This is a genomic window from Atlanticothrix silvestris CENA357 (genome assembly GCF_016056295.1).
GTDB classification, from domain to species: domain Bacteria; phylum Cyanobacteriota; class Cyanobacteriia; order Cyanobacteriales; family Nostocaceae; genus Atlanticothrix; species Atlanticothrix silvestris.
In genome coordinates, this window is record NZ_JAECZB010000024.1 from 57,672 (window position 1) to 110,274 (window position 52,603).

Annotated in this window: 43 protein-coding genes (1 of these 43 running past the window's edge); 29 read left to right on the forward strand and 14 right to left on the reverse strand. The window is 41.1% G+C overall.

Annotated elements, in window-relative coordinates:
* Positions 1 to 198, forward strand: partial view of an acyl-CoA thioesterase gene (locus I8751_RS12035; protein WP_214439394.1) — the end only. The gene continues 294 nt to the left of window position 1, outside the view; 198 of the gene's 492 nt are visible here — the last part of the coding sequence; the start codon falls outside the window, past its left edge; its stop codon occupies positions 196 to 198.
* Between the two features lie 157 nt (positions 199 to 355).
* Here I8751_RS12035 and I8751_RS12040 read toward each other — a convergent pair whose 3' ends face one another.
* Both I8751_RS12040 and dxr read right to left on the reverse strand, forming a co-directional pair.
* On the reverse strand, positions 356 to 553 hold the full coding sequence (locus tag I8751_RS12040; RefSeq protein WP_214439395.1) for a hypothetical protein: 198 nt from the start codon (positions 551 to 553) through the stop codon (positions 356 to 358).
* A 362-nt stretch (positions 554 to 915) separates the two neighbouring features.
* Positions 916 to 2,112 (reverse strand): 1-deoxy-D-xylulose-5-phosphate reductoisomerase, encoded by a 1,197-nt coding sequence (dxr, locus tag I8751_RS12045; protein ID WP_214439396.1) that lies wholly within the window; start codon positions 2,110 to 2,112, stop codon positions 916 to 918.
* Between the two features lie 199 nt (positions 2,113 to 2,311).
* Between dxr and I8751_RS12050 the strand changes: the two genes are divergently transcribed.
* From I8751_RS12050 to I8751_RS12065, 4 genes are all read left to right on the forward strand, one after another.
* Entirely contained in the window at positions 2,312 to 3,586 is a 1,275-nt protein-coding gene (locus I8751_RS12050; RefSeq protein WP_214439397.1) for a mannosyltransferase family protein, read from the forward strand.
* Between the two features lie 252 nt (positions 3,587 to 3,838).
* Positions 3,839 to 5,203 (forward strand): DUF2079 domain-containing protein, encoded by a 1,365-nt coding sequence (locus I8751_RS12055; RefSeq protein ID WP_214439430.1) that lies wholly within the window; start codon positions 3,839 to 3,841, stop codon positions 5,201 to 5,203.
* A 66-nt stretch (positions 5,204 to 5,269) separates the two neighbouring features.
* Positions 5,270 to 6,736, forward strand: coding sequence for an ArnT family glycosyltransferase (locus tag I8751_RS12060; protein WP_214439398.1), 1,467 nt, complete (start codon positions 5,270 to 5,272; stop codon positions 6,734 to 6,736).
* Positions 6,737 to 6,763: 27 nt separating this feature from the next.
* Positions 6,764 to 8,023: a mannosyltransferase family protein gene (locus I8751_RS12065; RefSeq protein WP_225894107.1), complete on the forward strand. Its 1,260-nt coding sequence runs from the start codon at positions 6,764 to 6,766 to the stop codon at positions 8,021 to 8,023.
* Between the two features lie 32 nt (positions 8,024 to 8,055).
* On the opposite strand, the gene I8751_RS12070 is transcribed toward I8751_RS12065, so the two are convergent.
* Complete coding sequence (locus I8751_RS12070; protein WP_214439399.1) at positions 8,056 to 9,606, reverse strand: ArnT family glycosyltransferase; 1,551 nt, start codon at positions 9,604 to 9,606, stop codon at positions 8,056 to 8,058.
* A gap of 20 nt (positions 9,607 to 9,626) precedes the next feature.
* On the opposite strand from I8751_RS12070, the gene I8751_RS12075 reads away from it, so the two are divergent.
* The 4 genes from I8751_RS12075 to I8751_RS12090 all read left to right on the forward strand — a co-directional run bounded on the left by I8751_RS12075 (position 9,627) and on the right by I8751_RS12090 (position 13,696).
* Positions 9,627 to 10,589 carry a glycosyltransferase family 2 protein gene (locus I8751_RS12075; protein ID WP_214439400.1) on the forward strand — a complete coding sequence of 321 codons (963 nt, stop codon included), beginning with the start codon at positions 9,627 to 9,629 and terminating at the stop codon, positions 10,587 to 10,589.
* Positions 10,590 to 10,663: 74 nt separating this feature from the next.
* Positions 10,664 to 11,032, forward strand: coding sequence for an EamA family transporter (locus I8751_RS12080; RefSeq protein ID WP_214439401.1), 369 nt, complete (start codon positions 10,664 to 10,666; stop codon positions 11,030 to 11,032).
* A gap of 746 nt (positions 11,033 to 11,778) precedes the next feature.
* A complete protein-coding gene (locus tag I8751_RS12085; RefSeq protein ID WP_214439402.1) occupies positions 11,779 to 12,687 on the forward strand; it encodes a polysaccharide deacetylase family protein in 909 nt (302 codons plus the stop codon).
* Positions 12,688 to 12,823: 136 nt separating this feature from the next.
* Positions 12,824 to 13,696 (forward strand): nucleotidyltransferase domain-containing protein, encoded by an 873-nt coding sequence (locus I8751_RS12090; protein WP_214439403.1) that lies wholly within the window; start codon positions 12,824 to 12,826, stop codon positions 13,694 to 13,696.
* Between the two features lie 254 nt (positions 13,697 to 13,950).
* Here I8751_RS12090 and gltB read toward each other — a convergent pair whose 3' ends face one another.
* Positions 13,951 to 18,609 (reverse strand): glutamate synthase large subunit, encoded by a 4,659-nt coding sequence (gltB, locus tag I8751_RS12095; RefSeq protein ID WP_214439404.1) that lies wholly within the window; start codon positions 18,607 to 18,609, stop codon positions 13,951 to 13,953.
* A gap of 777 nt (positions 18,610 to 19,386) precedes the next feature.
* Between gltB and I8751_RS12100 the strand changes: the two genes are divergently transcribed.
* The 9 genes from I8751_RS12100 to I8751_RS12140 all read left to right on the forward strand — a co-directional run bounded on the left by I8751_RS12100 (position 19,387) and on the right by I8751_RS12140 (position 28,957).
* Positions 19,387 to 21,435, forward strand: a complete 2,049-nt coding sequence (locus I8751_RS12100) for a phosphodiester glycosidase family protein (protein WP_214439405.1) — start codon at positions 19,387 to 19,389, stop codon at positions 21,433 to 21,435.
* Between the two features lie 281 nt (positions 21,436 to 21,716).
* Entirely contained in the window at positions 21,717 to 22,136 is a 420-nt protein-coding gene (locus I8751_RS12105) for a cupin domain-containing protein (protein ID WP_214439432.1), read from the forward strand.
* A 371-nt stretch (positions 22,137 to 22,507) separates the two neighbouring features.
* A complete protein-coding gene (locus I8751_RS12110; protein ID WP_214439406.1) occupies positions 22,508 to 22,861 on the forward strand; it encodes a HesB/IscA family protein in 354 nt (117 codons plus the stop codon).
* Between the two features lie 95 nt (positions 22,862 to 22,956).
* Positions 22,957 to 23,340, forward strand: coding sequence for a 30S ribosomal protein S12 (rpsL, locus tag I8751_RS12115; RefSeq protein WP_086687982.1), 384 nt, complete (start codon positions 22,957 to 22,959; stop codon positions 23,338 to 23,340).
* Positions 23,341 to 23,671: 331 nt separating this feature from the next.
* The gene (rpsG, locus tag I8751_RS12120) at positions 23,672 to 24,142 is read left to right on the forward strand and encodes a 30S ribosomal protein S7 (protein ID WP_214439407.1); all 471 of its coding nucleotides are present in this window, start codon (positions 23,672 to 23,674) and stop codon (positions 24,140 to 24,142) included.
* 140 nt (positions 24,143 to 24,282) lie between these two features.
* Entirely contained in the window at positions 24,283 to 26,361 is a 2,079-nt protein-coding gene (gene fusA / locus I8751_RS12125; protein WP_214439408.1) for an elongation factor G, read from the forward strand.
* A 22-nt stretch (positions 26,362 to 26,383) separates the two neighbouring features.
* Entirely contained in the window at positions 26,384 to 27,613 is a 1,230-nt protein-coding gene (gene tuf / locus I8751_RS12130; RefSeq protein ID WP_214439409.1) for an elongation factor Tu, read from the forward strand.
* 174 nt (positions 27,614 to 27,787) lie between these two features.
* The gene (rpsJ, locus tag I8751_RS12135) at positions 27,788 to 28,105 is read left to right on the forward strand and encodes a 30S ribosomal protein S10 (RefSeq protein ID WP_010998474.1); all 318 of its coding nucleotides are present in this window, start codon (positions 27,788 to 27,790) and stop codon (positions 28,103 to 28,105) included.
* Between the two features lie 201 nt (positions 28,106 to 28,306).
* Positions 28,307 to 28,957, forward strand: a complete 651-nt coding sequence (locus I8751_RS12140) for an LON peptidase substrate-binding domain-containing protein (protein WP_214439410.1) — start codon at positions 28,307 to 28,309, stop codon at positions 28,955 to 28,957.
* Between the two features lie 45 nt (positions 28,958 to 29,002).
* Here the strand turns inward: I8751_RS12140 and pheA are convergent, their stop codons facing one another.
* Positions 29,003 to 29,875 carry a prephenate dehydratase gene (pheA, locus tag I8751_RS12145; RefSeq protein WP_214439411.1) on the reverse strand — a complete coding sequence of 291 codons (873 nt, stop codon included), beginning with the start codon at positions 29,873 to 29,875 and terminating at the stop codon, positions 29,003 to 29,005.
* Between the two features lie 78 nt (positions 29,876 to 29,953).
* Entirely contained in the window at positions 29,954 to 31,672 is a 1,719-nt protein-coding gene (locus tag I8751_RS12150; protein ID WP_214439412.1) for a glycosyltransferase family 39 protein, read from the reverse strand.
* Positions 31,673 to 31,986: 314 nt separating this feature from the next.
* Here I8751_RS12150 and I8751_RS12155 point away from each other — a divergent pair, with 314 nt between their 5' ends.
* The gene (locus I8751_RS12155; protein ID WP_214439413.1) at positions 31,987 to 32,574 is read left to right on the forward strand and encodes a DUF1997 domain-containing protein; all 588 of its coding nucleotides are present in this window, start codon (positions 31,987 to 31,989) and stop codon (positions 32,572 to 32,574) included.
* A 77-nt stretch (positions 32,575 to 32,651) separates the two neighbouring features.
* Here the strand turns inward: I8751_RS12155 and I8751_RS12160 are convergent, their stop codons facing one another.
* From I8751_RS12160 to I8751_RS12175, 4 genes are all read right to left on the reverse strand, one after another.
* Positions 32,652 to 33,320, reverse strand: a complete 669-nt coding sequence (locus tag I8751_RS12160; RefSeq protein ID WP_214439414.1) for a ribonuclease HII — start codon at positions 33,318 to 33,320, stop codon at positions 32,652 to 32,654.
* A gap of 8 nt (positions 33,321 to 33,328) precedes the next feature.
* Complete coding sequence (locus I8751_RS12165; RefSeq protein WP_214439415.1) at positions 33,329 to 35,437, reverse strand: Rne/Rng family ribonuclease; 2,109 nt, start codon at positions 35,435 to 35,437, stop codon at positions 33,329 to 33,331.
* A 557-nt stretch (positions 35,438 to 35,994) separates the two neighbouring features.
* Positions 35,995 to 38,613 (reverse strand): TIGR03960 family B12-binding radical SAM protein, encoded by a 2,619-nt coding sequence (locus I8751_RS12170; protein WP_214439416.1) that lies wholly within the window; start codon positions 38,611 to 38,613, stop codon positions 35,995 to 35,997.
* A gap of 165 nt (positions 38,614 to 38,778) precedes the next feature.
* Positions 38,779 to 39,099, reverse strand: a complete 321-nt coding sequence (locus I8751_RS12175; protein WP_214439417.1) for an STAS domain-containing protein — start codon at positions 39,097 to 39,099, stop codon at positions 38,779 to 38,781.
* 471 nt (positions 39,100 to 39,570) lie between these two features.
* Between I8751_RS12175 and I8751_RS12180 the strand changes: the two genes are divergently transcribed.
* Positions 39,571 to 39,771 (forward strand): hypothetical protein, encoded by a 201-nt coding sequence (locus I8751_RS12180; protein ID WP_214439418.1) that lies wholly within the window; start codon positions 39,571 to 39,573, stop codon positions 39,769 to 39,771.
* Positions 39,772 to 40,092: 321 nt separating this feature from the next.
* Here the strand turns inward: I8751_RS12180 and I8751_RS12185 are convergent, their stop codons facing one another.
* A complete protein-coding gene (locus I8751_RS12185; RefSeq protein WP_214439419.1) occupies positions 40,093 to 40,443 on the reverse strand; it encodes a hypothetical protein in 351 nt (116 codons plus the stop codon).
* Between the two features lie 248 nt (positions 40,444 to 40,691).
* Here I8751_RS12185 and clpS point away from each other — a divergent pair, with 248 nt between their 5' ends.
* The 3 genes from clpS (at position 40,692) to I8751_RS12200 (ending at position 42,512) form a co-directional block, all read left to right on the forward strand.
* Entirely contained in the window at positions 40,692 to 40,973 is a 282-nt protein-coding gene (gene clpS, locus I8751_RS12190; protein WP_015129168.1) for an ATP-dependent Clp protease adapter ClpS, read from the forward strand.
* A gap of 167 nt (positions 40,974 to 41,140) precedes the next feature.
* The gene (locus tag I8751_RS12195; protein WP_214439420.1) at positions 41,141 to 41,971 is read left to right on the forward strand and encodes a CPBP family intramembrane glutamic endopeptidase; all 831 of its coding nucleotides are present in this window, start codon (positions 41,141 to 41,143) and stop codon (positions 41,969 to 41,971) included.
* 88 nt (positions 41,972 to 42,059) lie between these two features.
* Entirely contained in the window at positions 42,060 to 42,512 is a 453-nt protein-coding gene (locus I8751_RS12200) for an SRPBCC family protein (RefSeq protein WP_214439421.1), read from the forward strand.
* 60 nt (positions 42,513 to 42,572) lie between these two features.
* On the opposite strand, the gene I8751_RS12205 is transcribed toward I8751_RS12200, so the two are convergent.
* A complete protein-coding gene (locus I8751_RS12205) occupies positions 42,573 to 43,400 on the reverse strand; it encodes a SirB1 family protein (protein ID WP_214439422.1) in 828 nt (275 codons plus the stop codon).
* Positions 43,401 to 44,096: 696 nt separating this feature from the next.
* Between I8751_RS12205 and I8751_RS12210 the strand changes: the two genes are divergently transcribed.
* From I8751_RS12210 to I8751_RS12225, 4 genes are all read left to right on the forward strand, one after another.
* On the forward strand, positions 44,097 to 44,759 hold the full coding sequence (locus I8751_RS12210; protein ID WP_214439423.1) for a PEP-CTERM sorting domain-containing protein: 663 nt from the start codon (positions 44,097 to 44,099) through the stop codon (positions 44,757 to 44,759).
* Positions 44,760 to 45,051: 292 nt separating this feature from the next.
* A complete protein-coding gene (gene atpD, locus I8751_RS12215; protein ID WP_214439424.1) occupies positions 45,052 to 46,500 on the forward strand; it encodes a F0F1 ATP synthase subunit beta in 1,449 nt (482 codons plus the stop codon).
* Positions 46,501 to 46,622: 122 nt separating this feature from the next.
* Positions 46,623 to 47,036 carry an ATP synthase F1 subunit epsilon gene (gene atpC / locus I8751_RS12220; RefSeq protein ID WP_214439425.1) on the forward strand — a complete coding sequence of 138 codons (414 nt, stop codon included), beginning with the start codon at positions 46,623 to 46,625 and terminating at the stop codon, positions 47,034 to 47,036.
* 143 nt (positions 47,037 to 47,179) lie between these two features.
* Positions 47,180 to 49,291, forward strand: coding sequence for a flotillin family protein (locus I8751_RS12225; RefSeq protein ID WP_214439426.1), 2,112 nt, complete (start codon positions 47,180 to 47,182; stop codon positions 49,289 to 49,291).
* 126 nt (positions 49,292 to 49,417) lie between these two features.
* Here the strand turns inward: I8751_RS12225 and I8751_RS12230 are convergent, their stop codons facing one another.
* On the reverse strand, positions 49,418 to 49,711 hold the full coding sequence (locus tag I8751_RS12230) for a type II toxin-antitoxin system ParD family antitoxin (RefSeq protein WP_225894109.1): 294 nt from the start codon (positions 49,709 to 49,711) through the stop codon (positions 49,418 to 49,420).
* Between the two features lie 85 nt (positions 49,712 to 49,796).
* Between I8751_RS12230 and I8751_RS12235 the strand changes: the two genes are divergently transcribed.
* The gene (locus I8751_RS12235) at positions 49,797 to 51,698 is read left to right on the forward strand and encodes a serine/threonine-protein kinase (RefSeq protein ID WP_214439427.1); all 1,902 of its coding nucleotides are present in this window, start codon (positions 49,797 to 49,799) and stop codon (positions 51,696 to 51,698) included.
* Positions 51,699 to 51,708: 10 nt separating this feature from the next.
* Here the strand turns inward: I8751_RS12235 and I8751_RS12240 are convergent, their stop codons facing one another.
* A complete protein-coding gene (locus I8751_RS12240) occupies positions 51,709 to 52,008 on the reverse strand; it encodes a 30S ribosomal protein PSRP-3 (protein ID WP_069071048.1) in 300 nt (99 codons plus the stop codon).
* Between the two features lie 161 nt (positions 52,009 to 52,169).
* Here I8751_RS12240 and I8751_RS12245 point away from each other — a divergent pair, with 161 nt between their 5' ends.
* A complete protein-coding gene (locus tag I8751_RS12245; RefSeq protein WP_214439428.1) occupies positions 52,170 to 52,535 on the forward strand; it encodes a four helix bundle protein in 366 nt (121 codons plus the stop codon).
* Positions 52,536 to 52,603: the final 68 nt, after the last annotated feature.

The window sequence follows — 52,603 nt, forward strand, 5'->3', positions numbered from 1 at the left end:
AAAACCCGCATGACTGAGGTTACAGGTGTGCGTATTAACTGGGATTATGCGATCGTCTCAACCGATGGACAGCAATTATATGTTACTGCCAAGGTGGCATTAGTAGCATTAGATCGCGAAAGAGGCAAAATTATGCGTCAGCTACCTCCCAGTGTCAAAGATGCACTAGCGAAGATTTCTTCATTACACAATAATTGATTAAAGAAGCTTCAGATTTAAGTTTTTTGCTCTGCGTCTCTGTGTTTAAAGAAATACTTTTTAAACGCAGAGGCAAAGCAGCGCAGTCTTCTCCCAAATTGATAAATAAATTTTCTGTAGAGACGGCGATTTATCGCGTCTCACCAACTAATCCTTTTTACTTAACGCTGCGTATCTGCGACAAGGTTTGAGCAAACTGCATTATTTGATGCCAAATGTCATGCGGTGTAATACCAAAACCAATATTTAATAAAATTAAAATTGCGGCAATAGTTAGTGCATTGCTGACAGTTGTTTTTAGCAACTTCCACAGCACTACAAATATGATCCAAGCAATAATCAGGGTAGGAATCATAAATACCAATTCTTAAAGAATTGCCCTTATGTAAAAAGGTTTTTATTCAAAAAGGTAAATTTTTACGCATGTAACAATTACTGCTATGAAAGTAGTTTGACCCTAGTTATAATAGATACAATACTTTAAGGATTTAGTAGATTTTCTTAGTAATTGCTGCACATTCATAATACCATAAGTTGACACAAAAAATTGTCAATTATCAAACTTTTTTGGATAAGTTACTCAAAATATTTCTTTTTTTTGGAACAGGAGTAGTGAGGGTGGTGTACTCAGAGAATATTTGTAAAGTCTTAGCCCAAAACTTTTAAAGTTTCTCTTTGCTCACCATCCTCAACAGTATTTTTCTGCTAATGAAATTCTTAGCGCACAGAAATTATTGGCGAGTGATCTGCTAACTTGTTAGTTGCAGTTAAAACTTCTTGTCTAGCCCATTTATCTGCTGCCAAAATGTCATCTAAAGTGGGATTTGCACAATTATTATTTTGATGGCGATCGCACACCCATTCGATACATCGGGGAATATCTAAAAATTGAATTTTCTCTTCTAAAAATAAAGCTACAGCTTGTTCATTAGCGGCGTTTAACACAGCTGGCATCGAACCGCCAGCCTTACCCACGGCGTAAGCTAATTGCATACAAGGATACTTCTGGTGATCTGGTTCACGGAAGGTTAAATTACCTGCTTTTACTAAATCCAATCGTTCCCAGTCGGTGTAAATGCGCTCAGGCCAAGATAAGGCATAAAGCAAGGGTAAACGCATATCAGGCCAACCAAGTTGGGCTAAAACTGAAGTATCTTGTAACTCAATCAGAGAGTGAATAATGCTTTGGGGATGAATGACAATTTCGATATCGTCGTAATCCAACCCAAAGAGAAAGTGAGCTTCAATCACTTCTAGCCCTTTATTCATCAAAGTGGCAGAGTCTACGGTGATTTTACGCCCCATCGACCAATTAGGATGCTTGAGGGCATCGGCAACTGTCACTTGTGCTAACTTTTCTACATCCCAATCGCGGAAAGCCCCACCAGAGGCAGTGAGCAAAATCCGCCGTAAGCCACCTGGAGGCACACCTTGGAGGCACTGAAATATTGCCGAATGTTCGGAATCTGCTGGTAAAAGTTTTACCCCGTGTTTCTCTACTAGAGGTAGAACTACAGGGCCGCCAGCAATGAGAGTTTCTTTGTTTGCAAGAGCAATATCTTTACCAGCTTCAATAGCGGCGATGGTTGGGAGTAACCCAGCACAACCAACTATACCTGTGACAACCGTTTCGGCATCGCCATAACGAGCGACTTCAACAACTCCAGCATCACCTGCTAGTAAAATCGGTTGGGGATCAAGATCTTTAATGGCTGCTTGGAGTGCTGGCAATTTTTCTTCCGAGCAAATCGCTGCTATACTCGGTCGAAATTGTCGAATTTGAGCAGCCAACATTTCCACATTATTTCCAGCTGCCAATCCCACAATCCGAAATTGATCTGGGTACTGAGTCACAATATCTAAAGTCTGAGTACCGATTGAGCCAGTGGAACCAACAAGAGTAATCGCTTTCACAATTGCTTAAGGATTTACAGACAACTCCCACTATAAATTGCTGGGACTCCTTCGGGATCAAAAATTTAGTTAAGTGATCAAGTAAACATAAAAACTCTATCCACAAGGGGATAAAGTTTTGTCAGTGGTCAGTGGTCAGTAGCTAAAAACAACTGACAACTGACCCGCATAACATCAATCTTTTTAAACATCAAAGCTTATGGTTCAAGTTCAATTAATGATCAAAAAAGTTTTATGGAAAAATGATTTAGTCTTTCCCGTTGTGATGTGGCTGGCCAGCCGAATGTTTATATGGACTGCGATGTTGCTGGTTGCTCCCTTGCTACCGACATCACCGGAGAGAATTGCGCCGACATTTGGCTGGGGAGTTTTTGATGCTTGGGATACTATACATTACCGAGCGATCGCAACTTCCGGTTATGAGTTCGTCAACGACGGCAAGGGACATAATATTGCGTTTTTTCCTCTGTTTCCCCTTTTGATTCGGGGACTGATGAATCTGGGCTTGTCGTTTGAAGTGGCTGGCATATTGATAAATAACCTAGCGTTTTTATTAACACTTTACTTTTTATACTTTTGGGCTAAGAAATTTTATGGTAGTAGCGCCGCGCGTTGGTCTACTACAGTTCTTGCTTGGTGCCCCTTATCTTTATTTACAACTGTAATTTACACTGAAGGGCTATATTTATTACTCAGTACAGCAGCTTTGCAAGCCTTTGATCAACAGCAATACCGCTGGACAGCCTTTTGGGGGGCAATGGCTACAGCTACACGTCCTACAGGCATAGCACTGATCCCAGCGTTAGCGATCGCAGCTTGGAAACAACGCAGACCTCCTATTGCCTACATTGCAGGTTTGTCCACTGCTATTGGCATACTTCTATTTAGCTTATATTGTGCGATTAATTTTGGTGATCCTTTAGCATTTATCACAGCCCAAAAGGGTTGGCGACCTTCTTTAGGATTTGATTGGCAAGGTTGGTGGAAAATGCTAATGCAAATTACAGTTGGCACAACCAATTGGAAATATGGCTCTATTAAAGACCCTTTACCTCCTCTATTGTTTGGCGTGATTGTAGTCGGCGCTTATATGTTGTGGCGTTACCGTCAAAAATTGGGCGCTATCAAAGTAGACTATGGCTTTGCCGTTTTAATTTTATTGTGGTGGATATTAGGGGGCGATCCATTGATTAATATGGCCGCAGTTTTAGGTGGTGCTTACTTGTTATGGCACTTACGCACAGAATTAACCCCTGTTACTTTGATCTACGGCTGCTGCGGTTTAGGGTTAATTTTCGCCTCTGGCGGAACCTGGTCATTAAGTCGCCTTGCTTACGGCATTGTCTCATTAAGTGTAGCCTTGGGCGTGTTGTTATCTCGTCATCCTCGCTGGGGATACCTGACGCTGTTTTTCTTTATGATCTTACTTGCCACCTTCTCTATTCGATTTGCTCAAGACCTCTGGGTAGGATGACTGAAGAGGCAAGGGAGCAGGAGAGAAGTGCGGTCTTGGGGTTTCCCCAAGTAGAGCAACTTCGGAGAGCAGGGAGCAGAGGGAAAGAATTCAGCCACTCGCCTGCACGGGGATACAAAGCAACTACATTTTCTCCCCTGCCTCCTGCCTCCTACCTTCTTACACTAGGTATGAGAAGATAAGTAGAATTAATAATCAGCCTTGCAATTGAGTGTGAGAAAACCATTTTTCAAGCTTGGCGCTGTCCCTTGGATGATTAGCATCAGCGCCTTAATTTTGTTTGGATGCAGTAGTTTAAGACATACGTTGTTTCAGTCGGGAGTTTTCGATCTGGGAATATACGATCAGGTCGTTTACTTAATGAGTCAAGGACAATCGCCAATCTCCTCTTTTTTAGGCTTTCATCACATGGGCAACCATGCAGCCTGGGCAGTTTATCCGTTGGCTTTACTGTACAAAATTTATCCCAGCCCTTACTGGTTATTAGCTGTGCAAGCAGTAGCATTAACTTTGGGTGCTTTGCCTACTTGGTATCTTGCCCGTCAAGCAGGGTTAAAGGAAAGTCAAGCAGTCACAACGTCAGCAGTTTACCTGCTGTATCCCCTAATTTTTAATGTTAATTTGTTTGAATTTCACCCGGAAGTGATGGCTGTCCCGGTATTGCTGGGGGTAGTTTTAGCGGCACGACTAGGTAAAGTAGGGTGGTTTTGTTTAGGCACTATTTTTATTTTGGGCTGTAAAGCTGCTTTATCGCTGACAGTAGCGGCTATGGGTTTTTGGCTGCTGGTGTTTGAAAAACGGCGTGTGTGTGGTGCGATCGCCCTAATTGCTGGTATCACCTGGTTTTTGATTGCTAGTCAGGTAATTATTCCCTTGTTTAGCAATGATGAAGTAGCAGCAGTATCACGTTACAGCTATCTAGGTGATTCAGTTTTAGAGATTGCCAAAAATTTGTTATTAAAACCCCAGTTGGTATTGGGCAGGATATTTTCGCTAGATACTCTAGGATATCTGGCACTATTAATTGCACCTCTAATTTGGGGACTCGCCCCAAGACAGCTAACTCCTTTAGTGAGTGCGATTCCTGCTTTGGCGTTGAATATTCTTTCTGACAAGCAGGCACAAAGAGATTTAATCCACCAATATTCTTTACCAATTTTGCCTTTTTTGATCCTAGCTGTCATTGCCAGCCTGAGTGCTGGTAAAGGATGGTTCAAAAATAGGCGCACAATTATTTTATGGGCTTTGCTGGCTTTTATGGTGTTAGGAAAATATAGCTATTTTTGGTCACGATACTTGAGATCAATAGATACTTGGCAAGCAACACGTCAAGCGATCGCTCAAATTCAGACCAAAGGTGCTGTTTTAACTACTCACAGCATTGCCCCGCATTTAACCCACCGACCTTTTGTTCAATTCACAGACGATTTGAGTGGTTCACCACCTGACTTCAAACAATTTGAGTACATCTTACTAAATACCCGTCACCCAGATGGTACTCGTAATCCTGAGTTTGCTAACAAATTAGTTAATCAATTGAAAAATAACGATTATTTTAAAATGACTTATCAACATGATGACGTTTATTTATTTGTGAATAATTCTTCAATAAAATAACGTCTTTTTGGCTTTGTATCGTTCTCTAAGAGAGCAAAGATATTGCATTTATTAATTAAAAATTTTATGCGGACAAGTAGATTAAAAAGTATTCTATTTCCCTTACTAACCATATTTATTTATGTTGGCTTTGTAGTTGCCATTAGATTTAAGCCAATTACCCAAAGCTTTGAATTAGACTATGATGAAGGACTGAACTTGATTAAAGCCCTTCTCTATTCTCAAGGGTTTTCTCTTTACACTCAAATTTGGAACGATCAACCACCAGCTTTTACTTTTATTTTATCGCACTATTTCAGTTTATTTGGGCAATCTATCTTAGCCGCACGCTTATTAACATTAATATTTTCAGCAATACTAATATACTGCTTTTACCAAATTGTTCGCCAAAACCTTGGAACTATACCAGCTTTTATTGCTACATTGCTACTCTTCACTTCTTGGCTATTCATTAGGCTAAGTTTTTCGGTAATGATTGGTATTCCAGCACTATCATTAGCAATGTTGTCTCTTTATATTTTAACTTTATATAAACAAAAACCCCGTAATATTTTTATAATTTTATCTGGGATATTTTTAGCATTATCTATCCAAACAAAACTATTTACTGTTTTTTTAATTCCTTTAATAGCTTTTAACTTGAGTGATTTTCTGATCCGTTCCCAGTCAATAAAAAAGCAACACCAGCACCTACTTTATCCTTTGACCTTGTGGCTAGGTACTCTGAGTATAATTTACCTATTAATTGGCTGGAAATTTCAACAGTTTTTTTATCATGAACAGACTTTTGAATCACATTTCAATCAGCCTATAGAAGCAGAACTAATAAACTTTAACAATTTTGCCTATTTAGGTGAAATGATTAAACAAGATTATGATTATATTTTTTTAGCATTCATCGGTATATTAGCGATTATTATCAAAAAACAACGAGATGGTATTTTCCCTTTAACTTGGTTAGGAACGGCCATACTAATTTTATTGAATCATAAACCTCTTTGGTATCACCATTATCCCTTATTAGCTATTCCTATATGTTGGTTAGCAGCTTATGCAGTAGCTTGGGTGCTTGATTCTTTTGCTCAAGGATGGCGATATAATTTAAAGCCGTCAAACAAAAATAAGTCTATCTTTTTTTCTGTAGTAGGTGTGATTCTAATTTTTTTAATAATCGTAACTCCTCCAAATCCCAAAGGAAGTCCACCTAAAAATTTGCAATTGATGCAGTTGGTATTAGAAAATAAAAGTTCTACCCGTTGGTTATTTACAGATCGTCCCATTTATGGATTTTATGCTAATTTATCTATACCTCCAGAAATGGCAATAATGTCATATAAAAGACTTAATTCAGGGGATTTAACTTTTAAACAATTACTGACTATTTTACAAAAATATCAACCAGAACAAATCGTCCTTGCTAGATGGCTAAGTCAAATTAAAAGCGATAATAACATCATGGCTTATATTAATGAGAACTATACTAAAACTTATACAGATAAAACAGGCACAGCAGAACATTATCTAATAAAATAAGTACTTAAATTTATGTGAGATTTTTAGATGAATTTAAATAAAAATATCATTAATAACGGATTATTATTTGCATTCACGATGTGGTTATGTAGCCGTATCGTCGTTATCATTACTATGTTACTAATTGCTCCTTTATTTCCAGTGCCGTCTGATGCGTCCGCTGTCACAGTCAGCTGGGATGTTTTTTCAGCATGGGACAGTGAATGGTATCGCAAAATAGTGACTTATGGATATGAATATATTAATGATGGTAAACAGCATTCTATTGCTTTTTTTCCGCTTTTTCCTTTGTTAATTCGGGCAATTATGAGTTTCGGCTTGTCATTTGAAGTGGCAGGTACACTATTAAATAACTTGTCATTTTTAGCAGCATTAATAGTGTTGTATTTTTGGGTAGAGGAACGCAATGGTAAAAATTCAGCACGTTGGACTACAGCGGTTTTGGCTTGGTGTCCTTATTCAATTTATGGCACTGTAATTTACACCGAAGGGCTATTTCTATTGTGCAGTACAGCAGCCTTACGAGCCTTCGATAAACAGCAATATACCTGGGTAGCTTTCTGGGGAGCATTATCTACTGCGACGCGATCGCCTGGGATGGCACTCATACCTGCTTTTTTATTCGCATCTTGGAAACAGCGTCGAGGAGTCAAAGCCTATATTGCTAGTTTAGCTGTTGGCTTGGGTGTGTTTTTATACAGCCTATATTGTCAAATTCAATTTGGTGATGCTTTAGCTTTTGTCCATGTACAAAAAGGGTGGCGGACTTCAGCAGGGTTTGCTTGGCAAGGTTGGTTAATGATGCTTAGAGAAATTACTTTAGGAAATGCCTATTGGCAATTTACTGGTATACAAGATCTTTGGCATCCGCTGCTGTTTATTATGATTATCGTCACTGGCTTTTTGCTATGGCACTTTCGTCAACGGCTTGGTTATACAAATGTGCGCTATGGATTTTATTTATTATGGTTGCTAATTTGGTTTTTGGCAGAGTATGAATTAGTAAAATTTGTACTGATTTTTGGTGGTTTATTATTGTTATGGTTTTCGCGGGCAAAAATTCCTCTGACTGCCGTTGTTTATGGCTTTTTTTCCTACGCTTTAATTCTCAATACTGGCCTCACAGCTTCGGTTGAACGCTACGCTTATGGTATTGTGTCGCTATCATTTGCTTTTGGCCTGTTGCTGGCTCGTTATCCGCGTTGGGGATATGCAGTGATGATATTTTTTGCCATCTTATTAGCAAATTTATCTGTGCAGTTTTCCCAAAAGCAGTGGATAGCTTAAATCAAGGAATAGTAAATAGTAACTGATAACTGTTAACTGATTTTTGGCGCAATCAAAATAAAGTTTTCAGCCTCACTCAAAGCTTTAGTTTCAGGTAAATTTATTTGTTTTAAAGTTGCATTATCTAATAGCAAATAAGATTGATTTGCCCACATTTTTTGTAAAACTGGAATAGTTACCGGAACAACTTTACAATCACAGTAAAAGTCTAAACTAGGACGACCATAAGCAAAAGAAGTGTAAATTGTAGTTCCCGGTGCGACGTTTGCGCGAATTAATGCAGCAACTGGCTTCACGGCAAAAGTTTCATTTAATTCCCAAATCCACAATTGTGAACTCATCAACAGTACTAAAACTAAGTACATTCCAGAAAATAGAACTGGAATAAAACGGCGATCGCGCTGTTGAATCAGCCATGCTACGATGCCCATGCTAATTACCAAAACTATGCTCATGGCAATTAAAACAGGCTGATAATCTGCAATCGTAAAGTAAACGCAACCTCCTAAACCTGCGATCGCTATTACACCAAATAAGATTGTCCAAATTCGTGCTTTAAAACGCTGGTGTTGCGAAATTTCACTGAGTTTAGCACCAACTGCCAGAGCTAAAAATGGATAGACAGGCATGATATACCACGGAAGTTTTGTTTCCATCAAAGAAATACTTCCTAAGTAAACAACTGTGCCAATCAAAATTAGACGACCCCAGGAAGTATGGTATTTTTTCCCAGCAAAATACAATCCTCCAGGCAAAAATATCAACCAGGGAAAACCATATTTAAGTAACTCAATTAAATAGTACCAGGGAGGCCCGCTATGACCTTCCACAGGTTGCACAAGACGCTCAAAGGTCTGTGCTTGAAAATTAACCTGTAAAAAATTCCCACCATAATGTTGCCATTGAGCAACATACCAAGCGATCGCAGGCGCAGTTCCTAAAAATATTCCTACCCATAAATAAGGGCTTATTAACAAAGCAAATTGTCTATCTGCAAGCAGAAATAAACAAGCGATGCCTCCCAGCAACAAAACTATCATTCCCTTAGTCAGAGTAATTAGCCCTAAGCAAATTCCCACACCTAAAGCATACAGACGATTTTGGCTGGCTTTCAAACAGCAAAACAATAACAGTATAAAAAAAGTAATCGACGCGCCATCTAACATCGCCAGCCGTCCGTGGCGCACCACAGGTAACATTGTTAAGTAAACCAAAGCAGCAAACAAAGCTGGTAAACTTTGGTTAAAAATCAAGCGCCCCACCAAGTAAAGCAAAGGCACTCCTAAAGCAGTTAAAACTGCACTAGGTAAGCGTGTAGTCCATTCATTCACGCCTCCTAGGGAATAAGCCCAAGCAATTAGCAAATGGATCAAAGGTGGCTTATTATGATATGGTTCACCTCCCAAGGTAGGGTAAAGCCAACGCAGAGAACCCACTGGGGCACGCCAAATTTCGCGGGCAACCTGTGCGACAGTACCTTCATCCCAGTCTCGTAAGGGGGAATTTCCCAAAAATATCAGCCATAGAATGAGAGATCCCACGAGCAAGGTCAATAGCCATTCTTTTTCTGGGAATGGACGCATATCTAAAAATCAAGATAACTGTGACTAAGCCAATTTATTCTCTAGTAATCCCAATTTATAACGAAGAAGAAAATATTACTGAAATGTATCGTCGTCTGAGTAATGTAATGACACAGCTAGACGGTGATACTGAATTGATTTTAATTGACGATGGTAGCCGCGATCACTCTTTAAACATGATTCGTGAACTTCACCATTGCGATCGTCGGGTGCGTTACCTTAGTTTTGCTCGAAATTTCGGTCATCAAATTGCAGTTACAGCAGGTCTAAACTTTGTCCAAGGCAAATGTGTCATTGTGATGGATGCTGATTTGCAAGATCCCCCAGAGCTAATTTTAAAGATGATTGCAACATGGCAACAGGGCTACCAAGTAGTGTACGCTCAACGCTTATCCCGCAAAAGAGAAAGTTGGCTCAAACGCTTTACCGCCTATGCTTTTTATCGATTTCTTCAGCGTTTGTCTAAAGTAGATATACCCACCGATACCGGGGATTTCTGCTTAATGGATCGACAAGTGGTAGATATTCTCAACGCCATGCCTGAACGTAATCGCTATATACGCGGTTTACGAGCTTGGGTAGGCTTCAATCAAACAGCAGTGCATTTTGAAAGAGATCCTCGTTTTGCTGGAAAAGTTAAATATTCTTTTGGTAAATCTTGGGCATTAGCAATTGACGGCATTATTTCTTTTTCAACAGTGCCTTTAAAACTAGCAACTTATTTAGGAATGCTGTCCGCTGGTATTGCCCTGTTAATGATGATACTAGTGTTGTATTGGCGCTTAGTTGACCCAGTTTCCCCATTAATTGGTTTTACATTGATTACAATTGCTATGTTTTTTTTGGGTTCTGTGCAACTAATTTGTATTGGTATCTTAGGTGAATATATCAGTCGGATCTATGAAGAGGTAAAAGGCCGCCCAATTTATACTTTGAAAGAAACAGGAGGTTTAGTTAGAGTGTCAGAAATGTCATCTAAATAGAAACAGAATTCTTATTAACGAATTATAAGGATTGATTTATCCAAAATAAGCTAAATAATATAGAGGAAATTTTTGTGACTCTGCAAGAGTTTAGTTTACTGCTGATATCAATCTTAATCAGCGTAGCAGGACAGTTTTTTTTGAAAATGGGAGCAATTAAATTAGGTAAAGTTCATGTAGGAAATGCTGTGAACCATATTCTTAGCATCATAACAACACCTGAACTGTTAATCGGCTTAACTTGCTACGCTATAGGTGCTGTGGTTTATATCCTACTTCTAACTAGAGTTAATCTCAGTGTTGCTGCACCATCTGTGTCAATAAGTTATATCTTCTCTGTATTGCTAGGTTACTTGATATTCAAGGAATCTATTCCTCACATACGTCTAGTGGGATTGACCTTGATTGTATTAGGGGTAATCTTAGTAGTCTGGCGAAAATAAAATTTAAGCAAAGCTCGATGATCATGAGCCTACAAATTGCGATCGCGTAGTCTTACTTGTAGTATATTTTGAATTTTTTAAGTATTAAACACTACTTTTTTTGTCGACAATTATCAGCAAACCTGATTAGGATTTCTAAGTTGTATTACAACAATTAAATTCCGTAGTTATACTGTAACTATTTATTTAAATTTCTAATATTAATTAAGTAATAGTCCCTTTTGATTGGGCAATAACAGCAACAGGCAAAAAACACTAGTATTTTAAATTAGCTTATAGGTACTTAATAGCTGAGCTATCAGCTTCGATTTTGAAGCAGAGCAGCCGATAAGATAGTTTTAAATGAAGAAATCACTAAAAAGTATATAAATTAACTACAAAAAGCTCATTGGCAATGGGAAACTATGTTTATATGATTGCCGTCTATTTGCTTTGTATGTAGAACGCAGACGACAGAATTTGGAAAGACAAAAACTTAACTTTTTCTTAAAAAGGAAGCAATGGTACTAAGCAGTAGAATGTAACTTATAAACTATGAAACTGATAGTTTGACTATCCCAAGCTAAATATCATAATTTGAAATTAAAGCTTTATAAGCTATAACCTAAATTTCTTAATTTCTGTGAATCTATATTCTAAAATTCAGGATTCACCGAAAAAATTTGGGTATCTAAATATTTAGAAAAACTTACTATAAATTCTGTCAGAACCATAAGTAGTGGTTTGACCCTTGAAGGAGCTATGAAGTGGAAAACAATAAATCGTTTCTTTGGCCACAAGGAATATTAATTGCGTTACTAGGTTTAAGTGCGAGTTTGAGTATTGGCTTGATGATGCTGATCAAGCCAAATGCCTCTGAGGCTCAAAGTGGACAAAATATAAATGTAAGCAATACGACTGCGAGAGTAGGAACTCAGAAGCGTATTGAGGGTTTAAAGGCAGCAATGCTCACAAGTTGGCAGCAAGAAGCCCAAATAAAAGGTCTTTCCTATGCTGTAGCACCACGCTTTCAAGGAGTAACTATTCAGTCAGCAAAACTTACTCAAGGTCAGAAAGTAATAGCTTTGACCTTTGATGACGGCCCTTGGCCTGAGAGTACAGCGCAAGTGCTGAATATTCTTAAAGAAAATAATATTAAAAGTACGTTCTTTGTCGTAGGGCAGAACGTCAAGAACTATCCAGATTTAGTAAAACGAGTGGTAGCTGAAGGTCACGCTATTGGCAACCATACTTGGCATCACTGGTATCATTACATGAATCAACAGGCCGCCGCCTATGAAGTTGAGCATACAACAGATTTAATTTATAAAACTACAGGTGTTAAAACCAATTTATTTCGACCACCTGGGGGGATCATGCACAATGGCGTAGCTGCCTACGCTAGAAATAATAAATATGCACTCATTATGTGGTCTTCTGATTCATTAGACTACTCGCGTCTTACTGTACCCAAATTAATCAATAATGTGTTTAGACTGGCTAAACCTGGTGGAATTGTGTTACTGCACGATGGTGGCGGCGATCGCACTAAAACTGTTCAAGCTTTACCAGAAATTATTACTGGCTTTCGCAAGCAAGGCTATAGTTTTGTGACTATCCCAGAACTTTTAGAAATGCAAGATAAAGACCACAAGTTGATTGCCAACAAAAAGTAATTTTTATATTGAGTAATAGTAGTTGCTGTGTAAGATAGTCCAAAGCTTCTTCACCGTAATTTTTTTGTGTTTATTGATTTGCTTGGTGGAAGCTTTCATCTATGGATGTATAACTTTACCGAAGTCACAACAATCCATGACTGATAAAACTCAATACTTGTTGAAATTAGTAAAACGCAATGTCAAAGCGTATATCACCAACCCGAAAACGAAAGCTGTAATGATTACAGGCTCGGTCGCAGAAGGGCTGTGCGATGAATACTCAGATTGCGATGTGATGCTTTATTATGATGAATTGCCTTCTGAAAAAGAGTTGCACCTTGCACGTCAGCAAAATCAGGGTTCAGAGTTGATCGAGGTTTTGGGCGATCGCTCTGAGGGTGCGTTTGGTGAAAGTTTCCTTGTGAACGGGGTTGAATGTCAGTTTACTCATGCGACGATCGCACAATGGGAAAAAGAAATTTCAACCATCTTGGAGGAGTTTGATGTTCAATCTCCGATCATGAAAGCGATGTCAGGAACACTGGTAGGAATCCCGTTGTACGGCGAAACGCTGATTCAGCATTGGAAAGCCAAGGTTGCGAATTATCCGGATGGACTCGCGCAAAAGATGGTCGAGCATTATCTCAAGTTTGTCCCTATTTGGGGAATACAGTCCAAGCTTGCCAAACGGGATACAACACTCTGGTACTACCAAATCCTGGTTGAATCAGCTCAAAATCTTCTCGGTGTGTTGTCTGGATTAAACTGCTTGTATTACTCAACATTTCAATTCAAACGAATGAGCAGATTTATTGAGCAAATGAAGATTGCCCCTGAAAATCTTGCCTCTCGTCTCGAAGGCATGTTTCGCCACGAAGCCTCTGTAGCTGTCGATGAACTTGAAGCATTGGTTCGAGAAACCGTAGAACTTGTGGAGATTCATATACAAAGAGTGGATACTTCCGAAGCAAGACGGAGATTAGGATGGAGACAACAGCCGTGGAAACTTAGCGAATTAGAACGGTGAAGAATTCCAGCTAACAACCATGTTGCAGCGGAGCGTATCGAGTATTTAAAAATAATAAAAGCGTAGAGACGGCGATTTATCGCGTCTGGTGTCTTAACCGAACAGTATTGCGAGTGAATGGGGTTTTAAACCATTAGTGATTAGTCATGAATGCTTTACATGTGATACCAATTAAAAAAAAGAAAGTTACAGATTCAAGCATAGAAAACTAGCTTAAATCTGACTTTCTTAACATCAATTGGTCTGACTAATAACTAAACTGTACTCAGCTGTTCTTTTTTAGAATCTGCTTCTGGACTACTCGCTTCTGACGGCGGCACTAATTGCCAGAATTTAGGTAAGTACCCTTGCCAATTTTGCAGAATCATCTTCGCTTTTGGTGAACCAGTACGTATTGCATGAGTTTCAATTAACTCTTGCAGTTGTTTCTCGCCTGCTTCTGTAATTACCCGCTGAATTTTGACAATTTCTGGATTGACTAACTCCGGAAATGAGTCATCTTCATCTAGGAAATATGCTAGTCCACCAGTCATTCCAGCAGCCACGTTACGTCCTACTTTGCCAAGAACAACAATTACGCCACCAGTCATGTATTCACAACAGTGATCCCCAGCACCTTCGATTACGGCTATGCCTTTGGAGTTCCGTACAGCAAAACGCTCTCCTGCTAAACCGTTGGCAAACAAAACGCCGCCTGTCGCGCCATAGAGGCAGGTATTACCCACTATGACATTTTGTGCAGGATTATAAGTAGCATTGATTGGAGGTTTAATGATAATTTCACCGCCGTGCATTCCTTTGCCTACATAGTCGTTAGCTTCTCCTTCTAGGGTGAGAGTCATACCTGGGAGGTTGAAAGCGCCAAAACTTTGTCCAACACTACCTGTAAATTTGAGATTAATTTGCCCTTCAAAGCCGCTATCACCATACTGAGAAGCGATCGCTCCTGCTAATCTTGCACCAACTGTTCTGTCAGTGTTAACTATTCGTAAGCTTTTAGTGACACTAGATTGATTTTTAATGGCAGCTTGAATCTCCGGATCGGCCAGCAATTGGTCATCTATAACCACACCATTGCTATGGACTTCTTCATGTACCAACCAACCACGGTTTTCTTTAGTATCTGGTAGCTGAAGCAAACAATTGAGGTTCAACGATTGTGTCTTGGTGAGTTTAGCTTCTGGTCGTACTGTCAACAAATCCGCACGCCCAATAATTTCTGATAGGGAACGGTAGCCGAGTCGAGCTAGAAGACTCCGCACCTCTTCCGCTACAAAATAGAAGAAATTGACGACATGTTCTGGTGTGCCGTTAAAACGCTCACGTAGTTCTGCCTTTTGAGTAGCAACACCTACAGGGCAAGTGTTCTTATGGCAAACTCGTGCCATTACACATCCCTCGGCAATCATGGCGATGGAACCGAAGCCAAATTCTTCGCCACCCATCAATGCACCGATAATGACATCCCAGCCGGTTTTGAAGCCGCCATCTACACGCAAAACCACGCGATCGCGCAGGCTATTTTGCATTAAAACGCGATGCACTTCGCTTAAACCAAGTTCCCACGGTGAACCAGCATGTTTAATCGAACTTAATGGTGATGCACCTGTACCGCCATCATGACCAGAAATCTGGATGATATCGGCGTTTGCTTTAGCCACACCAGCTGCGATCGTGCCAATGCCAATTTCTGCAACTAGCTTGACTGACACCTGCGCTTTGGGATTAATTTGGTGCAAATCAAAAATTAGTTGTGCCAGATCTTCAATGGAATAAATATCATGGTGTGGTGGTGGCGAAATCAGTGTAACACCCGGCTTAGAGCGTCTTAACATCGCAATGTATTGGCTTACCTTTGGCCCTGGTAGCTGTCCGCCTTCCCCAGGTTTTGCACCTTGAGCGATTTTGATTTCAATTTGTTTGGCACTGCTCAAATACCCTGGCGTTACTCCAAAGCGTCCCGATGCGACTTGCTTGATAACGCTGGAAGCAGTATCACCATTCCGCAATCCTTTTAAGTGCGGTAGGGTGGGCGAGTGACCAGATTCGTCTACATCATCCAATACTTTATAACGTACTGGATCTTCGCCACCTTCCCCAGAGTTAGATTTACCACCAATGCGGTTCATGGCGATCGCTAAAGTTTCATGAGCTTCCCGCGATAAAGCGCCTAAAGACATGCCGCCAGTGCAGAAACGCTGGACAATTTCAACTACTGACTCTACTTCTTCTACAGGAATTGGTGAGCGATCGCTTTGAAAGTCAAGCAAATCACGCAATGCTGTTATGGGTCTACCTTGCAGGTATTGCTTATAAACTTCGTAGTGATCATAGTTTTTGCTATCCACAGCTTTATGCAACGCCTTCGCCATTTCTGGGCTGTTCATGTGGTATTCACCACCGCGTCGATACTGGACAAAGCCCAGGTTTTCTAACTTCTGGGTTGTCAGTTCGGGAAAGGCCTTGCTGTGGAAGGAAAGTACTTCAACAGCTAATTCACTAATACTCAAACCACCAATGCGGGAAGCTGTACCACGGAATCCCAATTCTAATAAATCCCCACCGATACCAATGGCTTCAAAAATTTGCGCTGCTTGATAGCTGGAGAGTAGAGAAATTCCCATTTTGGAGAGAATTTTCAATAAACCTGACTCTACAGCCTTGCGATAGTTACCTATAGCTTGTTCTACAGAAAAGGCGGCAATTTTACCTCGTTCCATAAACTGTTGCGTTTTGGGATCTAACCACCAATCACGCACAGTATCTAAAGCCATATAAGGACAAACTGCACCAGCCCCGTAGCCAATCAGACAAGCAAAGTGATGGGTACTCCAGCACTGGGCAGTATTGACAATCAGGGATGCTTTCATTCGCAAACCTTCACGGATCAGGTGGTGATGTACAGCACCCACCGCTAACAGAGGAGGAATATAGGTATATTCAGTACTAAGTGCAGAGCTTTGACGACTAGAATCGCTCAAAATCAAAATTTTCGCTCCAGCCCTGACTGATTCTGCTGCTTGTGCTTGCAAAGATTGCACAGCTGCTTTCAATCCTTCTGGGCCGCTGGCAATTTCAAATAAAGTTGATAACTCAGCTGTCGCAAAGCCTGACAATTTAATAGCATCCAATTCTGCCTCTGTCAAAACTGGCGATTCCAGCTTTAATCTGCGGGCATATTCTGGTTTTGGTTCTAATAAGTTACCTCGTTCACCTAGTTCGACTTTCAAGGACATTACTAACTTTTCCCGTAAGGGATCAATTGCTGGATTTGTCACTTGAGCAAAGCGCTGTTTGAAATAGTCATAAAGCAGGTGAGGCTTTTGGGACAGCACAGCTAAAGGAATATCATCCCCCATGCAGAAAGTCGGCTCTTTGCCTTCTATTGCCATTGGATGAATGACCATTTCTACATCTTCTGTGGTGTAGCCAAAGGCAATTTGATGGCGGAGTAAGTTTTGTCTGTCAATAGTCAATTGTCCTTTGCCGTTGCCATTACCATTACCATTAGCTAATGAAGAATGATTAATGATTAATGAATCTAATTCTTGGCGATATTTTTGCAACCATTCCCCATAAGGCTGCTGCTTGGCGATACGCTGCTTAATCTCCCAGTTCTTCAACACTTCATGGCTAACTAAATCCACCGCAATCATTTGCCCTGGGCCAAGTCTGCCTTTTTCCATAATGTTGGCTTCTGGAAAATTTACTACACCTGCTTCTGAAGCGACCACAATGTAATTATCTTTAGTGATCACGTAACGAGCTGGTCTTAAGCCATTACGATCTAGTGATGCGCCAACTTTTTTCCCGTCGCTGAATACTAAAAGTGCTGGGCCATCCCACGCTTCTTGCAAACCGCTGTAATATTCGTAAAAATCGACAATTTCTGGATATTTATCTAAAGATGGCTGATTCTGGTAAGCCTCTGGAACCATAAACATCAAAGCTTCCAAGGGGCTGCGTCCAGAACGCACTAATAATTCCAGCACATTGTCTAAAGTTGCTGAGTCACTATTGTCGATGTGGACTAAAGGCTTGAGTTCGTTGATGCGATCGCCCCATACTGGATGATTGAGACTGGCTTCTCGCGCCATCATCCAATTGATGTTACCCAGTAAGGTGTTAATTTCGCCATTGTGACCCAAAAGCCGCATCGGCTGAGCTAAAGGCCACTTGGGCATGGTATTGGTACTAAAGCGGCGATGATAAACTGCAAATGCACTCTTATAAGCCGGATTTTTTAAATCTTCGTAAAAATCGCCCAATACAGCAGAACGCACCATGCCCTTATAGACGATTGTGCGGCTTGATAAAGAGCAAACATAAAAGTCTTCTGAAATATCTTTTGCAACTGTACTAATGCGGCGACGGGTAATATACAAATGTCGTTCTAGTTCATCGCCACTTTGATCAGCAGCAGCTAAAAAAACTTGTTCTATCTGGGGCTGATTTTCTCTTGCTTGTACTCCTAGTAAATCAGGCTGCACTGGTACTACTCGCCAGCCCAATACAGTCAATTTTTCTTCCACGGCTACTTGCTCTACAGCGATCCTAGCTCTTTGGGCTAATTCTGGATCTTGCGGTAGAAATATCATCCCTACAGCTATATTGCTGGGAGATAAGCTTTGAATTTTTACAGGGGAATGATCTTGTTGGAACAACTCCCAAGGGATAGCTGTCAAGATACCTGCACCATCACCAGAATCTTGGTCTGCACTACAACCACCCCGGTGTTCCAAGCAAGTCAAAGCATTTAAAGCTTTGATCATAACTTCGTGACTTTCATAATTTTGGCGATGAGCAATGAAACCCACACCACAGGCATCTCGTTCATCAACTAACCATCTTTGTCCCTGGTAGGTATCCGAAAATGTCATTGTTTGTAATTGATTCATCGGTTGATCATTCATAGCCCATCCCTGAAATAAAGTTGAGTCACAAATTTTGCCACTACTTGTGATGAAAATTCCTAAATTCCGTACTCGAAAAATACATAAAGTTAGCGAAATTTAGGGAAAAAAAATTTTAACTTCGGTTTTCTTTTTGGTTCACCCGTGTTAAAATAGCTGCGTTATTTTTTTATGTGTTTATGCTGTGTGAGACAAACTACTTTTGCCCTGTTAGTCTTTTATTTATATCGTGAAGCTAGGTATTTTCTCAATTCTCTATATTCCCAGATGAAAGCTATTTTTGAGGTAGAGCATGTTTGATCTTACCTATAACAGAACTCAAACTAAACGCTTTACTATTTTGTAAACCTACAATCATCCTGATTCATCAACAAAATCAGCGTATTACACTAGATGGCCATTTGACAATTCCTAAATATTTTTCTTGTCTATATTTTTGCTATTTATTTGTTGCCATCGGTGTTATTACAAACCAAACCTCACTTAAGTACCAAAAGTAGCAACTATTTGGTGAGGAATAAACAGCTTGATCAAGGTATTATCGCCAAGACTAATATGCATAGTCTGGTAGAAATCTAGTGCTAGTTAAAGCAGTTACTTAAAGTAGTTTTTATGACCAAGTGCTTGGCTGATCTGCATGAGAGATAACAAGCCAATGTATATAATATCATATTTATTCAAAAGTTAAATCATGATTTTTTAAGATTTTCCCATAATGTTAGTTAACCTATTTTTTGGGCGATCGCTTTCAACAGTACCTAGTAAATTAGGGTAAAAATGCCGAATTACTGCTGCCAACAAGACCACAGTGCTTTTGCAAATCCAGATGATGTCTTCTCTGCGAGACACTGCGCTAACAACAAGCTGCCGATGGGGCGTTTAAGCGGCTTATTTTGGGCTATTGTGCCGCCAATAATTGCAACAGTTTTGTGTTTATCTACTACTACCCATACTACAAGCGCCCAGCAGCCTCAGACAGATGCTAAACCAACTCCAGCCAAGACTTCACAATCTTTAGCTGGAAACCAAATTTCTCTCAATGGTCGTACCTTACCAGGGGCTTGGTTACAGCGACCTGGAACAGCAGGTCAGGTAAAAACTCATATTAGTGATGGGGTACTTAAGCAATTAATTGGGGTAGATTTATTAAGTAGCAATAATCCAGCTAGGCAACCAATAGATTGGTTTTCATCAACTAAGCGACCAGTTTTAGCTGCTCAGTTGTTAGAGGGATATCGCTATTTAGATATTACTAATTTTGCTCAAGCAGCAGGTTGGCAAATGCAAGCCAATGGCAATATTTTGATGATTGCCATCCCCAAAGCACAAATAAAAAACATTCTTCAAAGCCAGCCACCTTCAGACAAAACTGTTGCAACTTTGCAGAGCGATCGCATCGTTGTAGATTTAGACCGTCCAACTCCTTGGCAAGTGTCACAAGGTTTGCCAATCAAAAGACCTCAAACTCCAACTTTAGATCCGGATACTCCAACCCCCAAACCCACGGCACCACCGAATAGAAAGTGGACAGTTACCTTAGATGGAATAGCCGATCCCCTCTTGATTCAGCGCTATACTCCCCTGCCACCACCGCCACCATCACTGCCAGATCTGCTCAAACAACTGCCGCCAGCATTACCAGATCCGGAAGCACTAATTCAACAAGTAGAGGTAGTCAAGAATCAAACAATCATTCATTTGAGCGTTCCTTTTGGTTTGTCTCCCCGGATTAGCACTGTAGCTAACCCCAATCGTCTGGTGATTGATATTCGTCCTGATGCCATGTTACCGCGGGATATTACTTGGGCAACAGGATTACGCTGGCGGCAGCAATTTGTCAATTTAGGCGCAGAACGCTTTCCTGTGGTTTGGTTAGAAGTTAATCCTCGCCAAGTTGGAATCACATTAAAACCCATTTGGACAAACTCCGATACTCTTACGGGTACTGCACCTCTAATTCAAACAGCACAACGGTATTTAGCAGCGGCAGCAATTAATGGTGGTTATTTTAACCGCAATAATAAATTACCCTTGGGTGCAATTCGTCGAGATAATCAGTGGTTGTCAGGTCCTATTCTCAACCGGGGAGCGATCGCCTGGAATAATTCTGGACAATTTTACTTAGGCCGTCTCACCTTAGAAGAAACTTTAATTGCTCCTAATAATCTGAAATTGCCAATTTTGTTTCTCAACAGCGGCTATGTACAAAGTGGTATTGCTCGCTATACCCCAGCTTGGGGAGCTACCTACACGCCCTTAACTGACAACGAAACTATTCTTGTAATTCAGAAAAACCAAATTATCCAACAGTTACCAGGGGGCAAAGCTAGTGAGGCTGCCGTTCCTATTCCCCCAGATGGTTATATCTTAACTTTACGTGGAAATGCTGCTAATACTGCATCACAATTACCTATTGGCACTACAGTCAGTCTTTCTAGTGCCACTACTCCTGCTGACTTTAACCGCTATCCCTACATTATGGGAGCCGGGCCACTATTATTACAAAACAATCAAATTGTCCTTGATGCCAAAAGTGAGAAATTTAGCAACGCCTTTATTGCAGAAAAAGCTATTCGTAGCGGTATTTGCACAACTACAACAGGCACATTAATGATTGCTGCGGTGCATAATCGCGCTGGCGGGTCAGGCCCTAGCTTGGCAGAACACGCTCAACTAATGAAGCTTTTAGGCTGTGTAAATGCCCTAAATTTGGATGGTGGTAGTTCTACCAGTCTTTATCTGGGAGGGCAACTACTCGACCGTTCTCCTAATACTGCTGCTCGTGTCCATAATGGAATTGGCATTTTCCTGCAACAAAAGCGATAAAAAAGAGGAAAAGCAGCAGAAGAGCAGAGAAAAATAACAATGCCCCATGCCCAATTCTCAATCATTTTTAAAGTTTAGAATAAGCAGCCATTTTGCTGGATGAAGACTTGATGTAGACGCGATAATTTTAGCAGTAATTCTTTACACTGCAAACTTTGATTTTGCTATGTTTAGCAAGGTGGAATTGAATTGCTGCTTTTCACGGTTGCAAGATTGCGCCAGATTTTTCCATCAATGGTTAAGAGGAATGACGGTTTGTTATGTCTCCAAATGAGGTAACTATGGCTCAATATCAAGAAACCACACAAATTAACACTCTGCCCCTACCCACCGCGATCACTACCAGAGGTGTTGCTGCAACTGAACTACGTCCTTGGGGTTCTTTTACTGTTTTAGAAGAAGGGCGTGGATACAAAATCAAGCGCATCGAAGTTAAGCCAGGACATCGCCTTAGCCTACAAATGCATCACCACCGCAGCGAACACTGGATTGTCGTCTCTGGTACAGCTAGGGTAACTTGTGGCGAGCAAGAAATTCTGTTGGGCAATAATCAATCAACTTATGTACCCCAGTGTACGTCTCATCGTCTAGAAAATCCTGGCGTAATTTCCTTGGTGTTGATTGAAGTGCAAAATGGCGAATACTTAGGCGAAGATGATATTATTCGCTACCAAGACGACTATGCCCGTACTGGAAATTGAACCTGATACAGTAGTTACAGGGCTACTGATTGAGGCTAGAAACTAAATATTTTTGTGCAACCCGTTTGAGCTAATAACTGCATACTAAAATATCCCTGCCTGCTTTCGGTGGGGATATTTAATGCGATGTACTAACTAAACGTGCAACTGTTTACATTATTGCAAAACGCACAAAAGCAGCCTGACTAGCATCATTCTACTCATAATTTCTATTTAGGCATGATAGATTTAAATGACTAGAATCTTTGAGGTAAGCGTTTCTCAGTTATACATTTAGAACAAAAGAACCCTGCTATTTCAAGACTTTTGGCTTTTATAGCCAAATAATCTGTAATATGTAAGATGGGGTTTTCAATTGCCAAACGAATTCCATGATTCATCTAAGTCAAGCAGCTGCAAGTGAAATCGGACGACTAAAGTCCAAGCAGCAATCAAATATCTTGTTTAGATTAGCGGTTAAACCAGGTGGTTGTTCCGGTTGGTTTTACGATATGTCTTTTGATGAAACGATGAAAATTGGTGATCGCGTTTTTGAATTGAATGGCATTAAAGTAGTCGTAGATGCTGAAAGCTTAGATTACATCAGCGGTTTGGATTTGGATTACTCAGAGGATTTGATGGGCGGTGGTTTTCGCTTCCATAATCCCCAGGCGATCGCTACTTGTGGCTGTGGTAATTCCTTTTCCACCACTGAACCAAGCGCTATTGATTCAGGAAAACTTTAAAAATAACATAAAAATTTGACATGTAATTAAAAAAAAAGATATAATCAGGATTTGTTAAAACTTAGACCACTAAGCAGCTTCACGCGCTGTAACTCATGCCAACAATACAGCAACTCATACGTAATGAACGCGAGAAAGCGCGTCAGAAAACCAAGTCCCCAGCTCTGAAGCAATGCCCACAACGTCGGGGCGTTTGTACCAGAGTATATACGACCACACCTAAGAAGCCCAACTCAGCTCTACGTAAAGTAGCAAGAGTTAGGCTTACATCTGGATTTGAAGTCACAGCTTACATTCCAGGAATTGGTCACAACCTGCAAGAGCATTCCGTGGTGATGATTCGTGGGGGTCGGGTTAAGGATTTACCAGGCGTAAGATACCACATTATTCGTGGCACCTTGGATACAGCCGGAGTTAAAGACCGCAAACAAGGACGTTCCAAGTATGGAACTAAGCGCCCGAAAGAAGCTAAAAAGTAAGAAATAGGCGATTAATCGTGATTAATTACGATTAACCGTCTCTCCAGAAGCCAAAGGGATACAAAACTAGCTGCGCTGACTTTTATCAATAAATCCAGCTACGCCCTTGAGTTAGTGAGCAAATATCGCTCATTTGAAGTAGCATTTTAATCCAAAATACTAAGGTTTTAAATGTTGTCACCTTGTGTGCAGTTGGGGGCAGCAAGCTTATAGCTCACCCTAGTTACAACTGTGGAAAAAATTAAGTAAGTCTAGACGTGTGTCGCCGTCTAGAGATCCAGTGTCTGATAGCATATAATTTCGTTGCCCAATCCACATTAAAGGTTGAAGTATGTCTCGTCGTGGTGTTATTCAAAGGCGTCCAGTTCCGCCTGACTCTGTGTACAACAGTCGCCTTGTAAGCATGATAATCCGGCGAATAATGCATCATGGGAAGAAATCCCTAGCCGCACGCATTGTTTATGATGCTTTAAAAACTATTGAAGAACGCACTGGCAGCGCTGCTTTGGAAACCTTTGAAAGAGCAGTGCGAAATGCTACGCCTTTAGTAGAAGTCAAGGCTCGCCGAGTTGGTGGGGCAACCTACCAAGTACCAATGGAAGTACGTTCTGATCGGGGTACTACCCTAGCACTACGTTGGTTAGTGCAGTTTTCTAGGTCTAGACCAGGCCGCACAATGGCCAGTAAATTAGCTAACGAGTTAATGGATGCAGCCAATGAAACGGGGAATGCAATTCGTAAACGGGAAGAAACACACCGGATGGCTGAAGCCAACAAAGCCTTTGCACATTATCGTTACTAAGTGAAAAAGCGATATATCCTAACTTTATAAGCGGTATATCGCGGATTTACAAAAACAAAGACGGTTTTCCGTAAAAGTATAGAATCTTAACAAAGAGTAATATACAAGATATCATGAGGCAAAAACTATAGGAGGCTACTGTGGCACGTACGATCCCGCTAGAGAGAGTACGCAACATCGGTATTGCGGCGCATATAGATGCGGGCAAGACAACGACAACCGAGAGAATATTGTTTTACTCTGGCATAATTCATAAAATTGGCGAAGTTCATGAAGGAACTGCCGTAACCGACTGGATGGAGCAGGAGCGGGAAAGGGGAATTACCATCACTGCTGCTGCTATCAGTACCAGCTGGAAAGATCATCAAATTAACATTATCGATACTCCAGGCCACGTTGATTTCACAATTGAAGTTGAACGTTCCATGCGTGTGTTGGATGGTGTAATCGCAGTATTTTGTTCTGTGGGTGGCGTGCAACCGCAATCAGAGACAGTGTGGCGGCAAGCAGACCGCTACAAAGTGCCTCGAATAGCCTTTATTAACAAAATGGATCGTACAGGCGCGAACTTTTATAGAGTTCACGATCAAATGCGCGATCGCCTACGGGCTAATGCCGTTGCCATTCAACTGCCAATTGGTAGTGAAACTGAGTTCCTAGGAATCGTTGATTTAGTGCGTAAGTGTGCCTATATTTACAACAACGACCAGGGAACTGACATTGAAGAAACAGAAATTCCGGCAGAATTGCAAGAAAAGGCAGCAGAGTACCGCACCAAGCTGATAGAAGCGGTGGCGGAAACTGATGACAATCTAATGGCTAAGTACTTCGAGGGAGAAGAACTTACAGAAGATGAAATCCGTACTGCCCTTCGTAAAGGTACAACAGCGGGAAAGATTGTACCCGTACTTTGCGGCTCAGCATTCAAAAACAAAGGCGTACAGCTGATGTTGGATGCAGTCGTAGATTATCTACCTGCACCAACTGAAGTACCACCAATTCAAGGCACACTGCCAAATGGTGAAATTGTGGAGCGTAGGGCTGATGACAACGAACCTTTGTCAGCTTTGGCATTCAAGATTATGGCTGACCCTTATGGTCGCCTAACCTTCGTTCGTGTCTATTCTGGTGTGCTGAAAAAGGGTAGCTACGTCCTTAACGCTACCAAGAACAAGAAAGAACGGATTTCTCGTCTAGTGATTTTGAAAGCAGATGAACGACTTGATGTCGATGAAATGCGGGCGGGAGATTTAGGGGCAGCATTAGGATTGAAAGACACCTTAACAGGTGACACTATTACTGATGAAGGATCACCAGTAATACTCGAATCTCTATTCATTCCTGAGCCTGTAATCTCAGTGGCGGTTGAACCCAAAACTAAGAATGACATGGACAAGCTGTCCAAAGCTCTGCAATCTCTCTCAGAAGAAGATCCAACATTCCGCGTCCACGTAGATCCCGAAACCAACCAAACGGTGATTGCGGGAATGGGAGAACTGCACCTGGAAATTCTGGTAGACCGGATGCTACGGGAATTCAAAGTGGAAGCGAATGTCGGTGCGCCGCAAGTAGCATACCGCGAAACGATTCGTAAGCATGTCACCAAAATTGAAGGGAAATTCATCCGTCAAAGTGGTGGTAAAGGCCAGTATGGTCACGTTGTTATTAATTTGGAGCCAGGAGAACCTGGTAGCGGTTTTGAATTTGTTTCCAAGATAGTCGGCGGTACAGTACCCAAAGAGTATATTGGTCCTGCCGAACAGGGAATGAAAGAAAGCTGCGAATCCGGCGTTTTAGCTGGTTATCCACTGATTGATGTTAAAGCAACACTGATTGATGGGTCATATCACGATGTAGACTCTTCAGAAATGGCTTTCAAAATCGCTGGCTCAATGGCGATGAAAGAGGCAGTAATGAAAGCTTCACCAGCCCTCTTAGAGCCTATGATGAAAGTTGAGGTCGAAGTTCCCGAAAACTTCCTTGGGGATGTCATGGGCGACCTTAATTCCCGTCGTGGGCAAATTGAAGGCATGGGATCTGATGATGGTCTTGCCAAAGTGACTGCTAAAGTCCCATTGGCAGAAATGTTTGGCTACGCCACTGATATCCGGTCGAAGACCCAAGGTCGAGGCATCTTCTCTATGGAGTTTAGCCACTACGAAGAAGTGCCTCGCAACGTGGCTGAGGCAATCATTGCAAAAAGCAAAGGGAACGCTTAATTAGAAAAGGAAACGAGCATTCATGGCACGCGCAAAATTTGAAAGGAATAAACCTCACGTTAATATTGGTACGATTGGCCACGTTGATCATGGTAAAACTACGTTAACAGCAGCTATTACCATGACCTTAGCGGCTCTTGGTCAAGCTATTGGTAAGGGTTACGATCAAATCGATAACGCACCTGAAGAAAAGGCGCGGGGTATTACCATCAATACAGCCCACGTTGAGTATGAAACGACTAATCGGCACTATGCTCACGTAGACTGTCCTGGACACGCTGATTATGTGAAGAATATGATTACCGGTGCTGCCCAAATGGATGGTGCAATCCTTGTGGTTTCTGCCGCCGACGGTCCTATGCCCCAAACTCGCGAACATATCCTGTTGGCAAAGCAGGTAGGTGTACCTAGCCTAGTTGTCTTCTTAAATAAGGAAGACATGGTAGATGATGCCGAACTACTAGAGTTAGTAGAACTAGAAGTCCGAGAACTTCTGAGTGCCTATGATTTTCCTGGAGACGATATTCCCATCGTCACAGGTTCTGGCTTGAAAGCACTGGAAAAAATGACTGCTAATGGCAAGACACAGCGGGGAGAAGATGAGTGGGTAGATAAAATCTACGCACTCATGGACGCTGTAGATTCCTACATCCCCACCCCCGATCGCGCTGTTGATAAGCCCTTCTTGATGGCTGTAGAAGACGTGTTCTCCATCACAGGCCGCGGTACTGTCGCCACCGGTCGGATTGAACGGGGTAAGGTGAAAGTCGGCGATACAGTAGAATTAGTGGGTATTAGAGACACTCGCAACACCACTGTCACTGGGATCGAGATGTTTAAGAAGAGTCTCGATGAAGGTATGGCTGGAGATAACGCAGGTGTGCTACTTCGGGGTATTCAAAAAGCTGACATTGAACGGGGTATGGTAATTGCTAAACCTGGTTCAATTACACCTCATACTCAATTTGAAGGTGAAGTGTACGTCCTCACTGAGAAAGAAGGCGGTCGGAAAACTCCATTTTTTGCTGGCTATCGTCCCCAGTTCTACGTGCGGACAACCGATGTAACCGGCACTATCAAAGCCTTCACCTCTGATGATGGCAGTGATGCAGAAATGGTAATGCCAGGCGATCGCATCAAAATGACAGTAGAACTGATCAATGCGATCGCAATTGAGCAAGGAATGCGCTTTGCTATTCGTGAAGGTGGCCGCACCATCGGTGCTGGTGTCGTCTCCAAAATCTTGAAGTAGCACTTTTTGCCCCGATGACAAAGGAGCAGAGACGGTAAAAAGCCTTTCTGCTCCTTTCGCTTCCCTCTATAAAAAAGATTACAGGTTATGGGAGATAGGCAATAGCTTTTCTGTCTTTACCCCGTAATCTGTACTCTGTAACCTCCTCAATAATCAGAACCTAGAAAATTAAAGATGGCAACTCTACAGCAGCAGAAGATTAGAATACGTTTACAGGCTTTTGACCGCCGTTTATTAGACACATCTTGCGAGAAGATTGTAGACACGGCTAACCGAACTAACGCTACAGCTATAGGACCGATTCCTTTACCAACAAAACGCAAAATCTACTGCGTGCTGCGATCGCCTCACGTAGATAAAGATTCGCGGGAACACTTTGAGACCCGTACCCATCGCCGAATTATTGATATTTATCAGCCTTCGTCTAAAACTATTGATGCTTTGATGAAACTTGATTTACCTTCAGGTGTAGATATTGAAGTCAAACTGTAATAGTCAGTGATCAGTTGTCAGTCGTAGAAAAGCTATTGACTAATAACAACTGACATTTCTTAGTATGGATATTTACTTAGCCCTGAAGAAATTTCTTTCAGGGCTTTTTATTGGCTAGGAAACAAATGATAGAATGTAAACAAAGTACGGGAAAAGCAGAGAAAATAAATTTTTAAAGATTAAATTTATACCAAGGTAACAATGACATCTTCTTCTAAAATTGCAGTCCGTGAACTACCTCTGTTCCCGTTACCTGAAGTAGTTCTGTTCCCCACGAGACCATTACCCCTGCACATCTTTGAATTTCGCTACCGAATCATGATGAACACGATTTTAGAGAGCGATCGCAGGTTTGGAGTATTAATGGTTGATCCAGTTAAAGGTACAATTGCCAATGTTGGTTGCTGTGCAGAAATTATTCATTACCAACGGCTACCAGATGACCGCATGAAGATGTTGACTTTGGGACAGCAGAGGTTTCGCGTCTTAGAATATGTTCGTGAAAAGCCTTATCGCGTTGGTTTGGTAGAGTGGCTGGAAGACAATCCCCCGGCTAAAGATTTGCGACCTTTTGCCTCTGAAGTAGAACAACTACTGCGAGATGTGGTGCGTCTTTCAGCTAAGTTAACAGAACAAAATATTGAATTGCCAGAAGAATTACCTGATCTACCGACAGAGCTATCTTATTGGGTCGCCAGTAACCTCTATGGTGTAGCCGCAGAGCAACAATCATTATTAGAAATGCAGGATACTGTTGCTCGCTTAGAAAGAGAAGCAGAAATTTTGACTACTACTCGTAATCACTTAGCAGCTCGTTCTGTCTTGAAAGATACTTTCAATCAGAATTCATGACTATCTATTAATCATTAGTCAGAAATTGTAGCATACGACTAGTGACTAAACAGCGTTGATTGACAATACATTATAAGCGCCCAAAATTTTTAAAACTTCTGTATGGATCTTGAGTTCTGCTAAAGCCGATTGTACTCGTGCTTCGCTAGCATCTGCTTCCATATCAATAAAAAACAAGTATTCACCTAGCGAACGCTTGGTTGGGCGAGACTCGATTCGACTAAGGTTAATTTCTAGTTGAGCAAATACTTGTAGTAGTTTGACCAATGCTCCAGGTAGATTGGCAGGTACACTAAAAGCTAGCGAAGTATGAGTTGCATGAATTGAAGGTGTGTGGTCAAAAGTTTGCGCTTCTTTCTGACTTACCACCCAAAAACGAGTACAATTCTCTGGATAGTCGTTAATGTTACTAGCTAATATAGGCAATTTGTAAAGTTGGGCTGCTCTGCTAGATGCGATCGCAGCGGTCGTTAATTCCTGTTCCAATCTTTGTAGTGCTTCAGTTGTAGAATTTGTAGGAATCAACTGTACAGTTGGAAGAAACTGCTCTAACCACCCCTGACATTGTGCTAAAGCTTGTGGGTGTGAATAAACAGTTTTAATGCCATCTAAACTATTTGCACAGGAAATAAACGCATGAGCAATGGGCATGACCAAAGCTAACTGAATTTGCAAATTGTCTAATTGCCAAAGTGTATCCATTGTCATGGTTACACTGCCTTCAATAGAATTTTCCACTGGCACAACTGCTAATTGAGTGTGTCTAGCAGCAACGGCTTGGAGTGACTGGGCAATGCTGGGATAAGGACATAAGATAGCTTCAATTCCTGTCTTTTCAGTTAACCAGTTAACATAAAAAACAGCTGCTTGCTCTGCGTAAGTGCCAGGAGGCCCTAAATGGGCAATAGATATGGTCATAAATAGTCCTGATTTATCCGTTAAATTTATAGACTATACCGTAGACAAACCTCACATTTTTAGGCTGTGAACATTAGTTTAATATTTACCATTATTTTGAACATTGCAATGGTACAGTTTATAACTGTATTCACCAGCAGATTTTCTATATTGATCATCAGGAAAACATTGTTGAGATTCCAGATTGACTTGAGTCCGAAACTCGACTAACCATAGATCTAAAGGTCTGGGAATTTTAGTGAGTTGTTCATAGAATACTTGCATAGATTTAGTATAATTTTTACTTTCTAAATCTCGATGAGCCAAGAAAAACTGCAAGTTTTTAGCAGGTAGGTGTGGAAATTGCCAGGCTAAACCCATCATTCTGCCAGTTTGCCCGTGGTGTAAGTGAGTAGTAGCAATTAATACATTTAATTGAGATGCTTCTTGAATCACAGATGCGAGAAGATCAGGGCGTTGGTTTTGCAAGTAGCCCAAATTCCAAGTTGCTGTCACTCCTCCAAACATGGACATCAGCCAAATTATACTCACTACTAATTTTCCATTTACCACCCGCAGAAATTTCTGTTGATGTGGGTTAAAATTTTGTACTTGCTGCCAACAGCCTGCCAATGAAGCACTCAATAGTAAAATGATTGCTGGCACACAGATAAATTGGAAACGAGCAGCTAAGGTTAAGTCCATCCCTAAACCATAAGTGAAGCATAAACACAAAGCGATCGCCACAATCACATACCTCATCAATATTTGTATCGCTAAATGAGTATCAGGGTTGTGCTGCTGTACTTTTAGCCCATTCACGAGATGAGGCAGACTCCAAACCAAAAACAACAAGGTAACTACACCGGAGACAATCACAATCATCATGGGTAAGTTTGTGAATGCTGAAGGTAACAGCAACAGCATACTTAGTATCCAAAGTAGTAGCCGCCCTATCGGTTCTAACCATCTAACATGAGGATTGCTACTCGCGACCCATGTTGTAAGTTCATTGCCAGGAATACTTTGCAGAGCCGGTATCCAGACAAGACAACCCATCAAGGTACCTATAGCAACTACCCAGATACGCCATAAATTAGGTTGTATCAGTGCTTTTTGCTTGCTTTTGTGCCAAATATATCTCAGTAATACAAAGCCTTCAGCACACAAAGTTAAGGTAAAAAAGTAATGGGTTGCTACCCCTAAAGTGTTGATTACCACCCAGGCAAATATTACCCAAAGTGGCAAAGATTGTTGGCGATAGATAGTTTGAATTGCTTTCACTAAACAACATAGAGAAGCAATTGCTAGCAAAATCGCCAAGGTATAATGACGTGCATCTCTAGCCAGAAAAATAGTATAGGGTGAAACTGCCATCATTGCTGCTGCCATCTGACCTACTAATTTGGAACGAAAGGCTAAATAGCCAAAGCCAAACATAGCAGGAATTGATACTATCCCAAATACAGCACTGAGCGATCGCGCTGCCCAAATTGAGGCTAGTTCTCCTATAGGGGAAAACCATTTCATCCAAAAATGGGACAACACAAAATAGACCGGAGGATGAGTACTTTCATTAAATAAATGCTCGATAACTGCATTGATTCCTATGCTAGGTATAGATTGTAGTGGTTGTAACAACACATCCGAACTAATAACCTGATTGAGTGGAACTGTGCGAAAACTATTACCTAAGCTAAAAACTATCGTTGCACACTCATCAGTCCAAGGAGGTAGAGATGCCAAACGCCAAAAGCGTAAACAAGTACCAATAGCCAACCATAATAGAATTAGCAGTAGATGATAGCGGTTTTTCATTAACGCGATGTCAAGTTAATTTTTTCTCAAAACGACTTTTGTCAATTACAGCAAAGCATGATGAAATCGTGACGGTAGGGGTGTTTTCAAGCAATCGTCTTTTAGCTACAAAAATTACCTTTTGGTTGATGTATAATTTATCTCTCTAAGGTTAGTAAACATAATTTTTAAAATTATCTCAATGCTGAAGGATAATTAACAGCAAATATATTAAAAAAAATCAAACAAGATAAATATTTCTTCTTCAACTAAAATTAATAAATATAAAAAATTAACTAATAATAGAAATATATAACAATTACTTCCTACAACTCATGGCTACCAAGTTCACAGCCTCCCAATCGGTAGAAATTGCTGTCCCACAGCAGCCTATTCCTATCCAGCACTACTTGCGTCAGCCTCAACGTTTGGTTAATGCTTTGGTTGACAGCAGGCGAATTCAGCAACTTTCAGAGGAAGTATTTCGCTTAAAAATGCGTCCTCTGACTTTTATGTCCCTGAGTATTCAACCTACTGTAGACATGAGAGTCTGGGCAGAATCAAATGGAATGATTTTTCTGCGATCGGTAGATTGTGAAATCCTTGGTTTTGAGTATATTAACCAGCGCTTTGCTTTAAATTTACAAGGGCATTTATCTCCCTATCAGCTCAGCACTGGCACTCGCCTGCAAGGAAGAGCCGATTTAGAAGTACAAGTGGATTTTCCACCACCATTTTCGTTAACTCCTAAGCCCATTTTAGAAGCCACTGGTAATGGTCTGCTTAAGAGTGTGCTATTGACAATTAAGCAAAGATTACTACATCAACTGCTAACAGATTATCGTCACTGGGTGATCTCGCAAACAAAAGAAAAAGCCTTAAATGATGACAATGGTGAATTGCCAATCTTCAACATAGAGTAATTTTTTATTTCTCCATAAGATTTTTTCTACTTTTGGCAACAAATGAATTGGCTGTAGGGGTTTACCAGTATATGCCCCTACTGAATCTGGCAAGGACGAAAGGACTTGCGATGCAAGGGTGAAGGACCGTATTCTCGCAGCGCCAGCAAATGCTTTTGACTACCATAACCTTTGTTATGTGTTATGTCGTATTTGGGGTAATTTGATGCTAGGCGCAATACCAAATCGTCACGCCAAACTTTAGCCATAATACTAGCAGCGGCAATATTAAGCGATCGCTCGTCACCCTTAACTATTGTTTGTTGGGGTACAGGCAAGTCTTTAATGAGCTGATTGCCATCAACCAAGCAGATTACAGGCTGTACTTTTAGTTTTAGTACAGCCCGCTTCATGGCTAACAATGTGGCCTGTAAAATGTTTATCTGGTCAATTTCGGCAGTGGAAGCAAAACCGATTTTCCAATCAATTGCCACTGTAGAAATTAGCTGTGCCATCTGAATTCTACGAGAACTAGACAACTTTTTACTATCTTTAATCCCAACTGCCATTAGTTCTGACAAAGCACAGGTTGGTAGTATTACTGCTGCGGCTACTACAGGGCCAAATAAAGCACCTCGTCCTACTTCATCCACGCCCCCAATTAACCCTGAAAGACCTAACAAATTAGAGGATAACTCCAGCCAATTTGATTCACTCCAAGGCGCTAACGAATGAAGAGCAGCAATAGTTTGTTGTGTCTGTGCCATAAAATAAGTTAATTTTCGTCTGCGGTAGATGTATCCTCTATCGCAGACGAACGACGGCGGCGGCGGCGATTTCCTATGGAAGGGCTATTCGCTTCAGTTTCCTCTACATTGGTGAAACCTTCGATAGAGTTTGCCGCAAATTCTGCTGGCTCAAATGTATTTTCTGGTTCAGATGTATTTTCTGCTAAAGGTTTATGTTTTGTTTCAGTTTGCAGTGTATTTGTATTTACATCAATGCTTTCTGTTTCAGTAACAGTTGATTGTGGGGTTGATTCAGTCGATGCAGCTGGTGATTGCCCAGGCTGAACAATGTTAATAATTACGGATTTAGGATTTTTGACTTCCCGTTCTAACTTCACTAGAGGAGAAACTCCCATCAACGCAAAAACATCCTGTTCTTGGAGGGTCATTTCTACAGTCCTAATCTCCGGTGGTTCTACCACTGGTTTAACAGGCTCTACTTTGGTTACTTTATTACGTTCTACCCGTTCAACCCAACCAGATTTGCCTAGGTTAGGTGAGGAAATATCTGGTGTGGGCGCTAGCTCTACTTCAGCATCCAAATCTAAATCTGGCTCATTGTCAAAAGTTAGTGGATGAGTAATAATCCGGGCTTCATCTTTTCCGTTTGTCCCATTGATACCAATTCGACTACGGCGGGTGCGGGTACGACGCTTGTTGTTATCGTTAAGTTCTTGATAACTAGGATGATTCATTAAATTCAAGGCGCTCAAATCAGAGTCACCATCGAATCCTTCTCCAAAGGCATCGTAGTTTTCCCGTGTTTCTGTGATGCGAGCAGCGGGTAAACGTGGTTCTCTATGAGGTAGAGATACAAAACGCTCTGGTATTTCTACTGGTGTTGGTAATCGGTTTTCGTTTTCTCCAGGTAGACGTACAATATGTCCTAAACCGCCACAAGTAGGGCATGTTTCCCCAAACAATTCGTAAATATTTTGACCTTGGCGCTTACGGGTAAGTTCTACCAAACCCAATTCAGTTAGTTGGGCAATTTGGGGACGAGCTTTGTCTGCTTTCAGTGCTTTGTTAAAATGCTCTAGAACTTGCAATTGGTCGCGCCGCGATTCCATATCAATGAAGTCAACGACGATTACCCCAGCAATATTTCGCAGACGCAACTGACGGGCAATTTCTGTTGCAGCTTCACAGTTCGTCCATAAAACAGTTTCTCTAGCTGTTGCTGATCGCGTGAAGGAACCGGAGTTAACATCAATTACTGTTAATGCCTCAGTTGGCTCGATAATGATGTATCCTCCAGAAGGTAAGTCCACTCTGGGTTTGAGTGCTTCTCGAATTGCGGCATTGATGCGGAAGTACTCTAAAATTCCAGAGCGATCGCGATGATGGTCAATTAACAATCCCTGTGGTGTTTGACCTCCACTCCAGTTCTGCAAATACTGCTTGACTCGCTTCAAGCCAGTACTAGAATCCACAACAATCCGATTTACATCCGCACCGTACATATCCCGCAACACGCGCTGGATAAAGTCATCGTCTCGGTTGAGTAATGCCGGGGCACGAGTGGAGTGTGCTTCTTGTTGAATGGCTTCCCATTGCTTTTGCAGCACCTCCAAATCTTCCATAATCGCTTCTTCTGGTTTGCCTTCTGCTTCTGTACGCACAAGCAAACCCATTCCCGCCGGCTTAACCAAAATTGCCAGCGCTCGCAAACGGTTACGCTCGCTTTCGCTCTTAATCCTCCGGGATAAATTTACACCCCTACCATAAGGCATTAACACTACGTAGCGTCCGGGCAAAGTGATATTACCTGTAAGCCGGGGGCCCTTGGTTCCCGTTGGCTCTTTCATCACTTGCACCAACACTTTTTGTTGTGGTGCTAATAGTTCTGTAATTGCGGCAGCTGTACGCTTTAGCTTCAACGGCCCCAAATCAGTTACATGAATAAAACCGTTACGCTCTGGATCACCAATATTGACAAAAGCCGCATCTATCCCAGGTAATACATTTTCTACTACACCTAAATAGATATCACCTATTTGGTGATGACCCGTGGCCACAACGAGTTCTTGTATTTGATCTTCAGAAAAGACGGCAGCAATTTGATGCTGCTCCGCGATGATAATTTGTTTTGGCATTCAATTTCCTCAAAAATTGGCAGCACTAATTGGCTTGGGGGTTTGTTATGCCTCTCGCCCCTGCCAGCCCCAAAAGGTGCCGCTTGTAATAAATATTGTGAATCTAAGCTCAAAGTTAAGGAGCTATTGACTAAGGAATTGCGTTTACACGCCTGATTATTCCAGAACGGCTGCATATTGTTTAAGCAAATAAATCAACCGTCCGTGGTTGATTTTTGATGCGATACCTTCACCATCTAGGGATTAGGTATTCAGCAGTTGTTTTAAAAAGCATAGAGGAAGAGTTGCCGACGGAGCCTGTTGTTAGTTACTAGTTCACAAGATAGCTATCAAGAGAGAGTGTTCTTTAATCTGCCTGCTGTTTGTCTGGGATAAAATCCTAGAAGTTACACTCTAATATCTTTGCTTTCGCACCCTGAGTACCAGGGTAGTGAACCAGTTCATTCAATGCAGGGCCAGAAAATTTCTCTTCATCTCATTCTAACGCAACCTTGCTGAAAATCAATTCCCATGATCTACCATGTCAAGGCAACTACTAGCAAGTCACCCTTCAGGGATTATACTCCTAAAAATAGCTGATTGCGATGAATGTGCAGAAGTTGAAATTCTACACCTGTCACAGCTTCCAGCATAAACAGAATTTGTTCAGGCCGCAACAGCACCCCATCAGGACGATAGCTACCCACATAACGCAGGATAACTATAGACTCGTCTTGTGTATTCTTGCTAGTTTCTACTAATTCCAGTTCAAACAAACGCGAGCGCAGATTTATTAAATGGCTTTTGCCTGACTTAGTTGTTTGCTCCCACCAAAGTTCGTCTTTTGCTTTGATTGTTTCAATCCATTCTTGCCATTGGGCAAATGTAGCTATACTAAGTGCTGCGACTGTAATCAAGTACTCTGCTGCCTCCATTACTTGGCTAGCAGCAGGAACTTTCAAATCCAACTGCACCACATTGTATATAGGTATATCTGTGGGTAGTTCACGAGCTAGCAGTTCTCGAAAATTATCTATTGCTACTGGTTGTGTTAACTCAAAATCTACAATCTCGCCACTGCTGGTAATTCCTAAAGCTAAAGCATTCGCTACAGAAATGCGTGGAGTTGGATGAAACCCACCAGTGAAAGCAACTGGCAAGCCTGCTCGCCGTAGAACTCGATCAAATAAGCGCATTAAATCCAGGTGACTCAACAAAGCCATATTGCCTTGTTTACCAAACCAGACACGTAATCTTTGAGCTTTAGTTGTGTTGGGGACAAATTCACCAGCAAATTTTGGAACAACAGGTGGCGAAATCACAATATTGTGACCAAAGTCTGTGCTACAAACACCACAGTGAGAGCAACCTTCAAAGGAGCAGTCTGGTACAGTTGCCGCCTCTAAAGCGCGCTGCAAATCTTCCTTCAGCCACTTTTTGTCTATCCCTGTATTTATATGATCCCAAGGTAGGGGAGCATCAAGGGAGTGGGAAGTGGGGAGTGAGGATGTTACTTCCTCATCTTTTGTATAAAACAAATTCCATTCGCCGTTTTCTATTTGGCGATATTTCCAGTCTAAGCCAGCTTCAGCGATCGCTGATTCCCAAGCACCAAAAGCTTTATCTAAATTGTCATACCAAGAATCCATGCCAGCGCCTAATTCCCAGGCACGACGGACTACCTTACCCAAACTGCGATCGCCCCTGCCCACAAAGTCTTCCATCGCTGAAATCCGGACATCGGTGAAATTCACTTTCACTCCTCTAAGTCGGCGAAATTCGTACCGTAACAGACTTTGTTTGCGTTTAAATTCAGCCGTAGAAACTGAATGCCACTGAAAGGGAGTATGAGGTTTAGGTGTAAAGTTAGAAATCGTCAAGTTAAAGTTGAGAGGTTTTCTTCCTTTTCCTCGACATTCTCTTTGCAACCAGCTTACTGTTTCCACTATACCCACAACATCGGCATCTGTTTCACCCGGTAAGCCAATCATAAAATACAGCTTGATTTTATCCCAACCTTGCTCCCAAGCTGTTTTTACGCCCCGTAACAATTCTTCATTCGTCAAACCTTTGTTAACAATGTCCCGCATCCGCTGGGTTCCAGCTTCTGGAGCAAAGGTGAGGCTACCTTGCCGCGTGCCACCCAGGATGTTGGCAATATTTTCATCAAATCTATCTACTCGTTGACTAGGAAGAGTCAGAGAAATATTTTCGTTTTTTAACCGATTTTTAATCTCCATCCCTACCGCTGGCAAGGATAAATAATCAGAACAACTCAGAGATAGCAGGGAAAACTCATTGTAACCAGTTGCCCGCATTCCTTGTTCGATTGCTTCTACAACTGTATCTGGTTCTACATCCCGTGCTGGTCGGGTAAGCATTCCTGGTTGACAGAAGCGACATCCACGAGTACACCCCCGTCGAATCTCAATTGTCAAGCGGTCGTGTACAGTCTCAACGTATGGAACTAACCCAACCGAATAAGCTGGTATTGGGGTAGAAACTCGGCGCAGAATTTGCTTTGGTACATCTGGGCGATGAGGATGAACTGAGCCATCTGCTGCCATATCGTAAAATTGAGGAACATAGACACCCGGTATTTGTGCCAAGTCCAATAAAGTCTGCTCTCGCTTCAGTCCTGCTTTTTTGCCTTCTTCCAAAATCAAACCAATTTCTGGAAGCAGTTCTTCGCCGTCTCCGAGGGCAAAAAAGTCAAATAAGTCGGTGTATGGTTCTGGATTAGATGTTGCTGTTTGTCCGCCAGCAAAAACTAGGGGACATTCTTTCTCTGCCCGTTCTTGCCATGTGAGGGGAACTCCAGCCAAATCCAACATTTCTAAAATGTTAGTTGCACCGAGTTCATAACTGAGGCTAAAGCCTAAAATATCGAATTCTGTGAGCGATCGCTTTGACTCTACAGCAAATAAGGGTGTATTTGTCTGTCGGAGTTTAGCTGCCAAGTCTGTCCCTGGTAGGTAAGCGCGATCGCATAACTGTCGTGGTTGGGCATTCAAGATGTTATAGAGGATGATATGCCCTAAATTGGATGCTCCGACTTCATATACCTCTGGGTAAGTTAATACCCAACGTATTGCTGCCGTATCCCAATCTTTATGTACTGCTAGGCGTTCGTTACCCAGATAACGCGCTGGCTTTAAAATTTCCGGTGTGATTAATCTTTCAACTGCAACAGCCACTGTGCTATCTTCTAGCTACCTTAATTACAGCTAATCACTTCCAACTTTAGCACTGATTAGCTCTTTCAATGAGGTTTCTTTTTAGAACTTATAATTTTGTTACACGCAGCTGCTGACTAGCCATATAAAATATTACAATAGTTAACTTTATAAAAGTCCTACTAATTATAAATGCGGTTCGCCTTCAAATATCTCGAAAATTCCATCAAGCTGTGTAAGTTCAAAAATCATTCTCACTGACGGAGAAACAGAATCCAGTTGTAAACTCCTTCCTAAACTCTGAGCAAGCTTGAGCGCAGAGACCAATGCCATTAAGCCAGCACTGTCTAAAGATTCTACTGCGGCTAAATCCACTAGCAAGGCGGAAGTATCATCTTGAGTCAACGCTGTTGTCAGATCTCTTTCAAACTCCAAGGCGTTGGTGGCATTGAGAATGCCTTGAGGACGAATAACAGTAATTTGGGGAGAATCCAGTACTGCTTGCATATCAACATCCTAATTAATGTTATTAAACTGTAATGCCCATATTTATCTGAACATAAACTGTTTTTCCTCGCATCGACCATACGTCTTATAACTCTTTGCTGAATCTTTATTACTTTAGTGGGTCTGTTTAAAGATTGTCATAAATACAGGATGGATTGTATTCATATATACTTTTTTTCTACGTCGGTTACAAAACAATCAACAGAGACAGCCGTAAAGTAGATCCATCAAGCATAATGGCGGCGAAAACACTTGATTGGTCTATAAATGAAGCTGATTTAGCCAAGATCTAGCTATAGGTCAAATGCCTGCATTTTCAGGGTTACTGGTGGCATATATTGGGGTTGATGTCAAATGAAGCATTTGAGCAACTTGTGATCTATATCACTAATGTACTAGCATCTGGATCACATTTTATACCAAGCTTGATCTCGGATAATTAGTACCATATTTAAAGTTGGATGATTATTTATGAGAACTAAATACGCTATTCGTCAATTGGTTGAAAAAGCTCTTGATATTAAAAAACTAACTCCTGAGATAGAGAATGAGATCAACTCAGAATTAACTGAAAATGGGTGTATATCTGATGTTGATTACGAGGCTCTGGAATTATTAATGGCAGAGATGGATGCTGGTCGAGTTAAGCTAGTTCCTAGCTGGGGATATTAGCGTTAAGTATTGCCATTGCCAGTTTTTCTCTATACCAAAGTTAGTTTTGATAAAAAACTAGAAAAATCAAGCTTAAAATAGTTAACTTTAGTTTTATTAACAGCAGTGCCATCAAAAGCACGATAAAACTACTGTTATTTTCCTGTGTTATTTACTATTTTAATTTCTCTATGTGGTATAAAACCTGTGTCGTTGTTCCTTTTAATAATGGCTACGGTGCAGGAAGAGAAGTAGCCTAGCTATTCTTGATTAGCAAATGCAAAAACTAGTTCAACGTATAAAATCTGATTCTGCATTAATACCCCACTGGGTCAACAGCCTTTAGCCTTCATCCTGATACGCTTGCCAGAGTTGGTGGATAAATTGATTAAATTGTTGTTTAGCAGTTGAATCAGTCTCAGCTTTTGATTCTTTTGCCAAGACTTGACTTAACAAGGTAATTACTTCCGTATCTAAAGCAGGTCGAAATAATTTGTCAGGCCAAAGCAAGTCAGAAGCATTTCGTAGGTCAGTAACTAGCGGTAATTCTTGGGTGTAGGTGACTAGCAATAAGGGGCGTACCCAACACAAATGACGAGAAACCACAACTTGAATGACTTCTGCATACAAATTTCTGTCGTTATATCCTAAAGACACAATTTGTCCTGGTTGAAAATTTAGGGCCATGTTCATAATTATGCAGCTAGTTCAGTAGCAAGGGTGTCTTGCAGCTTTCTTAATTTTATGTATAGATGCTGTAACATTAATGTAGCATTTTCAAATTTTTAATCTGTAGCATTGCCCCAATCCTTCGCTGCAAAAAATCATAGTGCTATAAAGTTGAAATGGAAATGCTATAGAATATAGTAAATAACTGTTAAGCAAACGCAAGACAGAAACAAAGTATGTTGTAGTAAACCATCACAGAAAGAGCAAGAGCAGTGTCAGTCGAAACTATTGAGAAGCGTTCCACGTCCCGCAAGCTTGCGCCTCGGTATCGCGTTTTGCTTCATAATGACGACTACAACTCTATGGAGCATGTGGTACAAGCATTATTAACCACGGTGTCGAGTCTTACTCAACCGCAAGCTGTGAGTATTATGATGGAAGCCCATACTAATGGGCTAGCTTTAGTGATTACTTGTGCCCAAGAACATGCTGAGTTCTATTGTGAAACATTGAAAAGTCATGGTTTAAGCAGCACAATTGAACCTGATGAATAGTCATTAGTCAGTGGTCAGTAGTCAGTGGTCAGTAGTCAGTATAAAAGGTAAATACCTAACAACTGACAACTGACCCTTACGAGTGAATCCTGCGGATACGCTACGTGAGCTCTAGTTAAGACCGTACTGGCTCACAACTGACAACTAACAACCAACTACTGACTGGTATGAAAATAAACCTTCTTCGTGTAGCCCAAAACCCTGCCCCTATCAGGCTGGGTTATTTTATTACAACTTTGTTACTGCTATGGTTGCCATTTGCTGCACCGATTTACTTACTAGTGAATGATGCTAATTTAGTAAGTATATTGACAATGGTGTTGCTATATGTAGAGTTTATTTTTCTTTTGAAGTTATGGGGAAAGCATGTCTACCAGCAACCCCTGATACTGCGGCAGTATGGCTTAGAAATCACGCGAAAAAACGGCTTAGATTTGCTGCGTGGCTTGGCTATGGGAGTAATTAACATTCTCATACTTTTTGGAGTACAAAGTTTTTTGGGTTGGCTAGTATGGCAACAACCAAAAGTTTTGTTGTTGAGAGTAATTTTAGAAGGTTTAATAGTTGGTTTGGGTATCGGCTTTGCAGAGGAATTGTTATTTCGAGGCTGGTTGCTAGATGAGTTACAGCGGGATTACAGTCCGCGTGTGGCATTGTGGACAGATGCCGTTACATTTGCTGTTTTGCACTTTATAAAACCTTTGGAAGCAATTATTCAAACACTGCCGCAATTTCCAGCCTTAGTTTTGCTAGGGCTAACGCAGGTATGGGGAAAACGTTGGCGTAGGGGGCGATTGGGCTTACCTATTGGTCTACATGGAGGTTTAGTCTGGGGTTACTACATTATTAATGTGGGGGGATTAGTCAAATATTCTGGTCAAGTTCCTGATTGGGTAACTGGCGTGAATCAGAATCCCCTGCAAGGAGTGATGGGAGTGTTCTTTATGAGTGTATTGGCGTTGTGGATTAGAGGGCGAATAAGTAAAAATTACATATAAGTAATGCGATCGCTTGTGACTTTAAATCTCAGAATAATAAGTCTCAATCTTGATGTAAAGTTGATTTTAGCGGTGAAGAAAATATAAAGTGTCCCAAGCTTTTGAACAATCAATTAAAATTAATGCCACAGCTACGGTAGTGGAGAGTTGCATTACAGATTTAGCTCTCATGCACCGCTGGCTTAACCCCGTACTACGTTGTGAACCTGTAGGTGAAGCCTGGAGTACTGATGTTGGCAGTCAAAGTCGCTTTATAATTCAAATTCCTTTACTTGAACCTACCCTCAACAGTGTAGTCGTAGAACGTCAACTAGGTGTGGTAGTGTGGGAATTTAAGGGCTTTTTCCAAGGGCGCGATCGCTGGGAATGTCAACCATTAGCACAGGGAACGTGCTTATTGAACCGTTTTGAGTTTGATATTCCCAACCCCATAGTGAGTTGGGGTTTCAACACCTTTGCAGCATCTTGGACTCAAGAAGATATGCAAGCTCAACTGCGTCGTTTCAAGCGAGTAGCAGAGGAAGTACAAATTAGTCAATAGTCAGTTGTCAGCGATGCACTGAGTTTCGACTGCGCTCAATTACCGCTTGTCGAAGTGTTGCTATTCTCTTTTACTCCCCAGTTCAAGAAGCAACTGCCGAATTACTGGTGCATCTTCAGCATCAGGGATTTTTGCTAGATAAGTTTTCAAATCATCAGCAGCTTGCGGATAATGACCAAGTTGATAATATAGCAGGCCGCGATCGCGCACTTCTAAAATTGCGCTAGGGAGTAATAGCAAAATTCGTTCGACCGCAGCTAGGGTTTTTGCTAAATCTTGCTTTTTAAGGTAGATATATTTCAAATTTGTCAGCATTCGTACCAAAAATTGTCCATTGCTGACGGGGGCTAAAAATTCTGGTTTTAAATTCACGGGTTGTTGAAACATTTGAGTGAGTCGTTCTTGGCAATCTTGTGCAAACATCACCTCACCCTGATTAAATGCATCAACAAAAATTTCCACATCTGGAATATCTGGACGAATTAAAAAGTGTCCTGGCATTCCTATCCCTACCATTGGAAAGTCAATTCTCTGAGCAATTTCTAGATAAACTAATGCCAAAGTAATGGGAATCCCTAACCGACGGTCAATCACATTATTTAAAAAACTATTGCGAGGATCATAGTAATTTGATTTATTACCAAAAAATTTTAAATCTTCATATAAATACTGATTTAGACTTTGAATCAGCCGTAGAGGATACCGGGAAGTTGGTAAGCGTTCTTGAACTTCACCTGCCATTGTATCAAGGGCATTAAGGTATTCTTCTGGTTCAAGGTCAGGATACTCTTCCTGTGCAATATACAGAGCTGCCTTTGCTAAGTTAATATGCTCGTCAGGCTGATGAATCTCCTGAGAAAAATATTGTCGCGCTAACGATAAATTCATAAGCAAAACCTAGGTAAAAGTATATGGATTGAACAAGAGTAAGCAAACTGAAAGCTGTTTTATTTGCTTATTTTGATTTTAATAAAAGTAAGAGCATTGATGAAGATATTTAGCATAGTATTATTATCTGTATTTTTGCCTCACAGCACAAAAAATTTAAATTTTACGAAAATTTTTAATAAGGTTCTCGGTATTGCAACAACTGGCATTATTCTCCATCTGCAACAAACTTATTAAGACGAATTTTGGATGAAAGGTATTCTTTCTGATCAAATTCATAGTTCAATACTTATATAAATCTATGTTAAGGAGCAGCATAATTTTATAAACTTTTATCCAGTAATTTTTCTGTTGTTTTGTTGAAAAAGTCTATTAGCTATAGAGATTAGCTTCTATTTAAGCTAAACAGCAATTTAATTTTTGTGTAAATTCACGGATAACCTTGCGTATAGCAACCAATTATCTAGTAAGTTATATAAACATAAGGTTGAATAAAATACTGTTAAAACTTCACCACTAAGTTAAACAAAAAATAAAAATAAATTATCTAGTATTTATTTTGTCTCTATTTTTATGTCTGCGAAAGGTTAATTAATAGCCTGTCGTCGGAAAAACTTTGTGTGTAATTTTAACTATTATTTACCAAGTTCACATTAATTCTACTGTTAAACCACATCTTATTGGAGCCAAAATTTCATGTTGAGCAGAAATATAATTAAAAATTTAGCAGTAGCTATCTGTGGTACTTCATTATTTACTTTAGTAGCAGCTAGCAAAGCACAAGCTACAACTATTACATTTGACGATGGTACTACAAATATTTCTGTAGGAAATTTCTACAGTGATCAAGGAGTTACATTTTATAATGCTTCATTTAGTTCTAATTTTGAATTACCAGGCTCCTCAGGGTTATTGGGATTTAATGCCACCAATGGTGTTTATCAACCTACATCGTTGACACCAATTATTGGTTTTTTTTCTCAAGCACAAAACTTTGTGAGCATCAGGGGAATAGACGTTGGTGCTAACGGTATTAGGTTGGATGCTTTAGATGCTGATGGAAATTTACTCACTTTCGATGAATTTTTTGGTACTGGTCTGGGCGTAGGTATTTTTCATGATTTGAGTGTGACAGGGGATAAAATTCGTAGTTTTAGGCTGTATCAACCTCAAAATTTGATCGGTGATGGAGTAGTATTCGATAATCTTACTTTTACTGCTCAACCTACTGCTGTCCTTGAACCTACTGCTGTCCCTGAACCTGCGACGGTATTAGGCTTATTGATGGCTAGTGCTTTTGGTGTCACTTCCCATAAAAAAGAAGACAAGCACAAAGAAAAACCTACAAGCATTGTGTAGTCTGAGGTATATCTACTCAAAGTTAGATCACATAAGGTAGAATTCATCTCGTCTTTTTGTCTATCTTGTCTGCTTTCTCTACTGCTTTAGCGATCAAAAATTAATGCGGTGGACTATTAATGACCTATTTCTACCTAAATGATGCTTTTAACGAAAGCTGCTGAGCTGCTTTTTTAAGGAATTACTAAGGGAGTTGTGTCCCCCTCCGATGCTACAGTGAAAGATGACATTGCTTAATCATTATGTCTTCTACGACCTTATCTGAAATATAGCTTCAATCATTAGGCGCAGCATGGTCACCACCGCAGAAAAAACAAACATTGGTTACATTACCCAAATCATTGGTCCAGTTGTAGACGTTAAGTTCCCCGGCGGGAAATTGCCGCAAATCTACAATGCTCTGACCATCAAAGGCACCAACGAAGCTGGACAAGACATCAACCTTACTGTTGAAGTACAGCAATTGCTGGGCGACAACCAAGTACGGGCTGTTGCTATGAGTACCACCGATGGCTTAGTGCGTGGTCTAGAAGCCGTTGATACTGGCGCTCCCATTAGGGTACCAGTTGGTAAAGTTACCTTAGGTCGGATTTTCAACGTCCTTGGCGAACCTGTAGACAATCAAGGGCCTGTAAGCTCTGAAGAAACTTTACCCATCCATCGTTCTGCTCCCAAATTCACTGAACTGGAAACTAAACCTTCCGTTTTTGAGACTGGGATTAAAGTTGTTGACCTCCTAACTCCCTACCGACGCGGCGGTAAAATTGGTTTGTTCGGCGGTGCTGGTGTCGGTAAGACCGTGATCATGATGGAGTTGATTAACAACATCGCTACTCAGCACGGCGGCGTATCAGTTTTTGCTGGAGTAGGTGAGCGCACCCGTGAAGGTAATGACCTCTACAACGAAATGATGGAATCTGGGGTAATCAACAAAGATAACCTCAATGAATCAAAAATTGCTCTAGTCTATGGTCAAATGAACGAACCACCCGGAGCTAGAATGCGGGTTGGTCTTTCAGGGTTGACAATGGCTGAGTACTTCCGGGATGTGAATAAGCAGGATGTGCTGTTGTTTATTGACAACATTTTCCGGTTTGTGCAAGCTGGTTCGGAAGTATCGGCGCTATTAGGTCGGATGCCTTCTGCTGTGGGATATCAGCCGACATTGGGAACCGACGTAGGCGAACTACAAGAGCGTATTACATCCACTACAGAGGGTTCTATTACCTCAATTCAAGCAGTGTATGTACCTGCGGATGACTTGACTGACCCCGCACCAGCAACCACCTTTGCCCACTTGGACGGAACAACAGTACTGTCTCGTGGTTTGGCAGCTAAGGGCATTTATCCCGCAGTTGACCCCCTAGGCTCCACCTCAACGATGTTGCAGCCCAACATTGTTGGTGATGAACATTACAATACTGCTCGTGCTGTACAGGCGACTCTACAGCGTTACAAAGAACTTCAAGACATTATCGCCATTCTCGGTCTAGATGAATTGTCTGAAGATGACCGTCTGATCGTAGCAAGAGCGCGGAAGGTTGAGCGTTTCTTATCTCAGCCGTTCTTTGTAGCGGAAGTGTTCACAGGTTCTCCTGGTAAGTATGTGAAGTTGGAAGATACCATTAAGGGCTTCCAGATGATCTTGTCTGGTGAATTGGATGCTTTACCAGAGCAAGCTTTCTACTTAGTGGGCGATATTAACGAAGCTAAAGCTAAAGCTGAAAAACTCAAAGGCTAATTAGTTAGTGGTCAGTAGTCAGTAGTCAGTGGTTAAAAATACCTAACAACTGACTACTGATACTTCGACTTTGCTCAGTACAAGCAACTGACAACTGACAACTCACAACTGACAAAAGACAAATGACATTAACCGTTCGTGTAATTTCCCCAGACAAAACAGTTTGGGATGCCCAGGCTGAAGAAGTAATTTTGCCCAGTACTACTGGTCAGCTAGGTATCCTCAGTGGTCACGCACCACTGTTAAGCGCTCTGGATATTGGTGTCATGCGAGTACGTGCTGCTAAAAATCAGAGTTGGCAAGCGATCGCTCTTTTGGGTGGTTTTGCCGAAGTCGAAGAAAACGAAGTGACAATTCTGGTTAACAGCGCTGAACGTGGCGATAAAATTAATCTTGAAGAAGCTCGTGCTGCTTATACTCAAGCAGAAACGCGTCTTGCTCAAGTACCAGCAGGCGATCGCCAAGCCCAAATCCAAGCAAATCAAGCCTTCAAACGCGCCCGCGCCCGCTTTCAAGCTGCCGGCGGTTTGGTCTAAAATTTTATTTTTTTATCTTGTAGAGACGCGCCACGGCGCGTCTCTGCATTACCATATACAAAATTACACCAAGTTTAAGAAATCTAGCATAGCCAAAGTGAAGTGTTAATTTGGATAACTAGTTGCCCAGAAGGGCAAAAATTATGAAAAATTTTTCATTTTCCCTTGGGAAGCTCAAACAAAATAAATTAGCTGGTTTTGCAACATCTCTAATCGCAACATTGGCATTGACTGGCGCTGTTAATTCTGCCAATGCTACTACTCTCAAAACCACTGTAAAAGAAATTAGTTCGGTATCAGTTCAATTAAGTCAAATACAACCAAGTACCACTCAGTTAACAACTCACAAAACTCAATATCAAGTAATGGGGCTGGAGCCGTGGGGACTCATCCCCATTGTTTTAGTCGGTGGTTTTGTGATCTTTGTCCCCCTATTTTTTGGCGGATTAGTAGTCATTGGTGAGCGGGAAGTTGGGATTGTAGTCAGAAAATTTACCCTTTCTGGGCGTGGACTCCCTGCCGGACGGTTGATTGCTCTCAATGGCGAAGCCGGCTTACAAGCAGATACTCTAGCTCCTGGTTGGCATTGGGGCTATTGGCCTTGGCAGTATTCCGTAAAAAAAGAGCCAGTAATTGTTGTCCCCCAAGGGGAAATCGCCTTGATTGTCGCAGCAGATGGTGAACCCAACCCACCAGAACGCATCCTAGGTAAAATTGTCAATTGCGACAACTTCCAAGATGCTCGGAAATTCCTAACTCAAGGTGGAGAAAAAGGTCGGCAAATGAGTTTTCTCACCGCAGGGACTTACCGCATCAATACTGCCCTGTTTAAGGTAATTACAGCGGCAAACGCTAATGCTCATGGTATGACTCCGCAACAGTTGCACATTTATGAGATAGCCGCAGAGAAGGTTGGTATTGTTACTACTTTAGATGGTTCACCGATCATAGCAGGTGAAATCGCTGGACGCATCATTAACGGGCATGATAATTTTCAGAATGGTCAAAAATTTATCGATGCTGGGGGACAACGGGGTTTACAAGAACAGGTACTATTGTCGGGTTCGTGGAACCTAAACCCTTGGTTGATAAATATTGAACAAGTTCCAATGACAGAAATCCCCATCGGTTATGTGGGTGTGGTAATTTCTTTCGTAGGCAAAGAACACGAAGATGTCAGCGGAGCGTCTTTCACTCACGGGAATTTAGTCAACCAAGGACATAAAGGCGTTTGGGTAGAGCCGTTATATCCTGGGAAACACCCGCTCAATACTAAGGTGATGAAAATTGAGCTAGTACCAACAACAAATATTGTTTTAAGCTTTACTGAAAGAATTAGTGGTAAACACGGCTACGATACAAACTTACAGGCGCTGAAACTATTATCATTTGACGGTTTCAGCTTTGATTTAGAGATATTCCAAATTATTCATATTGGTGCTTCAGATGCCCCAAAAGTGATTTCCCGCTTAGGTTCGATGCAAAACGTCATCGATCAGGTTTTGCGTCCAATTGTAGGGAATTATTTCCGCAACTCGGCTCAAGAGTATACTATTTTGGATTTCTTAATTGCGCGTAGTGAACGCCAAGTTGAAGCCTCCGAATACGTTAAATCTGCCTTGCGTGCTTATGATGTCCAAGCGGTGGATTCGTTGATTGGTTTGATTACCCCACCAGATGAATTAATGCACACACTGACAGACCGGAAAATTGCTGAGGAAAAACGTAAAACTTACGAAGTTCAGCAAATGGCGCAAACCCAACGACAACAACTTGTTCGGGAGACAGCACTAGCTGATATCCAAGAAGAAATGGTGCAATCAGAACAGAGTGTAATGATTGCCGATTTGAAAGCCCAAGCACAAATTAAGCAAGCGACTGGTGAAGCAGAAGGTACAAAACTGCGGGCAATTGCTGAGGCTGAAGGTATTCGGGCTACAGGTAATGCTAAAGCTGAGACATACCAAGCGGGTGTGGAAGCTTTGGGATCATCGGGTTATACAGCGATGCAGCTAATGCAGATTATAGGCGATCGCAATGTCCGCTTGATTCCAGATGTGCTTGTGGGTGGTAGTAATGGCAGTACCAACGGCTTGGTAGATGGTCTACTATCAATGATTTTATGGAATCAAACAGCCAAGCCAAGTGAAGATACGCCAACGCCTTTGCATCCACAACCGATAGTTACCAAAACACCACCAATTACGCCAAATGGTGCTACTCAGTTTGTTGTAGAATTGCCTAAAGATAAATAAAGTAAGTAGTTGGCACTTTAGCGATTCAAGAGGACTAAAGTGCTACTAATTCGATATTTTGTTTTGTCCGATCGCGCATAAGTTTTTCCAAAGAAGCAGGTAGTGAGATAGTATATTGACTCATTTCTAAGACTCTTCAATCTGCTGTAAATCTGCCAAAAGCTGATTCACAAAAGTCTCACCATCAATTTTTTCTCCCCGTTCAAGTGATGCAATACCTTCATCAATTTTGGTACGAGTTTCATCTATCCATACTTGATATGCACAGTTATCTTCTTGTAATAGGTGTAATGCAGCTTGAATTACTTCGCTAATATTACTAAATCTTCCTGTTGCAAGCAAATCTTGCACAACTTTCTCTTGGTCTGGTGTTAGTGTCATGTTCATGTTGATTGCGTAGGCGTAGCCCACCACAGACATTGCTAGTTTTTTCCATGATACAGCAACTACTTTTTAGATATGAACTCGCAGAAAGATTAAAACACGATCAGGCTACATTAATGTTATGTGTAATCTGGTTGATAACTCTGACAGGAAAATTTTGCTAATCCAAGAACGTTATCGTTTACTCAAGCAGATTGGTAAAGGGGGATTTTGTAAAACCTTTCTCGCAGTTGATGAAAGTCAGTTTCCCCCAATTCCTTGTATAGTGCAACAATTTTCGCCACGAAATGAAATACTAAAATTATTTGAGCAAAAAGCGCAATGCCTAAAAGAATTAGGTAAACATCCTCAAATTCCTGCTTTAGTAGCACATTTTCAAGATGATGAATATTTTTATTTAGTGCAGGAGTTTATTGAAGGCCTCAATTTAGCTCAAATAGTTGAACAAGAGGGTGCTTTCAATGAAAGTCAAATTTGGCAATTTTTAGTACATATATTGCCAGTTATAAAATTTATTAGCGATCGCAATATTATTCATCGTGATATAAAACCAGAAAATATAATCCGCAGAGCTTCCGTAAAAAATAGAGAAGAGAGTTTAGTTTTAGTCGATTTTGGTGCTGCTAAAGTCTTCACTGAAATTGACCGACTAATTGGTGAACATAGTATTGGTAATGCAGAATATGCAGCACCAGAACAAGCAAAAGGAAAAGCAGTTTTTGCTAGTGACCTTTATAGTTTGGGTGTAACTTGTATTTATTTACTTACTCAGATTGCTCCTTTTGATTTATTTTATGTTGCTAATGATTGCTGGGTTTGGCGACAATATCTTACCACCAAAGTCAGTAACCGCTTAGCACAAATTCTTGATCGTCTTCTCCAAAATTCTGTTAGTCAGCGCTTTCAATCAGCAGATGAAGTTATGAAAGCGATGGGTATAGAGTCGAAAATTCAAAGTTTTACAGGACTTACGCAAAGTAATGGAAAAACGAACCGCCAAGGACGCAGAGAACACGAAGTTAAGAGGGTTTTAGAGAGTTATTGCGTAAGTCCTAGTTTTAAATTAATTCCCAGTCCTTTGTGGCAATGTTTACACACCCTAGCAGGAAATTCTGTTGCATTGGGTAGTGTCAATGCCCTGTCCATCAGTCCTGACGGTAAGACTTTAGCGAGTGGCGATGACAAAATCATCAGATTGTGGGATTTAAATATAAAAAAATTACTAGCTAGCCTATCAGCACATTCCCAAAATGTGACATCAGTTGCTTTCAGTCCTGATGGCAAAATCTTAGCCACCGCTAGCGACGATAAAACTATTAAATTGTGGGATTTCAATACATTTCATGAAATTGCTACCTTATGTGGACATTCACACGCGGTCAAATCAGTTGCTTTCAGTCCAGATGGGCAAATTCTCGCTAGTGGTAGTTGGGATAAGAAAGTCATACTCTGGGATGTAAGTACTAATACAGAAATTACTAATCTCACAGGACACCAATTACAAGTGAGTTCGGTTGCTTTTAGTCCCCAAGGAAAATTTTTAGCCACTGCTAGTTTTGATAGAACGATTCGCCTATGGCAATTAAGAGCAACACAAGGGTCTGAAGGAAAATTTCAAAACCGCCCATGTTGTACCTTGTTAGGCTCCCTTTTAGGGCATACACGGGCGGTTTTGACGATCGCATTTAGTCCAGATGGTAAAATTCTGGCCACAGGTAGCGATGATAACACTATAAAATTGTGGGAAGTTAGTACTGGTCAGCTAATTACCACACTTTTAGGCCATTCTTGGTCAGTAGTAGCAATAGCTTTTACTGCCAATAGCGAAACGGTAATTAGTGCCAGTTGGGACAAGACAGTTAAACTTTGGAGGGTAAGCACAGCAGAAGAACTTGCTACTCTCTTTGGTCATGTAGACTCAGTATCTGCCGTTGCTGTTAGCCAAGTTGCACCACTGATTGCTAGTGGTAGCAGGGATAAGACCATCAAACTGTGGCAACTTGTAGAACAGCAGGAAAGCTAATTAGGCAATATCAAGCACTACCTGTAAAAGCAACTTCGGGAAACTTCAACTGAGCTTCTGCCATTGGGCGATTTCTGCCTTCTTCTTGCCAGTAGTTAATCACTTCGGTTGCTTTATTAAGCAATTCGACGCGATCTACATCAGTAATCCAGTGTTTGGATTCCAGTTCCTTTTTTAACTCTTCCCAAGCATCATTTCTAGGCCAGAAAAAGTATTTAGTTAAAGGACTTGTGCCTTTGCCTACAATTTGATCGACTGCAAGGGCGACGTTTTCGTCTAACCACAGAATTTTCAGTATAAATTTGGTCAATCACACCTCCGGGAAATATCCGGGCATTAATTACTAAGATTGCGATCGCTTATTTTAACGCAATACCTTACCAAATGGGAAATCGGGCATGGGGAATTGGCATTGGGCATTCGACTTGGGCATTATTTTAGGTATGGGGTGATTTGAATTAAGGAAATATTGTGAGGAGACCTGATTTTGAAGATTTGGAAGTTTATAAACTTTCTGAAAGCTTAGCTAATGAAATTTGGCAGATTGTGAAGGAATGGGATAATTTCACTAAAGATACAGTGGGTAAGCAAATTGTGCGGTCTGCTGATAGTATTTGTGCGAATATACCTGAAGGTAGAGGTAGGTACAACGACCAAGACAATCGACGTTTTGTCAAGATTGCCAGAGGATCTTTGTACGAAACAGTTAGCTGGTTGAGATTAGCCTACGCTAGAAAGTTATTAACAAGTGAACATATAAACAAATTCAAACCTCTCCTTGATGATCTTTTACCCAAGCTCAATGCTTATCTAAAATGCATAGACAATAGACAATAGAAAATAGGGAACAGGCAGTGAGAAATGGGCTACAGAATTTACCATGCCCCATTCCCCATGCCCCATTC

Excerpts from the sequence above, each read along its gene's own strand:
- I8751_RS12195 (WP_214439420.1), top strand. The coding sequence starts at position 41,141 with ATGAAAATAAACCTTCTTCGTGTAGCCCAAAACCCTGCCCCTATCAGG.
- rpsJ (WP_010998474.1), top strand. The coding sequence starts at position 27,788 with ATGGCAACTCTACAGCAGCAGAAGATTAGAATACGTTTACAGGCTTTT.
- I8751_RS12185 (WP_214439419.1), bottom strand. The coding sequence starts at position 40,443 with ATGAACATGGCCCTAAATTTTCAACCAGGACAAATTGTGTCTTTAGGA.
- I8751_RS12090 (WP_214439403.1), top strand. The coding sequence starts at position 12,824 with ATGACTGATAAAACTCAATACTTGTTGAAATTAGTAAAACGCAATGTC.
- pheA (WP_214439411.1), bottom strand. The coding sequence starts at position 29,875 with ATGACCATATCTATTGCCCATTTAGGGCCTCCTGGCACTTACGCAGAG.
- tuf (WP_214439409.1), top strand. The coding sequence starts at position 26,384 with ATGGCACGCGCAAAATTTGAAAGGAATAAACCTCACGTTAATATTGGT.
- I8751_RS12150 (WP_214439412.1), bottom strand. The coding sequence starts at position 31,672 with ATGAAAAACCGCTATCATCTACTGCTAATTCTATTATGGTTGGCTATT.
- I8751_RS12100 (WP_214439405.1), top strand. The coding sequence starts at position 19,387 with ATGCCGAATTACTGCTGCCAACAAGACCACAGTGCTTTTGCAAATCCA.
- rpsL (WP_086687982.1), top strand. The coding sequence starts at position 22,957 with ATGCCAACAATACAGCAACTCATACGTAATGAACGCGAGAAAGCGCGT.
- atpD (WP_214439424.1), top strand. The coding sequence starts at position 45,052 with ATGGTCACCACCGCAGAAAAAACAAACATTGGTTACATTACCCAAATC.
- I8751_RS12055 (WP_214439430.1), top strand. The coding sequence starts at position 3,839 with ATGATTAGCATCAGCGCCTTAATTTTGTTTGGATGCAGTAGTTTAAGA.
- I8751_RS12230 (WP_225894109.1), bottom strand. The coding sequence starts at position 49,711 with ATGTCTGTGGTGGGCTACGCCTACGCAATCAACATGAACATGACACTA.
- gltB (WP_214439404.1), bottom strand. The coding sequence starts at position 18,609 with ATGAATGATCAACCGATGAATCAATTACAAACAATGACATTTTCGGAT.
- I8751_RS12235 (WP_214439427.1), top strand. The coding sequence starts at position 49,797 with ATGTGTAATCTGGTTGATAACTCTGACAGGAAAATTTTGCTAATCCAA.
- I8751_RS12070 (WP_214439399.1), bottom strand. The coding sequence starts at position 9,606 with ATGCGTCCATTCCCAGAAAAAGAATGGCTATTGACCTTGCTCGTGGGA.
- atpC (WP_214439425.1), top strand. The coding sequence starts at position 46,623 with ATGACATTAACCGTTCGTGTAATTTCCCCAGACAAAACAGTTTGGGAT.
- I8751_RS12050 (WP_214439397.1), top strand. The coding sequence starts at position 2,312 with ATGGTTCAAGTTCAATTAATGATCAAAAAAGTTTTATGGAAAAATGAT.
- I8751_RS12205 (WP_214439422.1), bottom strand. The coding sequence starts at position 43,400 with ATGAATTTATCGTTAGCGCGACAATATTTTTCTCAGGAGATTCATCAG.
- I8751_RS12165 (WP_214439415.1), bottom strand. The coding sequence starts at position 35,437 with ATGCCAAAACAAATTATCATCGCGGAGCAGCATCAAATTGCTGCCGTC.
- I8751_RS12175 (WP_214439417.1), bottom strand. The coding sequence starts at position 39,099 with ATGCAAGCAGTACTGGATTCTCCCCAAATTACTGTTATTCGTCCTCAA.
- I8751_RS12105 (WP_214439432.1), top strand. The coding sequence starts at position 21,717 with ATGGCTCAATATCAAGAAACCACACAAATTAACACTCTGCCCCTACCC.
- I8751_RS12160 (WP_214439414.1), bottom strand. The coding sequence starts at position 33,320 with ATGGCACAGACACAACAAACTATTGCTGCTCTTCATTCGTTAGCGCCT.
- I8751_RS12110 (WP_214439406.1), top strand. The coding sequence starts at position 22,508 with ATGATTCATCTAAGTCAAGCAGCTGCAAGTGAAATCGGACGACTAAAG.
- I8751_RS12225 (WP_214439426.1), top strand. The coding sequence starts at position 47,180 with ATGAAAAATTTTTCATTTTCCCTTGGGAAGCTCAAACAAAATAAATTA.
- I8751_RS12155 (WP_214439413.1), top strand. The coding sequence starts at position 31,987 with ATGGCTACCAAGTTCACAGCCTCCCAATCGGTAGAAATTGCTGTCCCA.
- I8751_RS12065 (WP_225894107.1), top strand. The coding sequence starts at position 6,764 with ATGAATTTAAATAAAAATATCATTAATAACGGATTATTATTTGCATTC.
- I8751_RS12040 (WP_214439395.1), bottom strand. The coding sequence starts at position 553 with ATGATTCCTACCCTGATTATTGCTTGGATCATATTTGTAGTGCTGTGG.
- I8751_RS12210 (WP_214439423.1), top strand. The coding sequence starts at position 44,097 with ATGTTGAGCAGAAATATAATTAAAAATTTAGCAGTAGCTATCTGTGGT.
- I8751_RS12180 (WP_214439418.1), top strand. The coding sequence starts at position 39,571 with ATGAGAACTAAATACGCTATTCGTCAATTGGTTGAAAAAGCTCTTGAT.
- I8751_RS12060 (WP_214439398.1), top strand. The coding sequence starts at position 5,270 with ATGCGGACAAGTAGATTAAAAAGTATTCTATTTCCCTTACTAACCATA.
- rpsG (WP_214439407.1), top strand. The coding sequence starts at position 23,672 with ATGTCTCGTCGTGGTGTTATTCAAAGGCGTCCAGTTCCGCCTGACTCT.
- I8751_RS12140 (WP_214439410.1), top strand. The coding sequence starts at position 28,307 with ATGACATCTTCTTCTAAAATTGCAGTCCGTGAACTACCTCTGTTCCCG.